The sequence below is a fragment of the Pseudomonas sp. HP_01 genome, assembly GCF_055284355.1.
Genome location: NZ_JBTOPV010000020.1, coordinates 1 through 56,658, shown reverse-complemented (window position 1 = coordinate 56,658; position 56,658 = coordinate 1). Strand labels below are relative to the sequence as shown.

The 56,658-nt window shown below is 60.5% G+C and carries 50 protein-coding genes, 1 tRNA gene and 4 pseudogenes (1 of these 55 only partly in view); 29 read left to right on the top strand and 26 right to left on the bottom strand.

Going from position 1 to position 56,658, the window contains the following annotated elements:
* From nuoE to cspD, 14 genes are all read right to left on the bottom strand, one after another.
* A protein-coding gene (gene nuoE, locus ACYAR8_RS13010; protein WP_093466804.1) for an NADH-quinone oxidoreductase subunit NuoE crosses the window boundary here: on the bottom strand, window positions 1-238 show its 5' portion. It extends 260 nt beyond the left edge of the window; the window shows 238 of its 498 coding nt (coding positions 1-238); the start codon lies at window positions 236-238; the stop codon falls past the left edge of the window.
* A 2-nt stretch (window positions 239-240) separates the two neighbouring features.
* Window positions 241-2,022, bottom strand: a complete 1,782-nt coding sequence (gene nuoC, locus ACYAR8_RS13005) for an NADH-quinone oxidoreductase subunit C/D (RefSeq protein ID WP_463580095.1) — start codon at window positions 2,020-2,022, stop codon at window positions 241-243.
* Window positions 2,023-2,096: 74 nt separating this feature from the next.
* Window positions 2,097-2,771, bottom strand: a complete 675-nt coding sequence (locus ACYAR8_RS13000) for a NuoB/complex I 20 kDa subunit family protein (protein ID WP_065989126.1) — start codon at window positions 2,769-2,771, stop codon at window positions 2,097-2,099.
* A gap of 10 nt (window positions 2,772-2,781) precedes the next feature.
* Window positions 2,782-3,195, bottom strand: a complete 414-nt coding sequence (locus ACYAR8_RS12995; protein WP_037008823.1) for an NADH-quinone oxidoreductase subunit A — start codon at window positions 3,193-3,195, stop codon at window positions 2,782-2,784.
* A gap of 516 nt (window positions 3,196-3,711) precedes the next feature.
* Complete coding sequence (gene aceA, locus ACYAR8_RS12990) at window positions 3,712-5,037, bottom strand: isocitrate lyase (protein WP_108122807.1); 1,326 nt, start codon at window positions 5,035-5,037, stop codon at window positions 3,712-3,714.
* Between the two features lie 553 nt (window positions 5,038-5,590).
* Window positions 5,591-6,379 (bottom strand): secretin N-terminal domain-containing protein, encoded by a 789-nt coding sequence (locus ACYAR8_RS12985; protein ID WP_463580094.1) that lies wholly within the window; start codon window positions 6,377-6,379, stop codon window positions 5,591-5,593.
* A 162-nt stretch (window positions 6,380-6,541) separates the two neighbouring features.
* A complete protein-coding gene (locus tag ACYAR8_RS12980) occupies window positions 6,542-6,967 on the bottom strand; it encodes a GNAT family N-acetyltransferase (RefSeq protein ID WP_074892011.1) in 426 nt (141 codons plus the stop codon).
* Window positions 6,960-8,126 (bottom strand): ribosomal protein uL16 3-hydroxylase, encoded by a 1,167-nt coding sequence (locus ACYAR8_RS12975; protein WP_074892009.1) that lies wholly within the window; start codon window positions 8,124-8,126, stop codon window positions 6,960-6,962. The genes ACYAR8_RS12980 and ACYAR8_RS12975 overlap by 8 nt, the downstream gene beginning before the upstream one ends.
* A gap of 84 nt (window positions 8,127-8,210) precedes the next feature.
* Window positions 8,211-9,581 carry an adenylosuccinate lyase gene (purB, locus tag ACYAR8_RS12970; protein ID WP_463580093.1) on the bottom strand — a complete coding sequence of 457 codons (1,371 nt, stop codon included), beginning with the start codon at window positions 9,579-9,581 and terminating at the stop codon, window positions 8,211-8,213.
* A 132-nt stretch (window positions 9,582-9,713) separates the two neighbouring features.
* Entirely contained in the window at window positions 9,714-10,334 is a 621-nt protein-coding gene (hflD, locus tag ACYAR8_RS12965) for a high frequency lysogenization protein HflD (RefSeq protein WP_122536337.1), read from the bottom strand.
* Complete coding sequence (gene mnmA / locus ACYAR8_RS12960; protein WP_074892003.1) at window positions 10,334-11,464, bottom strand: tRNA 2-thiouridine(34) synthase MnmA; 1,131 nt, start codon at window positions 11,462-11,464, stop codon at window positions 10,334-10,336. The genes hflD and mnmA overlap by 1 nt, the downstream gene beginning before the upstream one ends.
* Before the next feature lie 334 nt (window positions 11,465-11,798).
* Entirely contained in the window at window positions 11,799-12,239 is a 441-nt protein-coding gene (locus tag ACYAR8_RS12955) for an NUDIX hydrolase (protein ID WP_463580092.1), read from the bottom strand.
* 196 nt (window positions 12,240-12,435) lie between these two features.
* Window positions 12,436-14,661, bottom strand: a complete 2,226-nt coding sequence (locus ACYAR8_RS12950) for an NADP-dependent isocitrate dehydrogenase (RefSeq protein WP_463580091.1) — start codon at window positions 14,659-14,661, stop codon at window positions 12,436-12,438.
* A gap of 597 nt (window positions 14,662-15,258) precedes the next feature.
* A complete protein-coding gene (cspD, locus tag ACYAR8_RS12945; RefSeq protein ID WP_463580090.1) occupies window positions 15,259-15,525 on the bottom strand; it encodes a cold shock domain-containing protein CspD in 267 nt (88 codons plus the stop codon).
* A 222-nt stretch (window positions 15,526-15,747) separates the two neighbouring features.
* On the opposite strand from cspD, the gene clpS reads away from it, so the two are divergent.
* Both clpS and clpA read left to right on the top strand, forming a co-directional pair.
* Window positions 15,748-16,110 (top strand): ATP-dependent Clp protease adapter ClpS, encoded by a 363-nt coding sequence (gene clpS, locus ACYAR8_RS12940; protein WP_074891995.1) that lies wholly within the window; start codon window positions 15,748-15,750, stop codon window positions 16,108-16,110.
* Between the two features lie 30 nt (window positions 16,111-16,140).
* Complete coding sequence (clpA, locus tag ACYAR8_RS12935; RefSeq protein ID WP_065989148.1) at window positions 16,141-18,411, top strand: ATP-dependent Clp protease ATP-binding subunit ClpA; 2,271 nt, start codon at window positions 16,141-16,143, stop codon at window positions 18,409-18,411.
* A gap of 289 nt (window positions 18,412-18,700) precedes the next feature.
* Here the strand turns inward: clpA and infA are convergent, their stop codons facing one another.
* The 3 genes from infA to aat all read right to left on the bottom strand — a co-directional run bounded on the left by infA (window position 18,701) and on the right by aat (window position 20,465).
* Window positions 18,701-18,919: a translation initiation factor IF-1 gene (infA, locus tag ACYAR8_RS12930; RefSeq protein WP_002553999.1), complete on the bottom strand. Its 219-nt coding sequence runs from the start codon at window positions 18,917-18,919 to the stop codon at window positions 18,701-18,703.
* Between the two features lie 101 nt (window positions 18,920-19,020).
* Window positions 19,021-19,728: an arginyltransferase gene (locus ACYAR8_RS12925; RefSeq protein ID WP_065989154.1), complete on the bottom strand. Its 708-nt coding sequence runs from the start codon at window positions 19,726-19,728 to the stop codon at window positions 19,021-19,023.
* A 47-nt stretch (window positions 19,729-19,775) separates the two neighbouring features.
* Window positions 19,776-20,465: a leucyl/phenylalanyl-tRNA--protein transferase gene (gene aat / locus ACYAR8_RS12920; RefSeq protein WP_463580089.1), complete on the bottom strand. Its 690-nt coding sequence runs from the start codon at window positions 20,463-20,465 to the stop codon at window positions 19,776-19,778.
* A 442-nt stretch (window positions 20,466-20,907) separates the two neighbouring features.
* Here aat and ACYAR8_RS12915 point away from each other — a divergent pair, with 442 nt between their 5' ends.
* From ACYAR8_RS12915 to cysG, 6 genes are all read left to right on the top strand, one after another.
* A complete protein-coding gene (locus tag ACYAR8_RS12915; RefSeq protein WP_463580088.1) occupies window positions 20,908-23,346 on the top strand; it encodes a DNA translocase FtsK in 2,439 nt (812 codons plus the stop codon).
* A 76-nt stretch (window positions 23,347-23,422) separates the two neighbouring features.
* The gene (gene lolA / locus ACYAR8_RS12910; protein ID WP_074891990.1) at window positions 23,423-24,046 is read left to right on the top strand and encodes an outer membrane lipoprotein periplasmic chaperone LolA; all 624 of its coding nucleotides are present in this window, start codon (window positions 23,423-23,425) and stop codon (window positions 24,044-24,046) included.
* Between the two features lie 18 nt (window positions 24,047-24,064).
* Window positions 24,065-25,387, top strand: a complete 1,323-nt coding sequence (locus tag ACYAR8_RS12905; protein ID WP_074891988.1) for a replication-associated recombination protein A — start codon at window positions 24,065-24,067, stop codon at window positions 25,385-25,387.
* The gene (gene crcB / locus ACYAR8_RS12900) at window positions 25,387-25,761 is read left to right on the top strand and encodes a fluoride efflux transporter CrcB (RefSeq protein WP_065989163.1); all 375 of its coding nucleotides are present in this window, start codon (window positions 25,387-25,389) and stop codon (window positions 25,759-25,761) included. Before ACYAR8_RS12905 ends, crcB begins: the two co-directional genes overlap by 1 nt.
* A gap of 16 nt (window positions 25,762-25,777) precedes the next feature.
* A complete protein-coding gene (serS, locus tag ACYAR8_RS12895) occupies window positions 25,778-27,058 on the top strand; it encodes a serine--tRNA ligase (RefSeq protein ID WP_074891984.1) in 1,281 nt (426 codons plus the stop codon).
* The gene (gene cysG, locus ACYAR8_RS12890; protein ID WP_108122825.1) at window positions 27,059-28,453 is read left to right on the top strand and encodes a siroheme synthase CysG; all 1,395 of its coding nucleotides are present in this window, start codon (window positions 27,059-27,061) and stop codon (window positions 28,451-28,453) included.
* Between the two features lie 216 nt (window positions 28,454-28,669).
* On the opposite strand, the gene ACYAR8_RS12885 is transcribed toward cysG, so the two are convergent.
* The 7 genes from ACYAR8_RS12885 to ACYAR8_RS12855 all read right to left on the bottom strand — a co-directional run bounded on the left by ACYAR8_RS12885 (window position 28,670) and on the right by ACYAR8_RS12855 (window position 32,940).
* A complete protein-coding gene (locus ACYAR8_RS12885) occupies window positions 28,670-29,671 on the bottom strand; it encodes a glutathione S-transferase family protein (protein ID WP_463580087.1) in 1,002 nt (333 codons plus the stop codon).
* 97 nt (window positions 29,672-29,768) lie between these two features.
* Entirely contained in the window at window positions 29,769-30,770 is a 1,002-nt protein-coding gene (locus ACYAR8_RS12880) for a glycosyl transferase family protein (RefSeq protein WP_463580086.1), read from the bottom strand.
* Window positions 30,767-31,102, bottom strand: coding sequence for a TusE/DsrC/DsvC family sulfur relay protein (locus ACYAR8_RS12875; RefSeq protein WP_463580102.1), 336 nt, complete (start codon window positions 31,100-31,102; stop codon window positions 30,767-30,769). Before ACYAR8_RS12875 ends, ACYAR8_RS12880 begins: the two co-directional genes overlap by 4 nt.
* Complete coding sequence (tusB, locus tag ACYAR8_RS12870) at window positions 31,099-31,398, bottom strand: sulfurtransferase complex subunit TusB (protein WP_074891974.1); 300 nt, start codon at window positions 31,396-31,398, stop codon at window positions 31,099-31,101. Before tusB ends, ACYAR8_RS12875 begins: the two co-directional genes overlap by 4 nt.
* Window positions 31,398-31,760: a sulfurtransferase complex subunit TusC gene (gene tusC / locus ACYAR8_RS12865; RefSeq protein ID WP_074891971.1), complete on the bottom strand. Its 363-nt coding sequence runs from the start codon at window positions 31,758-31,760 to the stop codon at window positions 31,398-31,400. Before tusC ends, tusB begins: the two co-directional genes overlap by 1 nt.
* A 1-nt stretch (window position 31,761) precedes the next feature.
* Complete coding sequence (gene tusD / locus ACYAR8_RS12860) at window positions 31,762-32,154, bottom strand: sulfurtransferase complex subunit TusD (protein WP_463580085.1); 393 nt, start codon at window positions 32,152-32,154, stop codon at window positions 31,762-31,764.
* A gap of 114 nt (window positions 32,155-32,268) precedes the next feature.
* Window positions 32,269-32,940: a Bax inhibitor-1/YccA family protein gene (locus ACYAR8_RS12855; protein WP_265386493.1), complete on the bottom strand. Its 672-nt coding sequence runs from the start codon at window positions 32,938-32,940 to the stop codon at window positions 32,269-32,271.
* A gap of 169 nt (window positions 32,941-33,109) precedes the next feature.
* Between ACYAR8_RS12855 and ACYAR8_RS12850 the strand changes: the two genes are divergently transcribed.
* The 4 genes and pseudogenes from ACYAR8_RS12850 to ACYAR8_RS12835 all read left to right on the top strand — a co-directional run bounded on the left by ACYAR8_RS12850 (window position 33,110) and on the right by ACYAR8_RS12835 (window position 36,634).
* Window positions 33,110-33,200 (top strand) — tRNA-Ser (locus ACYAR8_RS12850).
* A gap of 175 nt (window positions 33,201-33,375) precedes the next feature.
* Window positions 33,376-34,611: pseudogene (locus tag ACYAR8_RS12845) on the top strand (methyl-accepting chemotaxis protein); the annotation flags it as partial.
* 384 nt (window positions 34,612-34,995) lie between these two features.
* A pseudogene (locus ACYAR8_RS12840) lies at window positions 34,996-35,517 on the top strand (methyl-accepting chemotaxis protein); the annotation flags it as partial.
* A gap of 232 nt (window positions 35,518-35,749) precedes the next feature.
* On the top strand, window positions 35,750-36,634 hold the full coding sequence (locus tag ACYAR8_RS12835; protein WP_463580084.1) for an EamA family transporter: 885 nt from the start codon (window positions 35,750-35,752) through the stop codon (window positions 36,632-36,634).
* 130 nt (window positions 36,635-36,764) lie between these two features.
* Here the strand turns inward: ACYAR8_RS12835 and ACYAR8_RS12830 are convergent, their stop codons facing one another.
* Window positions 36,765-38,252: a SulP family inorganic anion transporter gene (locus ACYAR8_RS12830; protein ID WP_463580101.1), complete on the bottom strand. Its 1,488-nt coding sequence runs from the start codon at window positions 38,250-38,252 to the stop codon at window positions 36,765-36,767.
* Between the two features lie 400 nt (window positions 38,253-38,652).
* Between ACYAR8_RS12830 and ACYAR8_RS12825 the strand changes: the two are divergent.
* A pseudogene (locus tag ACYAR8_RS12825) lies at window positions 38,653-38,799 on the top strand (hypothetical protein); the annotation flags it as partial.
* Window positions 38,800-38,852: 53 nt separating this feature from the next.
* Here ACYAR8_RS12825 and ACYAR8_RS12820 read toward each other — a convergent pair.
* Window positions 38,853-39,581, bottom strand: coding sequence for an SOS response-associated peptidase family protein (locus tag ACYAR8_RS12820; RefSeq protein WP_463580083.1), 729 nt, complete (start codon window positions 39,579-39,581; stop codon window positions 38,853-38,855).
* A 98-nt stretch (window positions 39,582-39,679) separates the two neighbouring features.
* Here ACYAR8_RS12820 and ACYAR8_RS12815 point away from each other — a divergent pair, with 98 nt between their 5' ends.
* From ACYAR8_RS12815 to ACYAR8_RS12740, 16 genes and pseudogenes are all read left to right on the top strand, one after another.
* On the top strand, window positions 39,680-40,120 hold the full coding sequence (locus ACYAR8_RS12815; protein WP_065989204.1) for a LexA family protein: 441 nt from the start codon (window positions 39,680-39,682) through the stop codon (window positions 40,118-40,120).
* Between the two features lie 117 nt (window positions 40,121-40,237).
* Window positions 40,238-44,842, top strand: a complete 4,605-nt coding sequence (locus ACYAR8_RS12810; protein WP_463580082.1) for an AvrE-family type 3 secretion system effector — start codon at window positions 40,238-40,240, stop codon at window positions 44,840-44,842.
* A gap of 130 nt (window positions 44,843-44,972) precedes the next feature.
* Window positions 44,973-46,058: pseudogene (locus ACYAR8_RS12805) on the top strand (transglycosylase SLT domain-containing protein); the annotation flags it as partial.
* Between the two features lie 1,065 nt (window positions 46,059-47,123).
* Complete coding sequence (locus ACYAR8_RS12800) at window positions 47,124-48,065, top strand: sigma 54-interacting transcriptional regulator (RefSeq protein WP_083398838.1); 942 nt, start codon at window positions 47,124-47,126, stop codon at window positions 48,063-48,065.
* Window positions 48,066-48,219: 154 nt separating this feature from the next.
* Window positions 48,220-49,128, top strand: a complete 909-nt coding sequence (locus ACYAR8_RS12795) for a sigma 54-interacting transcriptional regulator (RefSeq protein ID WP_074891958.1) — start codon at window positions 48,220-48,222, stop codon at window positions 49,126-49,128.
* Window positions 49,129-49,300: 172 nt separating this feature from the next.
* Complete coding sequence (locus ACYAR8_RS12790; protein ID WP_108122843.1) at window positions 49,301-49,630, top strand: type III secretion system major pilin HrpA; 330 nt, start codon at window positions 49,301-49,303, stop codon at window positions 49,628-49,630.
* A gap of 53 nt (window positions 49,631-49,683) precedes the next feature.
* Complete coding sequence (locus ACYAR8_RS12785) at window positions 49,684-50,739, top strand: type III secretion system effector HrpZ (protein ID WP_463580080.1); 1,056 nt, start codon at window positions 49,684-49,686, stop codon at window positions 50,737-50,739.
* A gap of 41 nt (window positions 50,740-50,780) precedes the next feature.
* Window positions 50,781-51,155 (top strand): type III secretion system inner rod subunit SctI, encoded by a 375-nt coding sequence (gene sctI, locus ACYAR8_RS12780; protein ID WP_108122847.1) that lies wholly within the window; start codon window positions 50,781-50,783, stop codon window positions 51,153-51,155.
* Window positions 51,156-51,164: 9 nt separating this feature from the next.
* Complete coding sequence (gene sctJ, locus ACYAR8_RS12775; RefSeq protein ID WP_074891950.1) at window positions 51,165-51,968, top strand: type III secretion system inner membrane ring lipoprotein SctJ; 804 nt, start codon at window positions 51,165-51,167, stop codon at window positions 51,966-51,968.
* The gene (locus tag ACYAR8_RS12770) at window positions 51,968-52,510 is read left to right on the top strand and encodes a type III secretion protein (RefSeq protein ID WP_463580079.1); all 543 of its coding nucleotides are present in this window, start codon (window positions 51,968-51,970) and stop codon (window positions 52,508-52,510) included. The genes sctJ and ACYAR8_RS12770 overlap by 1 nt, the downstream gene beginning before the upstream one ends.
* A gap of 37 nt (window positions 52,511-52,547) precedes the next feature.
* Complete coding sequence (gene sctL, locus ACYAR8_RS12765; protein WP_463580078.1) at window positions 52,548-53,126, top strand: type III secretion system stator protein SctL; 579 nt, start codon at window positions 52,548-52,550, stop codon at window positions 53,124-53,126.
* Between the two features lie 93 nt (window positions 53,127-53,219).
* Window positions 53,220-53,444: a type III secretion protein gene (locus ACYAR8_RS12760; protein WP_065989219.1), complete on the top strand. Its 225-nt coding sequence runs from the start codon at window positions 53,220-53,222 to the stop codon at window positions 53,442-53,444.
* Window positions 53,431-53,859 carry a type III secretion system chaperone family protein gene (locus ACYAR8_RS12755; protein WP_463580077.1) on the top strand — a complete coding sequence of 143 codons (429 nt, stop codon included), beginning with the start codon at window positions 53,431-53,433 and terminating at the stop codon, window positions 53,857-53,859. The genes ACYAR8_RS12760 and ACYAR8_RS12755 overlap by 14 nt, the downstream gene beginning before the upstream one ends.
* A gap of 1 nt (window position 53,860) precedes the next feature.
* Entirely contained in the window at window positions 53,861-55,963 is a 2,103-nt protein-coding gene (sctC, locus tag ACYAR8_RS12750) for a type III secretion system outer membrane ring subunit SctC (protein WP_463580076.1), read from the top strand.
* Window positions 55,960-56,163 carry an HrpT family type III secretion system protein gene (gene hrpT / locus ACYAR8_RS12745; protein WP_463580075.1) on the top strand — a complete coding sequence of 68 codons (204 nt, stop codon included), beginning with the start codon at window positions 55,960-55,962 and terminating at the stop codon, window positions 56,161-56,163. Before sctC ends, hrpT begins: the two co-directional genes overlap by 4 nt.
* 2 nt (window positions 56,164-56,165) lie before the next feature.
* Window positions 56,166-56,525 carry a type III secretion protein HrpV gene (locus tag ACYAR8_RS12740; protein WP_463580074.1) on the top strand — a complete coding sequence of 120 codons (360 nt, stop codon included), beginning with the start codon at window positions 56,166-56,168 and terminating at the stop codon, window positions 56,523-56,525.
* Window positions 56,526-56,658: the final 133 nt, after the last annotated feature.

Genomic DNA, 56,658 nt, shown 5'->3' with positions numbered 1-56,658 from the left:
GGAAGATCTGGCTATAAAACGTCGCCACGCCTTCAACATCGCTGGCGGGGATACCCAGCACTTCGCCGATCGCATAGATGGCGCCGTCCGGTACCCAGCCGCGTTCCTTCTGGACGATTTTCAGGGCTTCGATGGACGCCGCGCGCGGGTCCTCGTAGTGATGCATTTCGTGCTCGATGGCCGAGCGCTCGGATTCGCTCAGGGCGAAACGGTCTGTCTGGATAAGCGTGCTGTTCATGCTTAGCGGTCCACGTCGGCCATAACGAAATCGATACTACCCAGGTACGCAATCAAGTCCGCGACCATGCTGCCTTTGATCACCGAAGGGATCTGCTGCAGGTGCGGGTAGCTTGGGGTGCGGATCCGGGTACGGTAGCTCATGGTGCCGCCGTCGCTCGTCAGGTAATAACTGTTGATGCCCTTGGTCGCCTCGATCATCTGGAAGGATTCGTTGGCCGGCATGACCGGGCCCCACGAGACCTGCAGGAAGTGCGTGATCAGGGTTTCGATGTGCTGCAGGGTGCGTTCTTTCGGCGGCGGCGTGGTCAGCGGGTGATCCGCCTTGTACGAGCCGGCCGGCATGTTGCGCATGCACTGCTCGATGATTTTCAGGCTCTGGCGCATCTCTTCAACGCGCACGATGCAGCGATCGTAGGCGTCGCCATCGTGGGCAAGGGGCACTTCGAATTCGAAGTTCTCGTAACCCGAATACGGACGCGCCTTGCGCAGGTCGAAGTCCAGACCGGTTGCCCGCAGGCTCGGACCGGTAACGCCCCATTCCAGCGCTTCCTTGGTGTTGTACGCGGCAACGCCGACGGTCCGACCTTTAAGAATGCTGTTCTGCAGCGCTGCCTTGGTGTATTCGTCCAGACGCTTGGGCATCCAGTCGATGAAGTCTTTAACCAGCTTCTCCCACCCGCGCGGCAGGTCGTGGGCGACACCGCCGATGCGGAACCATGCCGGGTGCAGACGGAAACCGGTGACGGCTTCGATCACGGTGTAAGCGCGCTGACGGTCAGTGAATGTGAAGAACACCGGGGTCATGGCGCCCACGTCCTGGATGTAGGTCCCCAGGAACAGTAGGTGGCTGGTGATGCGGAAGAACTCGGACATCATGATGCGAATGACGTTGACCCGATCCGGTACGGTGATGCCGGCCAGTTTCTCGACCGAGAGCACGTACGGCAGGTTGTTCATCACGCCGCCGAGGTAATCGATGCGGTCGGTGTACGGAATGTAGCTGTGCCAGGACTGGCGCTCGGCCATTTTCTCGGCGCCACGGTGGTGGTAACCGATGTCCGGCACGCAGTCGACGATCTCTTCGCCGTCCAGCTGCAGGATGATGCGGAACGCACCGTGGGCCGAAGGGTGGTTCGGGCCCAGGTTGAGGAACATGTAGTCCTCGTTGGTGCCGGAACGCTTCATGCCCCAGTCTTCCGGACGGAAACGCGCGGCTTCCTCTTCCAGCTGCTGCTTGGCAAGGGTCAGGCTGTAGGGGTCGAATTCAGTGGCGCGAGCCGGGAAGTCCTTGCGCAGCGGGTGACCTTCCCAGGTCGGCGGCATCATGATGCGGGTCAGGTGCGGGTGGCCCGGGAAGTCGATCCCGAACATGTCCCACACTTCACGCTCGTACCAGTTGGCGTTCGGCCAGATACCGGTCACGGTCGGCATGCTCAGGTCGCTTTCGGAGAGCGCGACCTTGATCATCACGTCACTGTTACGTTCTATCGACATCAGGTGATAGAACACGGTGAAGTCGGCATCCGGCAAACCGCGGCGCTTGGTACGCAGGCGTTCGTCGACGCCGTGCAGGTCGTAAAGCATCACGTACGGCTTGGGCATCTGACGCAGGAAGGTCAGGATTTCAATCAGCCGCGCACGTTGCACCCACAGCACAGGCATGCCAGTGACGGTGGACTGGGCGCTGAAGGCTTCAGCGCCAAAACGGTTATGGAGTTCAACGACGACTTCTTGGTCGTCAGCCTTGTGAGGCGGGATGTACAGAGCGGTGTCTGCAGTCATAGGTCTCGATCGCTATCGGTCAACGTACAGAATGAACCCAGGTTCAGGCTTCTTTTTGTAAAAGAAAAACTGGATCAGACTTCGTCGGGGCTGCGCAGGTTGGTCACCGCGATACGCTGTTCGCGGCGCTGTTCCTTCTGCGACGGCATCTCGGCGCGATAAACGCCCTGGTCACCGACGACCCAGGAAAGGGGACGACGCTCCTGGCCAATGGATTCCTGCAAGAGCATCAAGCCTTGCAGAAATGCCTCTGGACGGGGCGGGCAGCCGGGCACGTAAACATCCACAGGGAGGAATTTATCCACGCCCTGAACCACGGAATAGATGTCGTACATGCCACCGGAGTTGGCACAGGCGCCCATGGAGATCACCCACTTGGGCTCCAGCATTTGCTCATAGAGACGCTGGATGATAGGGGCCATCTTCAGAAACGGTGTGCCGGCGATCACCATGAAATCCGCCTGACGCGGCGATGCCCGGATCACTTCGGCGCCAAAGCGCGCGATGTCGTGGGGCGCCGTGAAGGCGGTGGTCATTTCCACATAGCAGCACGACAGACCGAAGTTGTACGGCCAAAGGGAGTTCTTGCGACCCCAGTTGACCGCACCGTTCAGTACGTCTTCAAGCTTGCCCATGTAGATGTTTTTGTGGACTTGGTCTTCTAACGGATCGGAAACGACTTCGCGTTCGCCGATGGGGTACTGCTCGTTAGGAGCATCCGGGTCGATCCTGGTGAGATTATATTGCATTGCCAAAGCCTCATTGTTTTAGCTTCGCCTGCCGGTTACGACGACCAACGGGAGCCCAATCGAGCGCCCCTACCCGCCATAGGTAGACAAGACCTGCCAACAGAATTGCTATGAAAACGAGCGCTTCGGCGAAGCCGGTCCAGCCGCTTTCGCGGACGGACACAGACCAGGCGTACAGAAAGAGGGCTTCAATGTCGAAAATCACGAACAACATCGCGACCAGATAGAATTTTGCCGAGAGCCGCAGACGGGCGCCGCCGGTGGGCAGCATGCCGGATTCGAACGGTTCGTTTTTGCTGCGGCCCCAGGCTTTGGAGCCCAGCAGGCTGGACAGACCGAGCATGAAGGCGCAGAGGCCGACGACACCAAGGAGAAACACGGCGAAGCCCCAATTGTGGGCAATCAATCCTGTCGAGTCGGGCATGCTGGCAGTCCTTAACAGAGAGCAAAGGTCTCTGGGCTTGAAAGAAGTAGAAGCAGTGACGATATGTCGCAGTGCGATCAATCCCGGGATTTTATGTGCAAAAGGAGGGCAAGTAAATTTTCTGCATCAAATTTATTCGAAGGATTAATGAGATAGGTCACGGTTTTCATGCGTAGCCCCAGCAGGGGCGGGCGTTGAAGGCAGTTTGGATAAATATGTATCGTAGGGCAGGGGGGGCAATTAGCCAGCGCTTAAATGATAATAAATATCATTTGGAAGGGTGTCTGTGGTGTGTCACCGGCATGTGACGAAGTTCCCATTAATTATCAGGTCGAAGTTAGCGGGTTATTGCTTGCCTGATTAATTAACTTTTATGAGGTGATGGGAGTTGTCTATCGCCAATGGTTGACTGTTAACGTAGGTTAATTCCGGGATAGCCAGCAGAACGCCGCCCGAAGGCGGCTCCTGTATTCGGTAGGACCGTCGTTCACCACGAAGCCAGCGGTTCGAACAGCGTCAATGGAACTGTTCTTCCTCCGTCGACCCGGTCAATGCGGTCACTGAAGACTTGCCGCCCTGGATGACCGTGGTCATGTCATCGAAGTAGCCAGTGCCCACTTCCTGCTGGTGCGCCACGAACGTGTAGCCCTTCGCGGCGTCGGCGAACTCCTGTTCTTGCAGTTTTACGTAGGCAGTCATGTCGTTGCGGGCGTAGTCGTGCGCCAGGTTGAACATGCTGTGCCACATGTTGTGGATGCCTGCCAGCGTAATGAACTGATGCTTGTAGCCCATTGCTGAAAGCTCGCGCTGGAATTTGGCGATAGTCGCGTCGTCCAGGTTCTTCTTCCAGTTGAAGGAAGGCGAGCAGTTGTAGGACAGCAGCTGATCCGGGTATTCCTTTTTGATCGCCTCGGCGAAGCGACGGGCCTCGTCCAGATCCGGCTTGGCGGTTTCACACCAGATCAGATCGGCATATGGCGCGTACGCCAGGCCGCGGGCAATCGCCTGGTCCAGGCCGGCCCGTACTTTGTAGAAGCCTTCCGGCGTGCGGGTCCCGGTCACGAACGGCTGGTCGTACGGGTCGCAGTCCGACGTCAGCAGGTCCGCAGCGTTGGCGTCGGTGCGCGCCAGAATAATGGTCGGCACGCCGGCAACGTCAGCCGCCAGGCGGGCGGCCACCAGCTTCTGTACCGCTTCCTGGGTGGGGACCAGAACCTTGCCGCCCATATGGCCGCATTTTTTCACCGAGGCCAGTTGGTCTTCGAAGTGCACGCCGGCAGCGCCTGCCTCGATCATGCTCTTCATCAGCTCATAAGCGTTGAGCACGCCGCCGAAACCAGCTTCGGCGTCGGCAACGATCGGCGCGAAGTAATCGATATAGCCTTCGTCCCCCGGGTTCTTGCCGGCTTTCCACTGGATCTGGTCGGCGCGGCGGAACGAGTTGTTGATCCGCTTGACCACCGTTGGCACCGAGTCCACCGGATACAGCGACTGATCGGGGTACATCGATTCGGCGGAGTTGTTGTCCGCCGCGACTTGCCAGCCAGACAGGTAGATCGCCTGGATGCCGGCTTTGACTTGTTGCACGGCCTGGCCACCGGTGAGTGCGCCCATGCAGTTGACGAAATCCTTGTCGGGACGGAAGGAAGGCCGGGCGCCCTGAGTTACCAGGTTCCACAGCTTGTCAGCGCCCAGCTTTGCAAACGTGTGTTCAGGCTGAACCGAGCCACGCAGGCGGACGACGTCAGCAGCGGAATAGGTGCGGGTTACGCCTTTCCAGCGTGGATTCTCGGCCCAGTCTTTCTCGATGGCTGCAATTTGTTGTTCGCGTGTCAGTGCCATGGGGTAAACCTCGTTGCTTGGTGTTGTGGGTCTTGAGGTGAAGCTCCTTGCTTCGCCGGCGCCGGTCTTTCTTCAAGGCGCACTGATGGCTGCTCGCTGAATCGGAGAGCATGCTTTTCTCAGTCAGGTTATTCGCCATCGAGATGATGAGGCGATGAAGCTGCCTTGTGGGCGTAAATGACGCTAATCGGCACGAACGTGTTGAGTTCGGGCGCGATCAGGAGGCGTTCTGCACAGCCTCTGATCAGCGGGAGCGAGGCCATCATGCCTCGGCAATTTTGCCTCGTCAAACACTTTGTAGTGCCTTTTTAGTCGCACTACATCTTTCGTCTAATGCGACTCGTCGGTCAGTTTCGGGCGGCCAAGTGCTGGAAGGGGAAGTCACCGTGAATACGGGGCGGTCACAGGAGAGGGACTAGATGTAGTGCCGGATCGGGCACTACATTTATCAGTGAGGCCGTTGCGTCTCAGGATCGATGTCATTACCTACGTCTGGTGCGAAATCCTACAGATTGCAGGGCGTCGATTCAGTGGAGGCGTAAACGATGTCCCCTCAATCCAGGCTATCGACCTTCACCCGCAGCTGCATGTCGTTGCTGCCCTGTGTCGAGTAACGTCGGACGACGCCGTGTTCGTCGGCACGGGACTGATCGCTGGCGCCGGCCAGCGTGATCCACTCACCCAGCCGACCACTGACTTGCGTGTCGGTACTCTGCACCTTGATCGCGTCAGCCTGTTGCTGGCTCATGCGGTCGTTGTTGGTGCTGATGTTCAGATGGACGATGTCGCCGGTGACCGTCGCCGTGACATAGAAGCCCTGGGTCACGTTGCGGTATTGCGTGTTGGTCTGCGGGTAGCCATAGCCGTCGGACTGAACCGAGGTGATCGGTATGCTCTGGCCCATCTGGATCAGCGCCGGCGTCCCTTCGTTGGCCTGAACCTGTTGCACGCCACCCTCGCGGCTGGCGGTGCCGTAATTCTGGATGCGCGTCCGGCCGTCGGCGCTGATGCGTCCGTCCTGGGAGCGCACGGTGCCGTTGACCGAGTAGCCCTGGTCGCTCTGCACCGTGCTGTCGCTGGTGTCGACGCTGATCATCAGACGCTTGGGCGCCGTGTCGAGCTGGCCGAGGAGGTCGCGCAGTTCGCTGATCTTGTCCGGTTCGGCGTTGATGATGAGCTTGTTGCCATAGGCATTGACGCTGCCTTCGTTGCCCAGGAACGACTTCACGGTGGGCAGCAAATCGTCGCTGGTGCGGTAATTCAGGGGGATGACTTCAGTGGCGGCCGCGGCCGTGAAGCTGCAAGCCAACAGCAGTGAAGCGAGCAGGGTGCGTAATGACATCGGTGTGGTCTCCGCGAGGGTCGCGTCTGAACGACGAGTTTGCCAGTTTGTCGGCCTGGGCAGCACCAAGTTGAATCGCAGACAGCAAAACGCCCCGGTGCTTTTGTTTCAGCTTAGGCAGCTGAAGCGCGAACGCCGGGGCGCAAATGTCGCCAGGTGCAGTCAGTGCGAGTTGCGCACCATGTCCACATGGGGAAGGCCGGCTTCGAGAAACTCGTCGCTCACCACGGTAAAGCCAAAGCGCTCATACAGCGCCGTGGCATGAACCTGTGCGCTGAGCCGCGTCTGTTTCAGGTCGCGGCGCTGTGCTTCGGCGAGGATCGCGGTGATCAACGCCTCACCCACGTTCAGGCCGCGCCAGTCCTTGAGCACGGACAGTCGGCCGAATTCACCATCGGGCAGCAAGCGCGCGGTGCCCACGGCGTAATCCCCTTCAAGCGCCAGAAAATGCAGGGCGCCTGCATCTTCCGAGTCCCATTCCAGTTCGGGCGGAACCGACTGTTCAAACACGAACACGGCGTCACGAATTCGCCGAATGTCGGCGTTGTCTTTCTGCCAGTCGGCTACCCGTACGTGGATCTTATTCATCAGCAAACCCCAGACTTCCTTGTTTGACCAGCTCACAGAGCAGGTTACGTCCATCGTCATCTGCCAGCCATTGGCCAAGATTGTCGATGTGCAGCGCATCGGCTGCGCAGATCATTTTCAGCAGTTCACGCAGATGGCCCGGCAACAGACGGCTCTGACCGCTGGCGAACAGCAGCAGGTCGTCGTCGACTTCCGACCACGCCAGTCGCGCGCTCGGATTGCGGATCAGCACGGCGCCCTGTTCCAGGCTGTCGAGCAGCTCGCTCTCGGCCAGTTCCGGGCCAACCACCAACTCGGGATAACGAGGCTCGGTCATGAACTGGCCGAACCAGGTCAGCAGCAAGCGCTCGTCACCCATGTGCTCGGCCAGCAAACCTTTCAGGCGGTCGAGGGCGTCGTGCTGAATCTGGTGAGGATCGCTGACCGGCTGCGCGTCGGCGTCGGTGTAGCGCTCTTCTTCAGGCATGAACTGGCTGAGGAAGTCTGTGAAATGGGTCAGCACCTCGGCAGCGCTTGGCGCGCGGAAGCCGACCGAGTAGGTCAGGCACTCATCCACCGCGACGCCGCAGTGGGCCAGGCGCGGCGGCAGGTAGAGCATGTCGCCCGGTTCCAGCGTCCACTCGTCCGTACCCTGGAAGTCGGCGAGGATGCGCAGGTCGGCGTGCTCGAGCAGTTTGCTCTCGGAGTCGCACATCTGGCCGATCTGCCAGTGACGCTTGCCGTGGCCCTGCAGCAGGAACACGTCGTAGTTGTCGAAATGCGGACCCACGCTGCCACCCGGCGCGGCGTAGCTGATCATCACGTCATCGATGCGCCAGCTCGGCAGGAAGCGGAAGTTTTCCAGTAATTCGCTGACTTCAGGCACGAACTGATCCACGGCCTGCACCAGCAAGGTCCACTCGCGTTCCGGCAGTTTGCTGAAGTCGTCCTCGGCGAACGGGCCGCGGCGCAGCTCCCACGGACGCTCGCCTTTCTCGAGGACCAGGCGCGATTCGACTTCTTCTTCCAGTGCCAGGCCGGCCAGTTCGTCGGCATCGATCGGGCTCTGGAAGTCTGGAATGGCCTGACGAATCAGCAAAGGTTTCTTCTGCCAGTAGTCACGCAGGAACTCGCGCGCTGTGATGCCACCTAGGAGCTGAAGAGGGATGTCAGGATTCATGTGTAACCTATTGAAAAAACGAGTTTTTACGGCGGGAATAAAAACGCCCGGCTCAGCCGGGCGTTCAGAGCGGGTGCAATGCGGTCAGATGCGCTTGGCTTGCGCCACGGCGTTGCCGATGTAGTTCGCCGGCGTGAGCTTCTTCAGCTCGGCCTTGGCTTCGGCAGGCATTTCCAGACCGTCGATGAAGGTCAGCAGCGCTTCGGGGCCGATGCCCTTGCCGCGCGTCAATTCCTTGAGTTTCTCGTACGGGTTCTCGATGTCGTAGCGACGCATGACCGTCTGGATCGGCTCGGCCAGGACTTCCCAGCAAGCGTCCAGATCGGCGGCGATCTTCTGCTCGTTGAGTTCCAGCTTGCTGATGCCTTTCAGGCTCGCTTCGTAGGCAATCACGCTGTGAGCGAAGCCCACGCCGAGGTTGCGCAGCACGGTGGAGTCGGTCAGGTCACGCTGCCAGCGGGAGATCGGCAATTTGCTGGCCAGATGCTGGAACAGTGCATTGGCGATGCCGAGGTTGCCTTCGGAGTTTTCGAAGTCGATCGGGTTGACCTTGTGCGGCATGGTCGACGAACCGATTTCACCGGCGATGGTGCGCTGCTTGAAATAGCCCAGGGAGATGTAGCCCCAGATGTCGCGGTCAAAGTCGATCAGGATCGTGTTGTAACGGGCGATCGCGTCGAACAGCTCGGCGATGTAATCGTGCGGTTCGATCTGCGTGGTGTAGGGATTGAAGCCCAGACCCAGCTCGTCTTCGATGAAGGCGCGGGCGTTGGCTTCCCAGTCGATGTCCGGGTAGGCCGACAGGTGCGCGTTGTAGTTGCCGACGGCGCCGTTGATCTTGCCCAGCAGCGGCACGGCGGCCACTTGAGCGATCTGGCGCTCCAGACGGTAAACAACGTTGGCCAGTTCCTTGCCCAGGGTCGTCGGCGAGGCCGGCTGACCGTGGGTGCGCGAGAGCATCGGTACGGCGGCGAAGCGGATGGCCAGCTCGCGGATGGACTCGGCGATCTGACGCATCAGCGGCAGCAGCACGGTGTCACGGCCTTCACGCAGCATCAGCGCGTGGGACAGATTGTTGATGTCTTCGCTGGTGCAGGCAAAGTGGATGAACTCGCTGACCTTGGCCAGCTCCGGCAATTTCGCAGCCTGCTCCTTGAGCAGGTACTCGATGGCTTTGACGTCGTGGTTGGTGGTGCGCTCGATCTCTTTCACGCGCTCGGCGTGCTCGAGGGCGAAGTCATTGGCCAGGGCATCGAGGATGGCGTTGGCTTCGGCGGAGAACGCCGGGACTTCAGGGATTTGCGGGTGAGACGCCAGGCGTTGCAGCCAGCGTACTTCCACCAGGGCGCGGAAACGGATCAGGCCGTATTCGCTGAAAATCGGGCGCAGGGCCTGGGTTTTGCCGGCGTAGCGGCCATCTACAGGGGAAACCGCAGTGAGCGAAGAAAGCTGCATGGGGTGTTCTCGGACTGTCAGGCGACGAAAAGGGGCGCGTATCATACATGAAAAATCCGGCCAGCCGAGGCTGGCTGACCGCTATGAGTCGCGCGATGTCGGGTTCGGAGCGAACCGAGTGACGTTGATCACTCAGCGGTGAAGCAATGGATACAGTTCTTTCAATAACTTGCGGCGGCTGATGACCAGTTGCCAGCGGTGACCGCCCACTTGTCGCCAAAGTCGCGCACAGCGAATCCCGGCCAGCAGCAGGGCGCGGATTTTCGAAGCGTTGTTGGGTTGCTGCAGATTGCGCATGTCGCCGTGGACCTGAATCCGCTGACGCAAGGTGCTCAGGGTGTCCTGATACAGCGCGCCGCTGGCGGCAATCACGTTCTCGTGAGCGATACCAAAATGCTCGACCTGGGATTTGATCTGCGGCAGGCGCTTGCCAATGGTGTCGAGCATGTCGTCGCGCTTGGACAGTTGACGCTCCAGGCCCAGCATCGCCAGGGCATAACGCAATGGTTCCCGTTGCAGCGTGGCCGGATCGCGTTCCAGGGCGCTGGCGAGGGCGCGATAGCCCTCATGCAGATTCAGGTCGTCGCCCCCAAACACGTCCAGCGTGTCTTTCGGGTCCATGACCAGCAGCGTGCCCATCAGGCAACCAACGGCTGCTTCACCGGCCTGTCCGGTCTTGGCGATGCGATCGACCAGCACCGCAGCCTGAAAAACCCCGGCCAGGGCGACAAGTTGTTCCTGAATCGGGGTCATCAACGTGCATTCCTGGTATGCCACGGCTCGGCGATTTCGATGACGCCGCCACCCAGGCATACCTCGCCGTCGTAAAACACGACGGACTGGCCCGGGGTGACCGCGCGTTGCGGCTCGTCGAAGGTGGCGCGATAACCGGTTTCAGTGCGTTCCAGGGTGCAGCGCTGGTCGCTCTGGCGGTAGCGCACTTTGGCGGTCAGCTGGCGCGGACTGCTCAGGTCGATCGGGTTGACCCAATAGATCTCAGAGGCGAGCAGGGCGCGGGAGAACAGCCACGGATGCTCGTTGCCCTGGCCGACGATCAGCTCGTTGTGCTCCAGGTCCTTGACCAGCACGTACCACGGCTCATCACCGGCATCCTTCAGGCCACCGATGCCCAGGCCCTGACGCTGGCCGATGGTGTGGTACATCAAGCCGGCGTGGCGACCGATGACTTCGCCTTCGGTGGTCTTGATTTCGCCGGGCTGCGCAGGCAGGTATTGCTTGAGGAAGTCGGTGAAACGACGCTCGCCGATGAAACAGATACCGGTCGAGTCCTTCTTCTTCGCGGTCGCCAGCTGGTATTTCTCGGCAATAGCGCGGACCTCGGGCTTCTCCAGTTCACCGACCGGGAACAGGGTTTTGGCGATCTGCTCACCGCCAACGGCATGCAGGAAGTAGCTCTGGTCTTTGTTCGGGTCCAGGCCCTTGAGCAGTTCGGTGCGGCCGTCGATATCGCGGCGACGCACGTAATGCCCGGTGGCGATCAGGTCGGCGCCGAGCATGAAGGCGTAGTCTAGGAAAGCTTTGAACTTGATCTCGCGGTTGCACAGGATGTCCGGGTTCGGCGTGCGCCCGGCCTTGTATTCTTCGAGGAAGTGCTCGAAGACGTGATCCCAGTACTCGGCCGCGAAATTCACGGTGTGCAGTTTGATGCCGATCTTGTCGCACACGGCCTGGGCGTCCGCGAGGTCGTCCATGGCGGTGCAGTATTCCGTTCCGTCGTCTTCTTCCCAGTTCTTCATGAACAGGCCTTCCACCTGATACCCCTGCTCCATGAGCAGAAGGGCGGAGACCGAAGAATCCACGCCGCCGGACATGCCGACAATGACGCGCTTCTTTTCTGTATCGGAAAAGGCTGAATCAGACATAGGAATTCGATTGGGTAGCAGCAGGAAAGGGCGCGATTCTAACAGGGAGTCGGCGCCAAGGCTAAAAGCTATTCAGTTGCGCTGACGCAAGGGATTAGTAGGACCGGCTTCAGCCGGGAAGAGGCCTGAATGAACACCCTGAATGTTGCGGTGTGACATCTGACGCTTTCCCGGCTAAAGCCGGTCCTACGAGATGCATACGGTCTGTAGGGCTGGCTTTAGCCGGGAAGAGGCCTTAATGATGATCCTCAATTTGGCGGTGCGACATCGGACGCCTTCCCGGCTAAAGCCGGTCCTACACGATGCGTACGGTCTGTAGGACCGAAGAGGCCAGTCAGTCGCGTACAACCTCCAGGCTGTGGATCGGTCCTGCAAGGTAGTCATCGATGCATTGCAAGACCAGCTCGCTGCGCCAGCGCTCCGGTTGGCTGGCGAGTTCGTCACGGCTGAACCAGGGCGCGCCGACGATGCCGGTGTCCAATGCTCGCTCGGGGTGGTGTTGCACCGCTTTGGCCGAAAAACACACGCGCTGATAGGTCACGCCATTGCTCGGTGCGGTGTACAGGTAAATGCCGACGACGCCGGTCAGTTCGACGTCCCAGCCGGTTTCTTCCAGGGTTTCGCGAATGGCCGCTTCACGCAGCGTCTCATCAGGCTCCAGGTGCCCGGCAGGCTGATTGAGCACCAGCTTGCCGTTTTTCAATTCTTCGACGAACAGGAAGCGGCCGTTGTCTTCGATGACGGTCGCGACGGTGATGTGGGGGTGCCAGGTCATTGGGGCTTCTCGTTATCTGTAGGAGCCATCCGAGTTTACGAGGGGCGCGAAGCGGAGTGACAGATAAACCGCTTTGGCGACCGTCGTAGCCTCCGATGGCTCCTACAGGGATGGTGACAGCAAAAAAAAGCCCCGGCGCAATGGCCAGGGCTTTCTTATCGCACTAGACAGCTCTTCAGCCGCCGGTCGCCGTGCCTTACTTCAACGCGTTGATCGCGTCGTTCAGGGTTTTGCTTGGGCGCATGGCGTTGCTGGCCAGTTCCGGGGTAGGGAAGTAGTAGCCGCCGATGTCCAATGGCTTGCCCTGTACGCTGTTCAGTTCGGCGACGATGGTCGCTTCGTTGGCAGTCAGGGTTTTTGCCAGCTCGGTGAACTTGGCTTGCAGCGCCGTATCTTCGGTCTGTGCCGCCAGCGCCTGAGCCCAGTAGGTGGCCAGGTAGAAGTGGCTGCCACGGTTGTCGATACCGCCGACCTTGCGCGATGGCGACTTGTTGTTGTCCAGGAACTGACCGGTGGCCTTGTCCAGGGCTTTTGCAAGTACCAGCGCTTTCGGGTTGTCGTAGACGTTGCCCAGGTGTTCGAGAGAAGCGGCCAGTGCCAGGAATTCGCCCAGCGAATCCCAGCGCAGGAAGTTTTCTTCGTTCAGCTGTTGAACGTGCTTCGGCGCCGAACCACCTGCGCCGGTTTCGAACAGACCACCGCCACTCATCAGCGGCACGATGGACAGCATCTTGGCGCTGGTGCCCAGTTCCATGATCGGGAACAGGTCGGTCAGGTAGTCGCGCAGCACGTTGCCGGTCACCGAAATGGTGTCCTTGCCCGCGCGGATACGCTCCAGGGAAACTTTCATCGCGTCGACTGGCGACTGGATGCTGATGTCCAGGCCTGCGGTGTCGTGATCCTTCAGGTAGTGCTCGACCTTCTTGATCATCGCCGCGTCGTGGGCGCGCTCAGGGTCCAGCCAGAAAATGGCCGGGGTGCCGCTCAGGCGCGAACGGTTGACGGCCAGTTTGACCCAGTCCTGAATCGGTGCGTCCTTGGTCTGGCACATGCGCCAGATGTCGCCGGCTTCAACGTTCTGTTCCATGAGGACCTGACCTTTGTCGTCGGTCACACGGACCACGCCATCGGTTTCGATCTGGAAGGTTTTGTTGTGCGAGCCGTACTCTTCGGCTTTCTGCGCCATCAGGCCAACGTTTGGCACGCTGCCCATGGTGGTCGGGTCGAAGGCGCCGTGTTGCTTGCAGTCTTCGATCACAGCCTGATAGATGGTCGCGTAGCAACGATCCGGAATCACGGCCTTGGTGTCCTGCAGGACGCCGTCGTTGTTCCACATCTTGCCGGAATCACGAATCATCGCCGGCATCGAGGCGTCGACGATGACGTCGCTCGGCACGTGCAGGTTGGTGATGCCTTTGTCGGAGTTGACCATTGCCAGGGCAGGGCGGGTCGCGTAAACGGCTTTGACGTCCGCTTCGATCTGCGCTTGCTGGTCGGCCGGCAGGTCTTTGATGCGGGCGTACAGGTCGCCGATGCCGTTGTGCAGGTTGAAGCCGATTTCTTTCAGGACGTCAGCGTGCTTGCTCAGCGCTTCCTGATAGTACTCGGCGACGAACTCACCAAACATGATCGGGTCCGAGACCTTCATCATGGTGGCTTTCAAGTGCACGGAGAACAGCACGCCGAGCTTCTTGGCGTCTTCGATTTCACGGGCCACGAAAGCGCGCAGGGCTTTCTTGCTCATGAGGGCGCAGTCGATGATCTCGCCGGCCAGTACCGAGGTCTTGTCCTTCAGCACGGTGGTGCTGCCGTCTTTGCCGATCAGTTCGATCTTCACGGCGCCAGCGGCTTCGATCAGCGAGGATTTTTCGCTGCCGTAGAAGTCGCCGTTGTCCATGTGCGCCACGTGGGACTTGGAGTCCGCAGACCACGCACCCATTTTGTGCGGGTGCTTGCGCGCGTAGTTCTTGACGGAAAGTGGCGCTCGACGATCAGAGTTACCTTCACGCAGAACCGGGTTCACGGCGCTGCCTTTCACTTTGTCGTAGCCAGCCTGGGCAACCTTGTCGGCTTCGGTCACGACTTCATCCGGATAGTTCGGGATGTCGTAGCCCTTGGCTTGCAGTTCCTTGATCGCGGCCTTCAGCTGGGGAACCGAGGCGCTGATGTTCGGCAGCTTGATGATGTTGGCTTCAGGCGTGGTCGCCAGTTGGCCCAGCTCTGCCAGATCGTCGGAAACCTTCTTGTCGCCCAGGCGCTCGGGAAAGCTGGCGAGGATGCGGGCAGCAAGCGAGATATCGCGGGTTTCAACGGCGATGTCAGCGGAGGCGGTGAACGCTTCGATGATAGGCAGCAGTGAGTAGGTGGCGAGGGCTGGCGCTTCGTCAGTGAAGGTGTAGATGATCTTCGAGCGGTTGGACATATTCGGGATAACTCTCTTCTTTGCTGAGCGTACACAAAATTTCGAGATGCGCAGGGTAGGCACTTTCGCCCAAGGTATCGATGAGCCGAAAGTCGAGAATTTCGTCGCGTGATAGGGGGTGCATCAGTCGAGCGTCAAACGGTCGGACCCGGGTAGCGGTCTGGCCTGTCGAGGGCTGAAAGCCTGGTCTCAGGTGGTTCGGCCCCCAATGACCCAACGGTCACCGGCGCTGAGTATATCACTGCACCCGGCCATTACTACGGTACTCGTGTGACGGCTTTGCGGTGCCCGGGACCATGGTGCGGGTCTCGGGAGGTGTCATGATTTCCTCTGAAAACCCTTGAACCCTTGTATCACGGGGCCTGCGGCAACCTGTCGCAGTGGTCTGAAGCCGATGCGGCTGGTCGAGTCACCCACCGGATTTCGACTAAAGGCGCATCGGCGCCACGGCTGCGTTCGTTCACCTCTATATAGATGTACGGGATAGATGTACGGAGCGAGATCTGCGAGGCACAAAAAAAGCCGGCCAACCCTCAGCGGATTGAACGGCTTTTCGAATCTCGCGCTTGAACGGTCCGGCTCAGGCGTGATCGTGCGCTACGCGTGCTGCTTATCTAGATGTCGCTCGTGCTGGAGGACTGCTTCAGGGATATCAACGGCTGCTTTCGCACTGATGCCTACCGCATGCATTCCCTTGGGGCCTTGAATGATCTCGAACTGAACCGGCTGACCGGCCTTTAGCGTTTTATAGCCTTCCATAGTGATCGCCGAGTAGTGCGCGAACAGGTCTTCAGACTTGCCGTCTTCAACGATGAAGCCATACCCCTTGGCGTTGTTGAACCACTTGACCTTACCGCTGTGCATAGTCACATCCCTCTGCAAAGGACTCCGATGGGAGTATCATCACCTCTCATCCGCCGGACCTAAAAAATTTTGGTTGACTGCGCGGACCCTTTTTACCCAATGTGGGTTCTATTGTTTGTAACACTGATTGGCCGATAGTCAAGGTCAAGCGGCGGTCCAGTTGAAAACCGGTATCACCGCCACCACTTATTTCAATCACGTCCTCTGTGAACCTTCTTTACCATGCATGCAATCAGCAAGATTCGACTAACATTCAATCAGGATGACTCGCATCCCCATGAGGACGATGCGTCGGGCACCGCTGTACAGGAAGCCAAGCCGACATTACAGGTGCCGCCGATGTACAAGGTGCTTCTGTTTAACGATGACTACACCCCGATGGATTTCGTTGTCGAAGTGCTCGAGGTGTTTTTCAACCTGAATCGTGAGCTGGCGACCAAGGTCATGCTGGCCGTCCATACAGAGGGACGGGCCGTTTGCGGGTTGTTTACCCGCGACATTGCCGAGACCAAGGCTATGCAGGTCAACCAGTACGCCAGGGAAAGCCAGCATCCGCTACTCTGTGAAATCGAGAAGGACGGTTAACCGCCGGACACTTGGGTATGAGGTGAAGCTATGTTAAACCGTGAGCTCGAAGTCACCCTCAATCTGGCTTTCAAGGAGGCCCGCTCGAAACGTCATGAGTTCATGACCGTAGAGCATCTTCTGCTGGCCCTATTGGACAATGAGGCTGCCGCCACCGTACTGCGTGCCTGCGGCGCAAACCTCGACAAACTCAAACACGACCTCCAGGAGTTCATTGACTCCACCACGCCGCTGATCCCCGTCCACGACGAAGATCGCGAGACCCAACCTACACTCGGCTTCCAGCGCGTGCTTCAGCGCGCGGTTTTTCATGTGCAGAGCTCCGGCAAGCGGGAAGTCACTGGCGCAAACGTGCTGGTGGCAATCTTCAGCGAGCAGGAAAGCCAGGCAGTGTTCCTGCTCAAGCAGCAGAGCGTTGCCCGTATCGATGTCGTCAACTATATCGCCCACGGTATTTCCAAAGTGCCGGGGCATGGCGATCAATCTGAAGGTGAGCAAGATATGCAGGATGACGAGGGCGGTGAGTCTTCTTCCTCAGGCAATCCTCTGGATGCCTATGCGAGCAACCTGAATGAGCTGGCCCGTCAAGGCCGCATCGATCCGCTGGTAGGGCGCGAGATGGAAGTCGAGCGCGTCGCTCAGATTCTCGCGCGGCGTCGCAAGAACAACCCGCTGCTGGTGGGCGAGGCCGGGGTGGGTAAAACCGCCATTGCCGAAGGCCTGGCCAAACGCATCGTCGACAATCAGGTGCCGGACCTGCTGGCGAACAGTGTCGTGTACTCCCTCGACCTGGGCGCGCTGCTGGCCGGTACCAAGTACCGTGGCGATTTCGAGAAGCGCTTCAAGGCACTGCTCGGCGAGTTGAAGAAACGCCCGCACGCGATCCTGTTCATCGACGAAATTCACACCATTATCGGTGCGGGTGCTGCGTCAGGTGGCGTGATGGACGCCTCCAACCTGCTCAAGCCGCTGCTGTCGTCGGGTGATATCCGCTGCATCGGGTCGACCACGTTCCAGGAATTCCGCGGCATCTTCGAGAAAGACCGAGCGCTGGCTCGTCGCTTCCAGAAGGTCGACGTCTCCGAGCCTTCAGTCGAAGACACCATCGGCATTCTGCGCGGGCTGAAAGGCCGTTTCGAACAGCATCACAATATCGAATACAGCGACGAAGCCTTGCGTGCCGCTGCCGAGCTGGCATCGCGCTACATCAATGACCGTCATATGCCCGACAAGGCCATCGACGTGATTGACGAGGCGGGCGCCTATCAGCGGCTGCAACCGGTGGAAATGCGCGTTAAGCGTATTGAAGTGCCACAGGTTGAAGACATCGTGGCGAAGATCGCGCGGATTCCTCCAAAGCACGTCAACAGCTCCGACAAAGAGTTGCTGCGTAACCTGGAGCGCGACCTGAAGCTGACGGTGTTCGGTCAGGATGCAGCCATCGACTCGTTGTCCACCGCGATCAAACTGTCGCGTGCAGGCCTCAAGTCGCCGGACAAGCCGGTCGGTTCCTTCCTGTTCGCCGGTCCAACCGGTGTCGGCAAGACCGAAGCAGCGCGTCAGTTGGCCAAGGCGCTGGGTATCGAGCTGGTGCGTTTCGATATGTCCGAGTACATGGAGCGTCACACCGTATCGCGTCTGATCGGTGCGCCGCCGGGCTATGTCGGATTTGATCAGGGCGGGCTGCTGACTGAAGCGGTCACCAAACAGCCACATTGCGTGCTGCTGCTCGATGAGATCGAGAAGGCGCACCCGGAAGTCTTCAACCTGCTCCTGCAGGTCATGGACCACGGGACGCTGACCGACAACAACGGGCGCAAGGCGGACTTCCGCAATGTGATCGTGATCATGACCACCAACGCCGGTGCTGAAACGGCGGCGCGGGCTTCTATCGGTTTCACCCATCAGGATCACTCTTCTGATGCGATGGAAGTGATCAAGAAGAGCTTCACGCCGGAATTCCGCAACCGTCTGGACACCATCATTCAATTCGGTCGCCTCAGCCATGAGGTTATCAAGAGCGTGGTGGACAAGTTCCTTACCGAACTTCAGGCGCAGCTGGAAGACAAGCGTGTACTGCTGGAAGTGACCGAGGCGGCGAGAGGTTATCTGGCCGAAGGTGGTTACGACGCGGCGATGGGCGCACGTCCGATGGCGCGTCTGATCCAGGACAAGATCAAGCGTCCGCTGGCCGAAGAGATCCTTTTTGGCGAGTTGTCCGAGCATGGCGGTGTGGTGCACATCGACTTCAAGGACGGCGAGATCACGTTCGATTATGAAACCACGGCTGAAATGGCCTGACGTTTCTAGTCACTGCAACGAACCTGAAAGGTGCCGATCGGCGCCTTTTTTGTTGGGTGCAAATTGGCCGAACTCTTGTAGGCGTGAGCTTGCTCGCGATTGCGATTTGTCTGAGACACGTGAGGTGACTGACACGGCGCCATCGCGAGCAAGCTCACTCCTGCATTTGTTGAAGCGTGCCGCGGTCTGAAGGACCGCGTGATCCGCCTGGTTCCTTGCCGGGGTGCATGGCTGAATGTCACGCACACAAAAACGCCCGGCATGTGCCGGGCGTTTTTGTTAAGACCTGTTAGCGGGCGCGGTAAGTGATGCGCCCTTTGCTCAGGTCGTAGGGCGTCAGCTCAACGCGGACCTTGTCGCCGGTAAGAATGCGGATGTAGTTCTTGCGCATCTTGCCGGAGATGTGCGCGGTTACGACGTGCCCATTTTCCAACTCCACACGGAACATGGTGTTGGGCAGGGTGTCGACGACAGTGCCTTCCATTTCGAAGCTGTCTTCTTTCGACATGCAGTAAAGCCCTCGGTATCCAATGAATGGCCCGGTGCAAACGGCAGCCAGGCAAAAGCGGGCTGCATTGTGCCCGAAAATTGAGGTTTAAGCCAAGGGCTTCAGTAAAGAGTGACCCATCTTTGATTGGTGAGCAGTTCGATGGGGCGATATTGGGTCTTGTAATTCATCTTTTTGCAGTTCTTTATCCAGTAGCCGAGGTACACCGCATGCAATTGCATGCGTGCGGCTTCGGCGATCTGCCAGAGAATCGCGTACCGCCCGAGGCTGCGACGCTCTTCCGATGGCTCGTAGAACGTGTAGACGGCCGAAAGCCCGTTGGGCAGCAGGTCGGTGACGGCCACGGCGAGCAGCCGGCCTTCCAGGCGGAATTCGTAAAAACGCGAAAACGGCAGGTCGCGGACCAGAAAGGTGGAAAACTGGTCGCGGCTCGGGGGAAACATATCGCCATCGGCATGGCGCTGCTCAATGTAGCGCTGATACAGATCGAAGTATTCCTCGCTGAAATGCGGCTTGGTGCTCGTCACTTCGAGGTCGGCGTTCCTTTTGAAGATACGTTTTTGCTGACGATCGGGCACGAACAGTCCGACAGGAATGCGCGCAGGCACACAGGCGCTGCAGTTCTGGCAGTGCGGACGGTAAAGATGATCGCCACTGCGGCGAAACCCCATGTCCGAGAGATCGGCATAGACCTGGACGTCCATCGGCTGGCTGGGGTCGAGAAACAGCGTGGTGGCTTGTTCCTCGGGCAGGTAGCTACAGGAGTGGGGTTGAGTGGCATAAAACTTCAGCCGCGCCAGCTCGGTCATGATCAACCCTCGAGAAAAACTTTAGATGTGAGTGTAAGCCAGCCCAATCAAACTCGCCTAGGCGCCCAGTCGCTGGAATTGCTCGCGTCGAGGTGTTTATGCAGATAGTCGGCGAACGTCTGGCGCGCAATCGAGCGCGCGCCAAGGCTTAGCAGGTGATCAGTAGGCATTTGGCAATCAATCAGAACAAAACCTGATTCTTTCAAGTATTCGACCAACGTTGCGAAGCCGACCTTGGAGGCGTTGTCGGCGCGGCTGAACATTGATTCGCCGAAAAACAGCTGACCCATCGCCAAGCCGTACAGACCGCCTACCAGTGCATCGCCGTCCCAGACTTCGACGCTGTGGGCGAAGCCGCGCGCGTGCAGTTCAATGTAAGCCGCCTGCATGGAGCCGGTGATCCACGTGCCGTCGGCGTAGGCCCGTGGTTCGGCGCACGCTTGAATGACCGCCGCGAAATCCTGGTCGAAGGTGACCCGGTAACGCCCCTGGCGCAGCAGCTTGCTCAGACTGCGCGATACATGAAGCTCATCCGGAAACAGCACGGTACGCGGGTCCGGCGACCACCAGAGAATCGGCTGGCCTTGCTGATACCAGGGGAAACAGCCATGGCGGTACGCAGCGATCAGGCGATCGGCGGACAGATCGCCGCCGCCGGCCAACAGTCCGTTGGGCTCGCGCATGGCTTTTTCCAGCGGGGGGAAATCAAGGGTGTCGCGTTGTAACCAGGTCAGCATGGCATCCAGACTTTACGAGAGGGGAGGGGAGTCAGCGCAGGCTTGCAGCTGCGTGCTGCAACTCTCTATTGCAGACGGGGTCACAAGCCGCTTGATCGCGCCTGGATGTTGGACCACAAGGTTTCTTCATCCAGGCATGGCCTTTTGACAGTTCAAGAGGGAAGGAAGAACACCCTATAAGTCTTTGTCAGCAAAGAAAATGCGTGTTCATCTTGTCAGCGGCCTGCGAAGCTTGAACATCTGCAAGCTGCGCGCCAGACTAGCCTAGCGCGCGGCGCGCAAATCCGTACAATGCCGATGTTGTTTAACCTCATTTCAAGTCACCTGTCGAGCGTGCGTTATCGCAGGCACGGTTTTCACGATCGTCAGGCCGCTTTTCAGGCCGAAGTTCGGGAAAGCCACTGCCATTTCGTCCAGGCAGTCGTACACAGTCAATCATCAGATGTTCGCGCTTGCGCGCAGGAATTTAAGCGTTTTGAAGAAATCCACCATAGCACCCACCCCCGTTCCGCTCTGGCGGCAACACCTGCACTACCGGCTCAAGGAAGGTGCACTGATCGCGTTTGGCGCGCTGTGTCTGTATCTGATCATGGCGCTGCTGACCTACGACCAGGGCGATCCGGGCTGGAGTCACACGAGCAGTTCGGCCCAGGTACAGAACGCCGCAGGCCTTGCCGGCGCTTACTCCGCCGACATCCTGTTCATGATCCTCGGCTACTTCGCCTACATCTTCCCGTTGCTGCTGGGGGTCAAGGCCTATCAGGTTTTCCGCCAGCGCCATGAGCCGTGGCAATGGAGCGGCTGGCTGTTTTCCTGGCGCATGATCGGTCTGGTGTTTCTCGTGCTGGCGGGTGCTTCCCTGGCGCATTTGCACTTTCATTCGGCGTCGGGCCTGCCGGGTTCGGCCGGCGGCGTTCTGGGCGAGGTGCTGGGCGATCTGGCCAAGCGTGCGCTGAATGTTCAGGGCAGCACGCTGCTGTTCATCGCCTTGTTTCTGTTCGGTCTGACCGTGTTCACCGATCTGTCCTGGTTCAAGGTCATGGACAACACCGGCAAGATCACCCTGGACCTGATTGAACTGTTCACCGGCTCATTGAACCGCTGGTGGACCGCCCGCAACGAGCGCAAGCAGATGGTGGCTCAGTTGCGTGAAGTCGACATGCGTGTCGACGAAGTGGTCGCTCCGGTTGCCCCGGATCGACGCGAGCAGGCCAAGGCCAAAGAACGCCTCATCGAGCGCGAGCAGGCGCTGACTGAGCACATGGTCGCCCGTGAGAAGCACGTGCCCGCCGTCATCGCCCCGGCACCGCCACGCGCGCCCGAGCCGAGCAAGCGCGTGCAGAAAGAGAAGCAGGCGCCGTTGTTCGTCGACAGCGCCGTGGAAGGCACTTTGCCGCCCATCTCGATCCTCGACCCGGCTGAGAAAAAGCAGCTCAACTATTCGCCTGAATCGCTGGCGGCGGTGGGGCATCTGCTGGAGATCAAGCTCAAGGAGTTTGGCGTCGAAGTCACCGTGGACTCGATTCATCCAGGGCCGGTGATTACCCGTTACGAAATCCAGCCGGCTGCCGGCGTGAAAGTCAGCCGCATTTCAAACCTGGCTAAAGACCTCGCACGCTCCCTGGCAGTGACCAGTGTCCGTGTGGTCGAGGTCATTCCCGGCAAGACCACCGTCGGTATCGAGATCCCCAACGAGGATCGCCAGATCGTGCGCTTCTCCGAGGTCCTCTCGACGCCGGAATACGACGACGCGAAATCGCCGGTCACCCTGGCGCTGGGTCACGACATCGGCGGCAAGCCGGTTATCACCGACCTCGCCAAGATGCCGCACCTGCTGGTGGCCGGTACTACCGGTTCCGGTAAGTCGGTGGGCGTGAACGCCATGATCCTGTCGATCCTGTTCAAGTCCGGTCCGGAAGACGCCAAGCTGATCATGATCGACCCGAAAATGCTCGAGCTGTCGATCTACGAAGGCATCCCGCATTTGCTGTGCCCCGTGGTCACTGACATGAAGGACGCCGCCAATGCCCTGCGCTGGTCGGTGGCTGAAATGGAACGCCGCTACAAGCTGATGGCCAAGATGGGCGTGCGTAACCTGTCTGGCTTCAACCAGAAGGTGCGTGAAGCAGAGGAGGCCGGCACGCCGCTGTCCGATCCGCTGTACCACCGTGAAAGCATTCACGATGAAGCGCCGCTGCTGACCAAGTTGCCGACCATCGTTGTGGTGGTCGACGAATTCGCCGACATGATGATGATCGTCGGCAAGAAGGTCGAAGAACTCATCGCCCGTATTGCCCAGAAGGCCCGTGCGGCAGGTATCCACCTGATTCTTGCGACCCAGCGACCTTCGGTGGACGTGATCACCGGCCTGATCAAGGCGAACATCCCGACGCGCATGGCGTTCCAGGTGTCGAGCAAGATTGACTCCCGGACCATCATCGACCAGGGCGGCGCCGAACAATTGCTCGGTCACGGCGACATGCTCTACATGCCTCCGGGCACCAGCCTGCCGATTCGTGTGCACGGCGCGTTCGTGTCGGACGAAGAGGTTCACCGCGTCGTTGAGGCGTGGAAGCTGCGTGGCACGCCAAACTACAACGATGACATTCTGGCCGGCGTTGAAGAGCCGGGCAGCGGCTTCGATGGCGGTGGCGGCGGCGGTGATGGCGAAGACAGCGAAAGCGATGCGCTGTACGACGAGGCCGTCAAGTTCGTGCTGGAAAGCCGTCGTGCGTCGATCTCTGCAGTACAGCGCAAGCTGAAGATTGGCTATAACCGCGCCGCGCGCATGATTGAAACCATGGAAAACGCCGGCGTCGTAACGCCGATGAACACCAACGGCTCGCGTGAAGTGATTGCGCCGGCCCCTGTGCGTGACTGACACTTCCCGGTCACGCGTTACCGGGCGTTGCCATCGCGGCGGCGCCCGGCTTCAACCACACTCAAAGAGGAATCCCATGCGTCTTATCCGCATGCTGTTGGTATCTGCACTGGCTTTTTCCGCTCTATCGGCCCACGCCGACAGCAAGGACGTGGCACGTCTGACCCAACTGCTGGAAAACTCGAAAACCCTGAGCGGGCGCTTCTCCCAGCTCACCCTCGACGGTGGCGGCACGCAGTTGCAGGAAACCACCGGCGAAATGACCTTGCAGCGCCCGGGCCTGTTCTACTGGCATACCGACGCGCCGCAGGAGCAACTGATGGTGTCCGACGGCAAGAAGGTTTCCCTCTGGGACCCTGACCTGGAGCAGGTCACCATCAAGACCCTCGACCAGCGTCTGACCCAGACCCCGGCGCTGCTGCTGTCCGGCGACGTCTCAAAAATCAGCGAAAGCTTCGACATCACTGCCAAGGAAGCGGGCGGCGTGATCGACTTCGTGCTCAAGCCTAAATCCAAGGACACCCTGTTCGATAGCCTGCGCCTGTCCTTTCGCAACGGCATGATCAACGACATGCAACTGATCGACAGCGTCGGCCAGCGCACCAACATCCTGTTCACCGGCGTCAAGGCCAACGAGCCTGTCGCGGCGAGCAAATTCCAGTTCCAGATCCCGAAGGGCGCTGACGTCATTCAGGAATAAAAGGGGTTCACCTGTTTCATGGACCTGTTCAGCACCGAACCGATCGCGCAACCGTTGGCCGCCCGCCTGCGAGCGACCAATCTGGATGAGTACGTCGGCCAGCAGCACCTGCTTGCCCACGGCAAGCCGCTGCGTGAAGCGCTGGAGCAGGGCGCCCTGCATTCGATGATTTTCTGGGGACCGCCCGGCGTGGGCAAAACCACCCTGGCGCGGTTGCTGGCAAAAGTCTCCGACGCGCATTTTGAAACGGTGTCGGCGGTGCTGGCGGGGGTCAAAGAGATCCGCCAGGCGGTGGAGATCGCCAAGCAACAGGCGGGTCAATACGGCCGCCGCACCATTCTGTTCGTCGACGAAGTACACCGCTTCAACAAGTCGCAGCAGGATGCGTTTCTGCCCTACGTCGAAGATGGCACGCTGATCTTCATCGGCGCCACCACCGAAAACCCTTCTTTCGAGCTCAACAACGCGCTGCTCTCCCGCGCCCGTGTCTACGTGCTCAAGAGCCTGGACGAAGGAGCGCTGCGTCAGTTGGTCAACCGCGCGCTGAACGAAGAGCGCGGGCTGGGCAATCGGCATCTGACCCTGGGTGACGAGGCGTTCAAGACGCTTCTGGCCGCAGCGGATGGCGATGGTCGGCGGATGCTCAATCTGCTGGAGAACGCCTCGGACCTGGCGGAAGACGGCAGCGAAATCGATCCCGAGTTGCTGCAAAGCCTGCTCGGTGACAGCCGCCGTCGCTTCGACAAGGGCGGCGAAGCGTTCTACGACCAGATTTCCGCGCTGCACAAATCCATTCGCGGCTCCAATCCAGACGCTGCGCTGTACTGGTTCGCGCGGATGATCGACGGCGGCTGCGACCCGTTGTATCTGGCGCGGCGCGTGGTGCGCATGGCCAGCGAAGACATCGGTAACGCCGATCCACGCGCCTTGCCGCTGTGCATGTCGGCGTGGGATGTGCAGGAACGCCTCGGCAGCCCGGAAGGCGAGTTGGCCGTGGCCCAGGCCATCGTGTATCTGGCTTGCGCGCCGAAGAGCAACGCCGTGTACATGGGTTTTAAAATGGCCATGCGCGAAGCCACCGAGCACGGCTCGCTTGAGGTCCCGCTGCACCTGCGCAACGCGCCGACCAAGCTGATGAAGCAGCTGGGCTACGGCGAAGAATACCGCTACGCCCACGACGAGCCGGATGCCTACGCAGCGGGTGAGGATTACTTTCCCGACGAACTCGAGCCGCGCCAGTATTACCAGCCGGTCCCTCGTGGGCTTGAGCTGAAGATCGGCGAAAAGCTCAAACACCTGTCGGCGCTTGACCGCGCCAGCCCTCGTCAACGGAGAAAATAGTGATTCAGTTGATTCTTGCCGTGTCCGCCGGTGGCGTCGCTGGTACATTACTGCGTTTCGCTACGGCTAACGTGGTGGCTGCGAACTGGCCGCGCTATTTCTACACGGCGACATTGGCGGTGAACCTGGTGGGCTGCCTGCTGATCGGTCTGCTCTACGGGCTTTTTTTGATTCGCCCTGAGGTCCCGATCGAGTTGCGCGCCGGATTGATGGTGGGATTCCTCGGTGGTTTGACGACGTTTTCGTCTTTCTCACTGGACACGATTCGTCTGCTTGAAAGCGGCCAGGCTCCTCTGGCCATTGGCTACGCCCTCATCAGCGTACTGGGCGGGCTGCTCGCGACATGGGCTGGCCTGTCTTTGACCCGAATTTAATATACGAGAGACCGATATGCTCGACTCCAAACTGTTACGTACCCAACTTCAGGACGTAGCGGATCGCCTGGCTTCCCGTGGCTTCACACTGGACGTGGCCCGCATCGAAGCGCTGGAAGCCCAGCGCAAGACGGTGCAGACCCGCACCGAACAGCTTCAGGCCGAGCGTAACGCCCGTTCCAAATCCATCGGTCAGGCCAAGCAGCGCGGTGAAGACATCGCGCCGCTGATGGCCGACATCGATCGCATGGCCGAAGAGCTGAGCACCGGCAAGAAAGAGCTGGATGCCATTCAGTCCGAGCTCGATGCCATGGCGCTGAGCATGCCGAACCTGCCCCACGAATCGGTCCCGGTGGGCGCTGACGAAGAACAGAACGTTGAAGTGCGCACCTGGGGCACGCCGGCGTCGTTTGACTTCGCGGTTCAGGACCACGTTGCGTTGGGCGAGAAGTTCGGCTGGCTGGACTTCGAAACCGCCGCCAAGCTGTCCGGTGCCCGTTTCGCCCTGTTGCGTGGCCCGATTGCGCGCCTGCACCGTGCGCTGGCGCAGTTCATGATCACGCTGCACATCAATGAGCATGGTTACGAAGAGACTTACACGCCGTATCTGGTCCAGGCGCCTGCGTTGCAGGGCACCGGCCAGCTGCCGAAATTCGAAGAAGACCTGTTCAAGATTTCCCGCGAAGGCGAAGCCGATCTGTACCTGATCCCCACCGCCGAAGTGTCGCTGACCAACATCGTCTCCGGCGAAATCCTCGATCCTAAACAGCTGCCATTGAAGTTCGTCGCCCACACCCCGTGCTTCCGCAGCGAAGCCGGCGCGTCGGGCCGCGATACCCGCGGCATGATCCGTCAGCACCAGTTCGACAAGGTCGAGATGGTGCAGATCGTCGAGCCGGAGAAATCCATGGAAGCGCTGGAGAGCCTGACCGGTCACGCCGAGCGCGTTCTGCAGTTGCTCGAATTGCCGTACCGCGTACTGGCGCTGTGCACCGGCGACATGGGTTTCAGTGCGGTCAAGACCTATGACCTGGAAGTGTGGATTCCGAGCCAGGACAAATACCGTGAAATCTCGTCGTGCTCCAACTGCGGCGATTTCCAGGCGCGTCGCATGCAGGCGCGCTGGCGCAACCCGGAAACCGGCAAGCCGGAACTGGTTCACACGCTCAACGGTTCGGGCCTCGCGGTTGGTCGCACGTTGGTGGCGGTGCTGGAAAACTACCAGCAGGCCGATGGCTCGATCCGCGTGCCGGAAGTCCTCAAGCCCTGGATGGGCGGCATCGAGGTGATCGGCTAAATGGAATTTCTGCCGCTGTTCCATAACCTTCGGGGCGCTCAAGTGCTGGTGGTCGGCGGCGGCGAGATTGCCCTGCGCAAGTCTCGCCTGCTGGCTGAGGCCGGGGCGGTGCTGCGCGTGGTTGCCCCCGAGATCGGAGCGGAAGTGCGCGAGCTGATCGAGCGCAGCGGCGGGGAACAGATTCTGCGCGGCTACACAGAGTCGGACCTCAACGGCTGCGTGCTGATCATCGCTGCCACCGACGACGAACCGCTCAATGCGCAGGTGTCTGCCGATGCACGCCAGCGCGGCGTGCCGGTCAACGTGGTGGATGCGCCTGCGCTGTGCAGCGTGATCTTCCCGGCGATCGTCGACCGGTCGCCGCTGGTGATTGCGGTGTCCAGCGGTGGCGATGCTCCGGTGCTGGCACGTCTGATCCGCGCCAAGCTGGAAACCTGGATTCCACCGACTTACGGGCATCTGGCCGGTTTGGCCGCACGCTTTCGTCATCAGGTGAAAGGACTGTTTCCCAACGTTCAGCAGCGTCGGGCGTTCTGGGAGGATGTATTCCAGGGGCCCATCGCTGACCGGCAGCTGGCCGGACAGGGCGCCGAAGCCGAGCGGTTGCTGCGAGCGAAGATCGACGGCGATGCGCCGCCCACGACCGGTGAGGTGTACCTCGTGGGCGCGGGGCCGGGCGATCCTGATCTGCTGACCTTTCGCGCACTGCGTCTGATGCAGCAGGCTGACGTGGTGCTTTACGACCGCTTGGTTGCACCGGCGATTCTTGACTTGTGCCGCCGCGACGCCGACCGGGTCTACGTTGGCAAGCAGCGCGCCGATCACGCTTTGCCTCAGGACCAGATCAACCAGCAGTTGGTGGACCTGGCCAAGCAGGGCAAACGCGTGGTGCGGCTCAAGGGCGGCGATCCGTTCATCTTCGGCCGTGGCGGTGAGGAAATCGAAGAGCTGGCGGCCCACGGTATTCCTTTCCAGGTCGTGCCTGGCATCACCGCAGCCAGTGGCTGTGCGGCGTATGCGGGGATTCCGCTGACCCACCGCGATCACGCGCAGTCCGTGCGTTTCGTGACGGGCCACCTGAAGAACGGCTCTACCGACTTGCCGTGGAAAGACCTGGTGTCGCCATCGCAAACCCTGGTGCTCTACATGGGCCTGATCGGACTGCCGGTCATTTGTGAGCAGTTGATCAAGCACGGTCGCTCTGCCGATACCCCGGCTGCGCTGATCCAGCAGGGCACCACCGTCAATCAGCGCGTCTTCACCGGCACGCTGGCCAATCTGCCGCAACTGGTCGCGGAGCATGAAGTTCATGCGCCGACGCTGGTTATTGTGGGGGAAGTGGTGAAACTGCGGGAGAAACTGGCGTGGTTCGAAGGCGCTCAGGCGACCGTCTGATCTCGCCCCAGTCTGTTGGCGGTAAGTAATCAATCGCGGTCGGACGCCAAACACGTACGTCCGCCGAGGGCCCACGTCGGGCGCAAAATCCGTAGGAGCCGGCTTGCTGGCGAACGCGGTGGATCAGCGCCACATCCGTAGCTGATCCTCCGCAATCGCGGGCAAGCGCGCTCCTACAGTGATTTTGCGGTGAATGATCGAGTGGCTTTCACGCCTTCAACCGTTCTGCAAGATCCCTTTCCCGCTCAAACGCCCGCGATCATGCTCGCCGCTGAAATCCTGCTGTGGCCCTTTTGGCACGACGCCGGTCGGGTTGATGGTGGCATGGCTGCCGTAGTAGTGATGCTTGATGTGTACAAAATCCACCGTCTCCGCCACACCCCGCAGCTGATACATTTCGCGCACCCAGTTGCTCAGGTTCGGGTAGTCGGCGATGGGCCGCAGGTTGCACTTGAAGTGCCCGTGATACACCGCGTCAAAGCGAATCAGCGTGGTAAACAGGCGCACGTCCGCTTCGGTCAGGTATTCACCCGCCAGGTAGCGTTTCTCGCCGAGCAGTGTTTCCAGCGCATCCAGCTCGGCAAACACTTCATCGAAGGCCTCTTCGTAAGCACCTTGTGACGTGGCGAATCCGGCGCGATAGACACCGTTGTTCACGGCCGGGTAAATACGGTCGTTCAGCCGGTCGATCTCGTTGCGCAGCGACTCTGGGTACAGATCCAGGTGATTGCCGGTCAGGTCATCGAATGCCGAGTTGAACATCCGGATGATTTCCGACGACTCATTGCTGACGATGCGATTCAGCTGCTTGTCCCACAGCACCGGCACGGTGACCCGACCGGTGTAATCGGCGGTGTCGGTGAGGTAGCGCTGGTACATGAAGGTATGGCCATCCAGCGCATCGCCGGTGGAGCCGGCCTGCTTGTCGAACGTCCAGCCGTTTTCGCGCATCAGCCAACTGACCACGGAAACGTCGATCAGACTTTCCAGCCCTTTGAGCTTACGGACGATCAGCGTGCGATGGGCCCACGGGCAGGCCAGCGAAACGTACAAATGGTAGCGACCGGCCTCCGCCTTGAAGCCGCCTTCACCGGATGGGCCGGGCTGACCATCGCAGGTTACCCAGTTCCGGCGCTTGGCCTGCTCGCGCTGAAAAGCGCCGTCTTTGCTGCTTTCGTACCACTGGTCTTGCCAGCGTCCTTCAACGAGAAGGCCCATGTCTGACTCCAAATTGAGCTGTACCGAAGTACGTTGGAGATCAGTCTAAAGGCAATCGTTCGAACGAATAACGCAAAGACTGGGCGGTAGCTATCGGCTAAATCGATCTGTTGCGGTTTGCCCAATACTGCTCCGCCTGGGCGAAGGCTTCAGCCCGCGTCAACCCGAGGCCCCGCAGTGCCAGCGCCATGGTTGCGATCAGCGCCAGTTGCGGGTAACTGTCCTCGATGTCGCCTTTCCAGATCGCGACCAGATGCTGCGGGTCCAAGGTCGCCGGCTTCACGTGGCGACGGTCCGACAATGCCGGCCATTCCTCATCCCACGGCTGGCCATCGGTGGTGCCGTACAAGTGGCTGATGGTGTCGGGATTGATCTCGACTTCACCACCGTCGCCCTTGATCACGATGGCGTGGTCGCCGAGCAGGCTGCTGGCGTCGCGGTGCACGCCCTGATACCCAGGATGGAAAATACTCTGCAGCCCGCAGCGGGCGCCCAGTGGATTGAGAATGCGCGCCAGCGAGTGGATCGGCGAGCGCAAACCCAGCGTGTTGCGCAGATCGATCATGCGCTGTAGCTGCGGCGCCCAGTCACCAAGGGGGAAGAACGCAATATTGTGTTGCTCCAGCGCTTCACCCACCGCCTGCCAGTTGCGGCACAGCGGAATCCCCAACAGGCCCAGCAACTGCTCGCTGTACAGGCGACCGGCGGTGTGAGCGCCGCCGCCGTGCATCAGTACGCGCACGCCATTCTGTGCGAGGCACTTGGCCGCCAGCAGGTACCACGGCAGATGGCGCTTTTTGCCGGCGTAGGTCGGCCAGTCGATATCGACCGTCAGTTCCGGCGCATGCAGACGCTCGCGCACTGCTTCGGTGAAGCCCGCGAGCTCATCCGGGCTCTCTTCCTTGTGTCGCAGCAGCATCAGGAAAGCGCCGAGCTGGGTGTCTTCGACTTTTTCATCGAGCACCATGCCCATGGCTTCCCGGGCTTCGGTGCGGGTCATGTTGCGCGCACCACGCTTGCCCTTGCCGAGAATACGAACGAAGGGCGCGAAGGGATGCTCGGCAGGGGTTTCGGTGACGAGGGAAGTGAAGTCGGTCATAGACAATTGGTCGGCTTTGGCAGGCCCGCCAGCTTGGCGGCAAGTTTGGCGGGAGTGCCGTTGAACAGACGATTCAGGTGCAAACTGTTGCCTTTGTCGGCGCCCAGTTTCAGCGCGGTGTACTTGACCAGCGGCCGTGTGGCCGGGGACAGCTGAAATTCTGCATAGAACGCCCGCAGCAATTCGAGGATTTCCCAGTGATCGGGCGTGAGGACGATGTCTGCCTCAACGGCCAGGGCTTCAGCGACTTCGCTGGACCAGTCGTGCAGGTCGTCGAGATAGCCGTCTTTGTCGAGCGCGATGCTGCGTCCGTCGACGATGAGCTGTTTCATAGCCACGTGTTGACCTTGTCGTAGTGCACCGAGAGCGCAACGAAGCCGGCGTAGTCGACGCCTTCGGCCCAGTCAGGCAGCGCGATGTGTCGAGCGGTGGCGTCTTCATCGAGCACGAACAGCTTCAGGCCGCCGGTTTTCGCGCTCAGTGTCTGGGCGGTGGCGGTGTCTGCGCGCAACGCATAGGTCGCGTCGCCGCACAAAAGGATTGCGTCTTCGCTGCCGAGCACGCGCAGGCAACTGCTCAGGCGTGAGTCGGTGAACGGGGAGTGAGAGAGTACGTGCAGGGTAGCCATCAGATCGTGATCACCTGGTCGTAACGGTCAATGAGCGCGGCGATTTGCGTGTCATCCAGCACCTCGAGTGGCTCGACACTCAACCCGGACGGCTGCATCCCTCGCTCATTCAGGCTGGTGCTGCAGGCGAACAGCTCTTCCACACCGAACATCGACAACGCCTGAAGGTTGGCGGTCAGGTCTTTCTGCTGCACCTGGCTGGCGTTCTGCGCCGTCGCCAACTGAAATACGCCGTCGTCCATGAACAGCATGGCCACCGGCAGATCGAACGCGCCGCCGGCCAGGGCAATGTCCAATGCCTCGCGGGCATCCGGACCTGACCAGGGCGCCTGACGGCTGATGATCAATAACGACTTCGCCACGTTACGGCCCTCCAAAGCAGATCAAGCGATCGGCCGCCTGGACCGCGTCATGCAACTGACCCAGCCCCGACAACTCCCAGGGTGCCGGCAGGTTCGCCGCAGGTCTTGAATAACGCTCAGCTTCCTCGGCATTCAACACACCCCGGCGCAGGGCCGCTGCAATGCAGACCACGCCGTCCAGCTGGTGGGTGGTGACGAAATCACGCCATTGCGCGGCGGTGTCCAACTCGTCCTGGGGCGACACCACATTGCCGGACGCGCTGTGCACGCCGTCCTGATAGAAGAACAGGCGCACGATTTCATGGCCCTGGGCCAACGCGGCTTTGGCGAACAGCAACGCCCGTCGGGAGGAGGGCGCGTGGGCGGGCGAATGCAGGGCGATGGCGAACTTCATGGGCGGCTCGGTGGGGCGCTGACGGGGAACATGGGCGCAATGATAAAGAATTCACGAACGCCGGACAGCAAAAAGCCCGCCGAAGCGGGCTTTTTGTTGAAGCGGGCAAACTGATCAGTCTTTGCTGCCCATGATGCCGAAGATCTGCAACAGGCTGATGAACAGGTTGTAGATCGACACATACAGGCTGATGGTCGCCATGATGTAGTTGCGCTCACCGCCCTGAATGATCGCGCTGGTCTGGAACAGAATGCAGACCGACGAGAACAGCACGAAGCCGGCGCTGATCGCCAGTTGCAGGCCGCTGATCTGGAAGAACATGCTGGCCACCACGGCGCCGAGCAATACGAAGAAGCCTGCGGTGATGAAGCCGCCGAGGAAGCTCATGTCCTTGCGCGTGATCAGCACATAGGCCGACAGACCACCGAAGACCAGTGCCGTCATCGCGAACGCGGAAGCAACGACTTCAGCGCCGCCCTGCATGCCGATATAACGGTTGAGGATCGGGCCGAGGATGAACCCCATGAAGCCCGTCAGCGCGAACGCCGAAACCAGACCCCACGCCGAGTCGCGCAATTTGTTGGTGAGGAAGAACAGACCGTAGAAGCCGATCAGCACAACGAAGACGTTCGGGTAACGCACGTGCATCTGTTGTGCAACGAACGCCATGACGCCGCTGAAGGCGAGGGTAAGGGCCAGAAGGCCGTAAGTGTTGCGCAGGACGCGGCTAACCTCTAGCTGCTCGACCTGCACGCGGTTGTTGACTGCGTAATCCTGTTCGCGCATGGCGCTACTCCTGGTGGTGAAAACGAAGGGTTTGAAACCTCAAGTTGCAAAGATCATAACAGAGGCGAGGCAGCGCGCTAGCCGGAGAGTTTGACAGCTTGTTTCATTACGGTATTATGGCGCCCGCAAAGCGCCGGAGGGGTGAAAAACCTTCGACGCCAAATGCTTCGGGGAATTGGCAGAGTGGTTGAATGCACCGGTCTTGAAAACCGGCGAACGTTAATAGCGTTTCTAGGGTTCGAATCCCTAGTTCCCCGCCAAACACAGTAAAAAGCCCTGCATATGCGGGGCTTTTTCGTTTCCGGGGTTTGGTGCGCGATGATGACTGCCGCTGGCCGCCGCCGTTCAAGACGTTGACGCAGGGGAGCCTTGAATTCAGGTAACGAACGGCTGCGCCGATATAAGTGGCACGTTCGACGCATCCAAGGCACACCCATGTTCAATCGCTTCTCTATTCAGTGGAAAATCACGCTGCTCGCAGCCCTTTGTCTGTTGTTCATCGTTACGCTGCTGGTCGGCGCTTCGCTGTATCAGTCGCGAAGCAGTGCCCGGATTGTCCAGGCTTCCAGCACCGCCATGCTCCAGGAGTCCGCGCAGAAACGCATGGCTGCTCGCGGCGAGACTCAAGCCCTGCGCATCCAGCGCTACTTTATGGACGTTTACCAGTACAGCGAAGGGTTTACCCGGCAAGTAAAAATGCTGATGGCCCAGGCACGGCAGCACAGCATCGACCCCAAATCCGTGCGTGCCGATCTCTCCTCACACATACACGACGCTCTCCAGGGCAACCCCAATCTGCTGGGACTGTATGTGGTCTTCGAGGCCAATGGTCTTGACGGGCAGGACGAGCAGTTTTTAAACCAGCCGACGTTAGGCAGTAATGAAAAGGGCCGCTTCGCCCTGTACTGGTCACAATCCAGTGACGGAACACTCGAAGCCGAGGCCATGAAGGAAAAACTACTCACTGACACCACCGTGATGAGCAATGGCTCTGCCTATAATTTTTGGTACACCTGCCCTGTTGCCAGCGGCAAAACCTGCGTACTCGATCCCTATGTAGATGAAGTGGACGACGTCAAAACGTTGATGACCAGCATTGCGGTTCCGCTTGTCGTAGATGGCAAGGTCGTGGGTGTTGTCGGGGCTGACATTAGTCTGGCCAGCCTTCAGGAGATCAGCAACAAGGCAAATGCCGAGCTGTACGACGGCCAAGGTCATATCAGCATTGTCAGTCCCATGGGCCTTTTTGCTGCCCATAGCGGCGATGCCTCTTTGCTGGGCAAACCGTTGAGCACGGGCTTTGGTGCCCAAGCTGCTGAGCTCGTTAGCCTGACCGCCAGCGGTCGCTCGCAGATGCTGCGTCAGGGGGCGCTGCTGCAGGTGCTGGAACCGCTGATACCCATTCCCGGCTCCAAGCCCTGGAGTGTGCTGCTCGAAGTGCCAGAAGAAATCCTGACCGCGCCGGCGAGAAAGCTTGAAGCGGAACTCGACAACCGTCGCTCCAGCGACAGCCGTATGGCGCTAGGCATGGGCTTGCTGGCCGTTATTGCCGGTCTGGTGCTGATGTGGCTGACCGCCCGCGGCGTCACTCGGCCCATTTTGAAAGTGGCGGATATGCTCAAGGACATCGCTACCGGAGAAGGGGACCTTACTCGCCGCCTGGATTACAAAAAGGACGACGAATTGGGCAAGCTGGTTGGCTGGTTCAACCGTTTCCTCGACAAGCTGCAGCCGATCATTGCCGACGTGAAGCTATCCGTCCTGGATGCACGTTCCACCGCTGACCAGTCGGCAGCTATCGCAAAACAAACGAGTGACGGAATGCAACAGCAGTTCCGTGAAGTGGATCAGGTGGCCACCGCTTTTCAGGAAATGAGCGCTACCGCCCATGATGTTGCTCACAATGCAGCGCAAGCAGCCGAAGCTGCCCGCAGTGCCGATGAAGCGACCCATGAAGGGCTCGCCGTCATTGACACCACCACCACGGCCATTGAATTGCTGGCGAACAAGATGACTGTGGCCATGGGTGAGGTGGAAGGTCTTTCCAACAGCAGCCAACAGATTGGCTCTGTACTGGAAGTGATCCGCTCGATTGCCGATCAGACAAACCTTCTGGCACTCAACGCGGCCATTGAAGCTGCCCGAGCCGGTGATGCCGGTCGAGGTTTTGCTGTGGTGGCTGACGAGGTCCGCAGCCTTGCCAAGCGCACCCAGGATTCGGTTGAAGAAATCCGCCAGGTGATTGAGGGCCTTCAAAGCGGCACGCGCGACGTCGTCGGTACCATGGGCACGAGCCATGAACAGGCGCAGAACAGCGTACGCCAAGTGGAGCTTGCGGTGAGTGCGCTCAAGCGCATCAGTGCAGCGGTAGGGATGATTACCGACATGAACCTGCAGATCGCCAGCGCCGCCGAAGAACAAAGTCTGGTGGCGGAAGAAATCAACAGTAACGTGGCTGCCATTCGCGACGTGACTGAAAGCATCTCCCGGCAGGCGGGCGAGTCAGCGCAGGTGAGCCAGATGCTCAATAAATTGGCCAACCACCAACAAGCATTGATGGGACAATTTAAAGTATAGGCGGCGGACATATCTCGGCTGGACGTCAAGCTCGGCGTTCCCTTCAGCTGAGGTCGTTGCCTGACGGCGCATTCGCTCAAAGGTCGGGGCTCAAGTGATAGTGGCTTGAGCCGTCGAGAGGATGCGTTTCCTTGCGTGCATGCCCGCCCGGTTGAACGCATCCGTGCGCTCCTGCACAATCGACCTGCCCCTATCCTCAGCAGCGCGCTGCAGTCCCCTCTTAAGGAACACCATGCCGTTTAAAGACCTTTGCCTGGCATTGCTGGTCATCATTGCGTGGGGTTTGAATTTCATCGTGATCAAATACGGGCTGGATGGCCTGCCGCCGATGTTGCTCGGCGCGCTGCGGTTCACGCTGGTCGCGATTCCTGCCGTGTTCTTTATCCGTCGTCCGCAGTTGCCCTGGTTCTGGCTGCTGGCGTACGGCGCGACCATTTCTTTCGGTCAGTTCGCCTTTCTGTTCGAGAGCATGGCCCATGGCATGCCACCGGGGCTGGCCTCCCTGCTGCTGCAGGCGCAGGCGTTCTTCACGCTGCTATTCGCGGCGATCTTCATCGGTGAGAAATTACGCGTGTACAGCGTGGCGGGCTTAATCATCGCGGCTGGCGGATTGACCCTTATCGGCATGGGCACGGGGGCTGCGACACCGCTGCTGGCGGTGTTGCTGGTGTTGTGCGCGGCGTCGATGTGGGCGTTGGGCAATATCATCACGCGCCGGTTCGGCAACGTCGATCTGGTTGCCCTGGTAGTCTGGGGTGCGATTGTTCCGCCGCTACCGTTTCTCGCGATGTCGCTGTGGCTGGAGGGGCCGGCGCTCATTGAGCATTCATTGCTCAACCTGAGTTGGCGCTCGGTGCTGTCGCTGGCTTACCTGGCCTTCGTCGCTACGCTTTTCGGCTACATCAGCTGGAGCAAGCTGCTGTCTCGCTACCCGGCAGGCAAGGTCGCGCCGTTTTCCCTGCTGGTGCCTGTGGTCGGCCTGAGCTCCTCGGCTTTGGTGTTGGGGGAAAGACTGAGCCTGCTGCAATGCGCAGGCGGGATGCTTGTCATGCTGGGTCTGACGGTCAATTTGCTGGGCCCCAAATTATTCGGTAGAGGGCGACGCGCGGTGGCTTGATGACGGTGACGCGGGATCACTTTCGCAAAACCACGCGTATCCATTGCAGCGCTGCGTCTCTGCGCAGCGCAAGCCGTTTGCCAAGCCTTCCCGGCGTCACGATTGTGTGGGTGTGACCACTGCGCTGCAGTCAGTGCCCCATTGGCGTCTCTAAACCGCCCGGTTTGTCATGAATGCCGAAACGATCCACAAGGGTTGCACTGGCCTGGTTCATCCCGATGACATCCACATGGACCCCCAGTCGACGAAGCTTGAGCACCACTTTGTCCAATGCCGCAACCGCCGTGATGTCCCAGAAATGGGCTTCGCGAAGGTCAACTACCAGCGTATCGAGGGGCTCCTTGAGATCAAAGGATCGGATAAACCTGTCCGCTGACCCGAAGAACACCTGGCCGGATACCTGATACGTGCGGTGAGGGTGCTCAGGATCACGGGTTGAGCTCACCTCTAGTTGATGGCCGATCTTGTTTGCGAAGAACATCGCCGCCAGCAATGTGCCCGCGACGACGCCGAAGGCCAGGTTGTCGGTGGCGACCACGACCACGACCGTCACCACCATGACGATGTTGGTTGAAAGCGGATACTTTTTGAGGTTGCGGATCGAGTCCCAGCTGAACGTGCTGATCGACACCATGATCATCACGGCCACCAGCGCCGCCATCGGGATTTTCGCAAGCCAGTCGCCGAGGAAGACCATCATCACCAGCAGCGATACCCCGGCGCTCAGCGTGGACAGTCGGGTGCGGCCGCCGGATTTCACGTTGATCATCGACTGCCCGATCATTGCGCAACCTGCCATGCCGCCTATCAGGCTGGACGCGATGTTCGCGATGCCTTGCCCCTTGCACTCTCGGTTCTTGTCGCTAGAGGTGTCAGTCAGGTCGTCGACGATGGTTGCGGTCATCATCGACTCCAGCAGCCCTACGACCGCCAGGGCGGCAGAGTAGGGCAAAACGATCAGCAGGGTGTCGAGGTTCAGCGGCACGTCCGGCCACAGAAATATCGGCAGGCTGTCAGGCAACGATCCCATGTCGCCTACGGTGTGTACGGTCAGTCCCATTGAGATTGAAATTGCGGTGAGTACGATAATGCACACCAGCGGCGAGGGGAGCAGCTTCCCCAGCACCGGCAGTCGGGGAAACAGGTAAATGATGGCCAGCCCGCCGGCCGTCAGGGCATAAACCGGCCAGGTCACTCCTGTGAGTTCCGGCAGTTGGGCCATGAAAATCAGGATCGCCAGCGCGTTCACGAACCCGGTCACGACGGAGCGGGAGACGAAACGCATCAGCTCACCCAGGCGCAGATAGCCGGCGATGATCTGAAGCACCCCGCACAGCAACGAAGCTGCCAGAAGGTATTGAAGGCCATGGTCCCTGACCAGATTGACCATGAGCAGCGCCATCGCTCCGGTCGCCGCCGACACCATCGCCGGTCGGCCGCCGACGAAGGCGATGACGGTGCAGATGCAGAAAGAGGCATACAGGCCGACCTTTGGGTCGACGCCTGCAATGATGGAGAAGGCGATCGCCTCGGGGATAAGGGCCAGCGCAACAACGAGTCCAGCGAGTACGTTCGCTCTGGCGTCGGACAGCCAAGCGGTTCTGATGTTTTCAAACATTAATTCACCCATGGCAGGCACGGCATGACGCACAGCGACGGGCGCCGGGCGATACACGTGTGTCTGTTTCATTGGAGTTGTGGATTAGCCGCGGACAGAAAGTCAGGCGCAGCAGGATTCGACCGCAGTCAGGTGGCGGTCAGGGTAAAGCGAGGGGGGCGTAGCGCTAAGGCGGCGTAGGCAGCCAGTTGGAACGGGGCAAGGTAGTACCTTTGATTATTCATCGTGGGACATGGGCATGATAATTGTGATCTTGCCGCCCGGTCCAGACTGAATTCGCCCGAGCCGACTGATGGACGTAACAGCAGTAAAACCAAATCGCGCGCTTTAACAAAACTCGGCGTCGGGCACCATCGCGCTGCAAGGCTTGAGCATCAACGCCGATTACGGCATTGCGGGTCAGGCGACCACGGAGAGTTCGGGCTCTTACACAACGGGTTCCATGAACACGGCAACCAAGCTGCCGCTGTCCATCCGCGAGACGCCGCAGTCGGTGAGTGTGATCACCCGCCAGCGCATGGACGATCAGGGCATGAACGACCTGAACTGACCACTCGCCATCTGCCACATTGAGTGCCGTTTGATCACCCCGTGCTGCGATCAGACGTCCTCGTTCTGAACTTCCGCCAGCAGGTCGGGCCCAGCCACGGGCTCGATCAACTGTGCGCCCTCGTTGCGCACATTCCCGACCTCCTTGCCCACGGCATGCCAGCGAAAATCGCTGACCGGCCGGCAGCCTTCCTGCGCGATTTGCGTGAGCCGTGACGCCGGCGTCTGCGGATCGACCCATTCCCGGGCGAGTTCGGGTGTCAGCACCAGCGGGCGGCGGTCGTGGATGTCGAGCATGCCGGCATCGCTCGCTGCGGTGATGATGACGAAGCCGTCGCGTTCGTCCGGATCAAGGCCAGGCCTGACCTGTCCCAATGCGGCGAAATACATCGGTTCCTGATCTTTCAAATGGATGAACCAGGGCTGCTTGCGCTTCGAGTCGTTCGGGTCTTTGACCCATTCATACCAGCCGTTTGCCGGCGCCAGGGCGCGACCGTTCGGCCATAGCTCCTTGAAGAACTTGCCTGTCATCACCGTTTCGACCCGCGCATTGATCGGGTCGGGCCGTTTGCCTTTTGCCCAGTGGGGCGACCAGCCCCAGCGCACTTTGTCGACGCTCAGGCCGTCAGCCACTGGCCGGATGATTTCGACGCGGGTGGTCGGCGCCACGTTGTAACGCTCGATCGGCCAGAGATCATAGCCGTTGATCACCAGCTGCTCTGGCGCAAGGGTTTTGAGGTAATGGTCCATTGGCTCGTAGATCGAATAGCGTCCGCACATGTGTCACCCGTCGAATTTTCCTGCTTACAAGATTGACCGCACGCGGCTGAGAACGTTAACTGTATATACGTACAGTTAACAAACACAAGGTCAGTCCCATGAGTGTCACCATCCTTGGCCGGTTGTCGGCGGCGGGCGAGCGGTTCCCCCTTTATGCCTTTCAAGTGCCGGCAGGTTTTCCCTCGCCGGCGGCCGATCACATCGAGCGGCATATCTCCCTGGACGAGCTGTTCGATATTCGCGCGCCCCACGTCTATCTCGTAAAAATAGAAGGCGACAGCATGCAGGGCGCGGGCATCTATTGCGGCGACCTGGTGATCGTCGACCGCAGCCTCTATGCCGAGCACGGCGACATCGTCATCGCCGCGCTGAATACCGAGCCGGTCTGCAAGCGCCTGCACATGCGGGGCAACGAGGTCATCCTCAAATCCGAGAACACTAAATACCCGCCGCGCTACGTCATGGAAGGCGACGAGCTGTTGATCTGGGGCGTGGTGAAATACAGCGTTCGCGATCACGACAAGGTGATGCATTCATGAGGGGCGGGCCTCTGTTATAGAGAACAGGCAAGGGGGCAGGGGCGAAGGCTCAATCCGATGGGAACCCGCTGGGGGGCGGCAGCCACTCAGGCGGACGCTTCCATGGAATGTCTGCTCATGCGTTTTGATAACCCGTTGCGATCGCTTCAACACTTCGGTGCCTCGGTCTTTCGCCGCCATGACGGCCCGCAGCAGCCCGCCGCCGGGCAAAACCCCGGCGTTGCCCTGCAGCCGTTAGACCCGCCGACGCGTCTCGACCTGGCGGTCAATGCCCAGGGGCGTGTGGAGGTCAGCGATAGAGGGCGCATTGGAGGGCTGGACAACGAACAGCGTCTGTTGAGCGAGATCCTCAACAAGCCGGGCCAGTCGTTTACGAAGCATCCTGGCGGTCAGTTGATCGACGCCCAGGGCTTTGCCGTCAGGGCCGATGCGTCCGCGCATACGGTCCATGCCTATGTTGCTTCCAGGCCTCATCGCACGGGCGGCGTGGCGCCGGCGATACCCTTCGACAAGGGGCATCTGGCCCAGAAAAGCGGCATCTTCGAAGGCGCTGGCAGGGACGTCTGGACCCTTCATGACAAGCAGCTTTTTCGCTTTGGCGGCGACGCCAGTTGGCACGCCGCCGGGCTGCCAACCGGGCACGAGGGCACGTTCAAATCATTGAGCCTTGACGGCAACGATGTCCACGCCCTTGATGAAGCAGGCGTTGTCTGGAAGCTGGGTGACGGTCAGCCAACGCGCGTGATGTTTGCTCATCCGGTCAGTGCGACGGCGATACGGGGCAATGAGTTGCTCGGTGTGTCGACAGACGACGGGGCCGTTCATCTGGAAGAGCCTGAAGGTCGCTCCACGGAACTGACCCTCAACAACGCGCCCTTGGGTGATAAAAAAGCCGACAAGCCTTCAGCCATCGGTATCGCCGGGCCACATCTGCTGATGGTCGACGGCGGCGGGCGTTTGCACAAAGGTCGGTTGCCCACCGGTGAACAGTGGCCGGACTCGCTCAATCTACAGCCCCACGCTGCGAGGGAGTTGGCGGTCGCGGAGTTTGGCAAGCTGACCTTCAGCGGTCTGTTCAATGACCAGACCGGCAATCTGAACGCGCGGTTCAAGGACGCCCATGGCAAGGAGCACACCGCTCAATGGGACGCCACGAAGGGTGATTTCGTGCCCGGCTGGAATCTCAGTCAATCAACCGCAGTGGTCAGGCAGCAGAATTTGCCGGCGTTGGTGCCAGACGCCCACGAGATGATTCATCTGGACGGCGGCAGCGTGGCGCACAAGGACGGTCAGTTATTGGTGCAAGACCCGAGAACCGACGAGTGGAGCAAAGGTTCGGAGTCGAGTCTGCAAGACCTGCATCAGGGCAACGACGGCTTCGCCTACGTGGTCGATAAAGAAGGCGCGGTCAAGCGTCTGGCCGTGCAGGCCCAGGCGTTGTCGCGGACGATGGGCAGCGGACCGGACCTCACCACCGGCCATGGCACTGAGGTAAAGGCGGGTGCGACGTTGCGTGGCGCCCACGACGTTGTCGCGGAAAAAATCGCAGTGCTCAACGATGATCGCTACGTCACCCTGAGCGACGGACACCTGCGCACCCACGACCAGAAAGGCACGCGTCAGGCACTGCCGCCGTTGCCGGGATTTGGCGACGACGAGACGCTGGGCATTCCGGATCCCCATGAGGTCGACCAGCGCCACATTCAGGACATGACCATCGCAGGCGGCGATCTTTACGTACTTAAGGCCGGCGCGCTGTTTCGCATGGCGGCGCAACACTGGCAGGGCGGAAAACAGGGCCTGGGTGTTCATCATCAGGATCAGTCCGCCTGGAGCCTGGTTGAGCCGAATCTGCCAGCGGGCGTCTCGCTGGACAGCATTCGCACGGCCCCCGATGGCGCGTTGCTGGTGAAGCATGGCGACACCGAGCAGCAATTGAATGCCGACGGCAGCCTGACTGCGAAAGCGCCACAGAACCCCAAGCTGACGCGGCAGCATGATTTGCATCAACGCCTGGCCGAACGCGAGCACGCCCTCGGAGGTTTCACCCGCCGCGGCAACCTCAAGGTCAACGCCGCCGTGCTGGGCCGGTCCAATATGGAAACGGTCACGCCCAAGGAAGCCACGCCCGGCCCATTGAGCTACCTGAGGTCGCACTTGCGCGTCGGGGCCGGCCTGCGCAAGCCGTTTGACAAGGCCACCCATGTTTTCAAGGGCCGCAAAGGCCTGGCGGATGTCTATCAAACCGAATCGGACATGCTGGCGCGGCTGGATCAACGCTGGAGGATGAGGCCCACGGCCAGGGTCCCGGCGATGAGTGCGCGGCTGGAGCAGATTCGCGGCAATGGCGCGTTCATCAACAATCCCAAGGCTGATCTGCTCGCCGACGTCATCGAGCAAGCCACCCAGGCGGTTGCCGAAGACACCGAGCGGCTGCTGCGCTCCCTGGCCCAGGACCATGGTGTCCTGACGAGCGACGGGCAGGACAACCCGACGTTCATGCCGTCGAAACCGGTTGCCAACGACATGGTGGCCGGGTTGGCGCACTCCCTGGCGGTTTCCGGCGTGACCGATACACCGTTGAACGGGTTGCTTGAACAGCTGACGTCCCAGCGCTTTCAGGTCGGCCATCGCAAGCCCGATGGGGACCGTGACAGGGGCGATGCGCAGGCGCTGGTCAAGGCGCGGCTGGCGCTCAACGCCGATGTGCTCTTTCAGTTGAATCAGCAGCTTGATCTGCTCACGGCGGCGGCCCGCGAAGGCAATACCTCGAACGCGCTGCTCGATGGCGTGGCCAACACCCTGGAGCAGACTTACGCGAAGGAATACGCCAACGCGCCGCTGAAGAAATACACCGACGCCGGGTTTCGCAGCCACACGGAACTCGAGGCCAGCTACGACGCCAGCAAGACCATGCTCAAATACTTCCGTGACGAAAAGCACCCGATGACGCAGAACCTGCGCGCCGGAATGGACGTCCCGCCTGCGCGCATGAGCGAAGAACTGAGCACGGCACTGCGTCAGCTCAAACCCCGGGAGAACCTGAAAATAAGCCGCAACTATGCCGGCAACGTCACCGCCGGCGTCAGCGGTCCGGTCACCGGGCCGGCGTATCTGGGCGGACGGGTCAATGTCGAGCCGGAGCGCACCTACGGCCTGACCTTTACCCGCTACGAGCGCGGGCTCAAGGTCTCGATGAACCGCGACGGCGCCGTGGCCGGTGGCGGCAACATCGGCTTCGGTGCCGGGTTTGCCGATCACGCCGCTCCGAAACAGGACACCTCCGCCAACCTGATACAGAACGGCAGCTGGATGGGCGTCAGCGCCGACCTCAAATACAAATACACCCAGAGCAACGCGCTGAGTTTCTTTGTGCGCGACGAGGACATCGAAGGCTTCGTGCGGGACCTGACCAGCACACCGTTGCAAAAAAGCGGCGACGCGCAGGGGGCGGTGGCCAGCCGGCTGCACCCACTGTCTTTCCTGGATGAAAGCGCCGAGCAGGAACTGCGCACCGGTACCAAGCACAACGCCGATGTAGACCTGAACCTCGGCGCCGAATACCGGCTCAATGCAGGGCAGATCGGCGCGAAGCCGGTCAAGGGCTTCATGCGTCTTTCCGCTGGCGCTGTGGGCACCGCCAACCTCGCCAGCTACGAGCGCGAGCGAGTGAAAGGGCGCGGGTCGGACGGTTTGCGCACGGACATTCGCACCGACAACAGGGTGCGTTTTCTGGAGAAGGGCGGCGCGACCGCCTACGCGCGGTTGTTCGATGCTGCGTTCAGCTCGCAGCCTAATCGCGTGTTTCTGTCGGGCGGGGTGCCGACGGGTGTCACCGCCAGCGTGGTGGTGGAAAACAAGACCGGCAAAGCGTTCGATATCCGTTTCAAGGACACGTTGCCGTTACTGCCGGCCGAGACCAAAGCGCTCGCCAGCACGCTGGAAAAGGCGTTTCCGTTGATCGATGCGCCGGACCTGTCGGGCAAGGACGCAAAGGCGCAACTGGAAGCGCTGGCGTCGACCTACGCCACCGTGGCGATCCCGCCCGCCGAACCGTTGACCAACGCTCAGTACGCCGCGCTCAACAGCCTCAGCCAGACCCGGCGCCAGGACAAGGCGGCGGATCAGAACACGCGGCTGATGACGACCATGGATTTCACCACCAAACAGAGCAACGTCAACCGCATCGACCGCGCCAGCAACAGCAAGCGCGCCACTGATCCGGTGCGCGTCTGGCTGGGGGGAACGACCAACTCGGGCAATGCCGAGAGAATCGCCGGGTTGATGAGTCAGGACCCCCAACTGGCCGGGCTGGTGAAGGAGCTTCAGGACCGCAGGGGCACTACCCGGGCGGAGATCAAGCTGGAAGTGACGGACGACGCGAAGGCCACGATTGATCAGCAGGCCATCGCCGGGACCCTCACCGACGCCACGTTGAAGGCGATTCTGGACGACGAACAAAACCTGCGGATCAAGAGCATTTCGGTGTTCCGCAACGCCGCCAAAGAAGACTCCTTCACCTTGCCCGGGATCTGGACCAACTTCCGCAGCGGCAGCAACCTGAGTGTCGAGCGGCTGCGCGGCGAGATCACCTTCGACTACGCCGAAGCCCAGCAGGCGCCGGTGGGATACAAACTTGAGGGGCAATTGACTGCCGAGCGCGACACGCCGTCATTGAGGGGCATGGCGGCCCCGGGTGCGGGCAGCTATCGCCCGACGTGAGTGCATTGCTCACCCGCTTCGGTCGGCGTTGTCAGTCCGACCGAAGGGTAATTTCCGCTATTCAGCCCCTCGCCACGGAACCGTTCAGGCAACCGTGCCACACAGCATAAACCTCTCAGGATGACCTCCCATGCCGCCTGCCTCCCGCCCGTATTCGGGCGCTCTGCGTGTCGTTCGTCCAATGCGCATCGCTTCACTGATCGTCGCGATCTTGTGTGCCGGTTGCCAGTCTTACGGCCCGCCCGAGGCAAGCACCGAACGCACGCCGCGCCTGGTCGCGGGCCTCAATCGCAGCGTTGAGCCGGTGGCGTATTCGCGGCCGGCGCAACCCTACGACGGCAGTGATATCTGGCAGCGCATGGGACAGGATTTCCGTCTGGCCGACGACAACGGCGTCAATGAACGCATCGTGCGCCAGCGCAACTGGCTTCTCGGTAATGCAGGGTTCATCCGCAATGCCAGCCAGCGGGCCAGCCCGTATTTGCACTTCATCGTCGAAACCCTCGATCAACGCGCAATGCCGGCAGAGCTGGCCTTGTTGCCGATCATCGAAAGCGCCTATAACCCCAAAGCCAATTCGATCCGCGACGCGGCCGGGCTGTGGCAGTTCATGGCGGCCACCGGGCGTGACTTCGACCTGCGCCAGACCGCCTGGTACGACGGCCGTCGGGACGTGGTGGCCTCCAGCAAAGCGGCGATGGATTACCTGACGCGTCTGCACAGCCAGTTCGGCGGCGACTGGTTGCTGGCGATGGCGGCCTATAACGCGGGGGAGGGCACAGTAAGCCGGGCCATCGACGCGAATCAGCGACGAGGGCTGCCGACCGATTACTGGCACCTGAGCCTGCCAAAGGAAACCCAGGATTACGTGCCGCGCCTGCTGGCGCTGTCGTTGCTGGTGCGCGAACCCGAGACCTATGGCGTAAAACTTAGCCCGGTGGCCAACGCGCCGTATTTCACGGTGCTGGAGCTGGCGCGGCCGGTGGATCTGGAGCGCCTTGCCGTCACTGCCGGCATTGATCGCTCGGTGCTGTTGAACCTCAATCCGGCATTTCTGCGCAAGAAAACCGCCGACGGACCCTCTCGCCTGCTGGTGCCTCGCGACCAGTTCGAGCAGCTTTCCGCCACCGTGGACAAAATGACCGACGACGTCATGCACGGTAACGAGGCACTGGCGGTCAGTACTGCCACGGCGTCAGCCGGCATCGTGCGTCCCTGAGCCGACGCCTCGCCCGCAACGTTGTCCGCCTCAGGCCCATTTTTGGCAGCAATAGGCTCGCCGTGTGTCGATTCGGATACGATTCTGCACGCCTGGTTTGCACGCCCCATGGGCCCGAGCCAGCGGGTGAGACCTGTCCGCACACTCAATTAACGAAAATTTCACCAAACTTTTCCAGCGTTGTGTAAAAGCGCTGATACATCGTGGCCAGTCGCCGCGGAAGACACAATTAGAAACATCCGCTGCGACAGGTGGATGAGTGCTTCGGCTCGGTGAGCAGTGCCTGTTAAGTCATCTTCGGTGACAACGATTAGTTGGATCCTATTATCGAATCAGCATTGATGCGCAAACCTTTGCCGCGGGTTTAATCGTCCAGACCAGAACGCGCGATATGCCCGACCCGCTAAACTCAAGGGGTCTGGACCTATACGCGGGAGTACAGTAAATCATGTTCGGAAAACCGAGTTAAAACGGTCGGATTTCCGAACGTAGTTAAACTAGCGGCGCTCGAAACTAACAAGACGCAGGCAAGTGATTGAGCAACTTCAACAGTGTATGTCGCGTTATATAAGTTATCGGAAGCTGTGCTGTATAAGTCTGGCGAGTAAGTTAGTTCTCATTAGTAGTGGGCAGGGGTGGATGTTTAATAGACGGCGGCCCATCGCGCACGATCAAGTTCAACCAGGTCTGAAAGTACACTTAATAAGTGAGCTGAATTGTCAACCGCCGCGCGACGGTCAGGAAGACCCGGCAGAGGGAGACGGAATGCACCATGGCAGAGCATAACCTGATGATTGTTAAGCTATTGTGATGCAGGCACGAGGCAGTTCGGGCGTTTTGGCGACCCGGGTAAGTCAGCGTCCAGTCGGGGGCAAGGGATAATTTTAAATAGTCGTTTGAATGTTTTGTGAATGATTAGTTGTCGATGTCAGTAAGGTCAAAGTGATATCACTGAATCGATGTGAAGTAGTCCTCACGCCGTCGGGGAACTAAATTTAATTATTGCTGCCTTTGTAATGCGTGGTATTAATAAATCGCTTGCTCCCACTACGAGAGGTATCGATGAAAGAAGAAATCGATGTGAGCGACTGTTCGTGTCAGCCTGAAAATGTGGCGCTGGATATCCAGCAAATAGCATTGAATACCGCAAATCTGAGTATGGATCTGCTGCTGTGCGGGGAGACAGGAACAGGCAAAGATACACTGGCCAAACGTATTCATGACTTGTCCGGGCGGACAGGTTCTTTCATTGGCATGAACTGCGCGGCGATTCCGGAATCCCTGGCGGAAAGTCAGCTGTTCGGGGTGGTCAACGGCGCTTATACCGGCGTCAGCCGATCCCGTGAGGGGTACATCGAGGCCGCCTGTGGTGGCACGCTGTATCTGGACGAAATCGACAGCATGCCGTTGAGCCTGCAGGCCAAGCTGCTGCGGATTCTGGAAACCCGGGGCATCGAGCGACTGGGTTCGACCGATTTCATACCGGTGGATCTTCGGGTCATCGCCTCGGCGCAGCGCCCTCTGGATGAACTCGTGGAACAAGGGCTTTTTCGTCGCGATCTGTTTTTCCGGCTCAATGTGCTGACCATTCAAATGCCAGCCTTGCGCAAGCGTCGCGAACAGATCCTGCCATTGTTCGACCAGTTCACCCAGCAAGTCGCCGCCGATTTTGGCTGCCCGGTCGCGGAGCTGGACAATCGTCTGGTGCAGTTGCTCCTCAGCCATTCTTGGCCCGGCAACATTCGCGAGTTGAAGTCTGCCGCCAAACGATTTGTGCTGGGGTTCCCGCTGCTGGGCGGTGATGCGCCTGCGGACCGTGATCTGGAAACCGGCCTGAAGACCCAGCTGCGGGTCATCGAAAGGATGCTCATCGAGGACGCACTCAAACGTCACAAACACAGCCTGGAAGCGGTGGTGCAGGAGCTCGAAATTCCCCGGCGCACCTTGTATCACCGAATGAAAGAGCTGGGGATGAATGATGCGGATGAAGCAGTCCTGATTTAGAGGGATCGGCTTTAGCCGGGAAGGCGTCAGGCGTTACACCACACATCTGGTGACGCTCACACTGGCCTCTTCCCGGCTAAAGCCGGTCCCACTCACTTCGCAGCCAATCTCGCGCAGCCAATGTCGCGTAACCCTGAACTACCAGAGGTCGTGGATGAGTGTGTACGAGTTATTCGATGAGCAACTGGAGGACGACCACCAGGTGCCGAACCTGCGCGTGGTTGCCCGCAGTCTCGGTCATTTGGGGATCGACCTGCTGCTGTCGGGCGAGACCGGCACAGGCAAGGACACCGTCGCCAGCCGGATCCACGCGCTGTCCGGGCGCAAGGGCCGGCTGGTCGCGATGAACTGCGCGGCCATTCCGGAATCCCTGGCCGAGAGCGAACTGTTCGGCGTGGTCAGCGGCGCCTACACCGGTGCGGATCGGGCGCGGGTCGGCTACATCGAGGCCGCTCAGGGCGGCACGCTGTACCTCGACGAGATCGACAGCATGCCCCTGAGCCTGCAAGCCAAACTCCTGCGGGTGCTGGAAACACGTTCGGTCGAGCGGCTCGGCTCGACATCGCCGATTGCCCTGGACGTCTGCGTCATCGCCTCGGCCCAGCGCTCCCTTGACGAGATGGTCGAGCAGGGGCGCTTTCGCCGGGACCTGTATTTCCGCTTGAACGTCTTGACCGTGACCCTGGCGCCCTTGCGCGAGCAACGGGCACGCATCCTGCCGCTGTTCGCGCGTTTTGCTGAGGCGGCGGCGCAGGAATCGGGTATTCCGGTGCCCGAGACCACTGGCGTGCTGCGCCACGTCCTGCTCAACCACGACTGGCCGGGCAATATTCGCGAACTGAAATCAGCGGCCAAGCGTCACGTGATGGGTTTTCCGCTGCTGGGCGGAGAGGCCAGCGAAGAGGGCGAATCATCAGGCCTGAAATCGCAGTTGCGGGTCATCGAAAAAGCGCTGATTCAAGCCGCGCTCAAGCGCCACAACAACAGCGTCGATGCCGTGAGCCAGGAGCTCGAGATCCCCCGTCGGACGCTCTACCACCGCATGAAAGAACTTGACGTCTGACCTCCGTTAATCCCGCTTTCTCTGGCGACACCCCCCCCCCGTATACACAGCCAGAGCCGCAGCTTCCGGCCCATCCCGAATTTTATTGAGCCACATGCGGAACCGATCCTGAGGTCCGGGCCACCCATTGGCACCAAGCACTTTCGCTGGTGATGACTCAGGAGTGTTCGATATGAATCCAATCTCAATGGTCGGTGGCTTGGCCAACAGCGCTATCAACGCGGGTGGGCAAATGACTCAGCAGGCAGCCAGCGCTGTGACCAACGTTAAGCAGGAAAACCAGATCACCGAGTCCGCCGCCCCTTCCAAGGCCGAAGCGGCACAGAACGCCGCCACCGAAAAGGCCGATGCAAGCCAGGCGCGCCTGATTGCCATGCAGACCGAAGCCGACATCCGCAAGCAGACCAACGACGTCCTCAGCGCTATCCGCTCCGGCAAGGAAGACAGCGCCAACAAGGCGATCAGTGCCGAGGCGCAGAACGCCAAGGGCATCAGCTACTGATCGGTCCGAGCGCCCCCTGAAAAGGGGGGCATCCACCTAAGGATGGAGGTTTCATGCTAAGTCTCAATGCCAATACCAGTCCGCTGCAAAACCTGCACATCGGCACCGTGGCTTCCCAGCCGACGTCAGGCGGCGACAAGACCCCGCAGTCGCTCAAGGACGTCATCGATCAGCTCGCTCAGGCGCTGACCAAAGGCGGGCACCTGGACAAGGAATCGCCGCTGGGCCAGATGGTCGGCAAGCAGATGGAGAAGAACAACCCGTTGGCGTCCCTGGCCGGCGGCAGCCCGGACATGATCAAGGCCGCGCTGGGCGACCTGATCAAAGACAAGCTGGGCGACAACTTTGGTGCTGCCGCCGATGCAGGTCAGGCGGGTGCCGGCGCACCGGACTTGATGTCGCAGACCCTCAACGGTCTGGCCAAGGCGTCCCTGGATGATCTGCTGACCAAGACGGACAAGGGCACGACCTTCTCCAAAGACGACATGCCGCTGCTGGAAAAAATCGCCGAATTCATGGACCAGCGCACGGCCCAGGATCCGGTCAAATTCCCGGCACCGGACTCGGGCTCCTGGAAGAACGAACTCACGGCTGAGGGCGACAACTTCCTCGACGGCAAAGAGACCGCTGACTTCCGTTCTGCGCTCGACTCTCTGGGTGGTCAACTCGGCCAGCAACAAAGCGGCCTCAGTGATGCCGGCGGCGGATCGCCACTGGGTAACCCGATCGGCAGCCTTTCTCCCTCTGATCTATCGGGCGGCGCTGCGCAGACCCCGAACAGCGTGAATCAAGACCTCGGCCAACTGCTCGGCGATCTGCTGCAGAAGGGCGTCAATGCCAGCGTCGGCGGCGGCCTCGGCACGCCGATGAACGACGCGTCTCAGTCGGGCGGTGCCACCAATAGCGTGACCCAGGATCTGGGACAACTGCTCAGCGGCCTGATCAAGAAAGGGCTCGAAGCTGAACAGAACGGTGCCGGCGTCAGTGGCGCAGGCGGGCAATCTAATCCGTTCGCCCAGCACGATCAGCAAAACATGCTGGCCCAGGCCGCTTCCGCCCTCGTCTCGGCGCTGGTGGGCGGCGGTAGCAACAGCAACACCCTTTCCTGAAGCAATCTGTACGCATCGACACCGTCTGCCGGAGAACGCCCATGACCCTTTCCAATGTCAACCAACTCAAATCGCCGTCCACCGATCTTGAGCCGCGCCTGGATCAGGGATTGGTCAGCGGGCCTTCGCAGGCGGACGTCGATCTGTTCAACGCCGCCATGCGCCCTGAAATGTCGATGCAGCAGAGCCATTTGTCCGAACAGATCGCCAGCGCGCTATCGGAACGTCTTGGCGCCACCGACAAGCTGTCGCAGCAAGCGGCGCGCAAGATGAAACGGGCGTCCACCACCGACGACCCGCTGGAAATTTCCCAGATGAGCCGGTCGCTGTCGCAGTATTCGCTGCAGATGGCGCTGACCACCAAAGTCGTCAGCAAGAGCGCCCAGGCCCTCGATAAACTGACCAACCTGCAGTAGAGGCATGCCGTGAAATACCTGACTGCGGGACTGATCTGCCTGATGCTGCTGCTCAGCGGTTGCAGCGATGACACGGACCTGTTCACCGGGATGTCCGAGCAGGATTCCAATGACGTGATCGCCAGCCTCGCCGACCAGCACATCGACGCGCGCAAGCGCAGCGAGAAGACCGGCGTGGTCATCAGCGTGCCGACCGCCGAGATCAATCGCGCGGTGCGGATCCTCGATGCCGCCGGCCTGCCCCATCGATCGCGCACCAGCCTGGGTGAAATCTTCAAGAAGGAAGGGGTGATTTCCACGCCGCTGGAAGAGCGCGCGCGGTACATCTACGCCTTGTCCCAGGAGCTGGAGGCGACGCTGTCGCAGATCGACGGGGTGATCGTCGCCCGCGTGCATGTCGTGCTGCCCGAACGCATCGCGCCGGGCGAACCGGTGCAGCCAGCGTCGGCGGCGGTGTTCATCAAGCACACCGCGGCCCTCGACCCCGACAGCGTGCGCGGGCGTATTCAGCAAATGGTTGCCAGCAGCATTCCCGGCATGTCCGGCGAGCCGCTGGATTCGAAGAAATTCGCCATCGTGTTCGTGCCGGCGGCGGAGTTTCAAGACACCGAACGGCTGGTGAATTTCGGGCCGTTCCTGATCGACAGCGCCAACCTCGGCTTCTGGAATCGCATGCTGTGGCTCGCGCCGTTTGCCGCGCTGCTGTTGATTGCGTTGATCGTCCTGGTGCTGCGTGGCGACTGGCGTGACGCGCTGTTGCAACGGATCGGCCTGCGCCGGGGGGCACGGACGAGCATGCCGGTGCGGGCGTAATGCTCAGCGCCGAGGAGCACTGGATTCGTTGGTGGTGCGCTCCATGGGAGTGGGCCCATGCCGACTGGATCGACGTGTTCGCCGACCATTGCGGCATGACCCGCGAGGACTGCACCGAATTGCTCGGCACTCGCCACGACGTGTTTCTGCACAGCGTCGGCGTGGTCCCGAGCCAGCCGCCGCCGCCCGTTGACTCGCTGATGCAATGGCTGCAACTGGATACAACGCAGCAGCAACGCGCGTTATCCCTGGCTGGCCGGATCTGTTTCGGCCAAGGCGGGCAGGCGAGTCCTGACGATGCCGGGCAGGTGCATGAGCCCTGGTGCCGCGCGGTGGCCAAGGCGTTGCGGCCCGGCTTATGGCTGGACCCTTCGGTGAGCGATGCGCGCATCTTGCTGGCGGCCTGGGCGGGCGAGCCTTGCTGGTCGCGGCTGCGCCTGTCCTGGGCGCCGGATGCCTTGCCGCCGCCCTGTGCCGAGCTCCCCGAGAACAAGCTGCAAACCCTGTGGCAATCGGTGTTATGGCGGGTGTCGACGCCTTGATGATTGCGGTTACCTCATTGTTTTTCAGGAGCTGAACATGCTCGCCAAGCGTCGTCTCGTGTTGTCTTCATCCGCTGTGCTGGTCACCGACATCCTGCGTCGCGAAGACCTGGCCGGTACCGTGCTCGCCGCTGAAGTCCTGGACAACGCCCGGGCAGAAGCCGAACAGATGCTTGCCGCTGCCCACGCCCAGGCGCAGCACGAAAAGGATCAGGCGCTGGCGCACTTCTGGAACAGCGCCAACGGTTTTCTTGAGCAACTGGAGCAGCAGCGCCTGGCCTTGGTCGAGGAATCCATGGAGGCTGTGGAAACGTTGCTCAACGAGGCCCTTGCCGAGTTGCTCGACCAGACCACGCTCGCTGAACGCAGCCGCGCACTGATGCGGCATCTCGCTGCCGGGCAGACCGCCGAAACCACCGCCGTGCTCAGCGCCCATCCCGACCTGCTCGACAGCCTCGGCGATTGGTTGTCGGCCAGCCGTTTTGCCGGCCACTGGCAGCTCAAGGCTGACCCGGTGCTGGCGCCGCAGACCCTGCGCCTGAGCGATGCCAACGGCGCGTTCGACATCGACTGGGACAGCCTGCGACGCGGGCTCGCGGGGTCTTCGGCGCAATAATGAGTTTTTCTTGACTCGGTTGTGACGGTTGATGGAACCGGAGCGGCCGCAGGTTCCACTCAGGGGTTGAATCCCTCAGTTGGAGCCACCGGCATGATCAGTTTCAAATCCCTGCAAAACCACCTCGATCACTCCTATTCCCGCGCCCAGGACGACATGCAGGACGCCGCCGAAACCGCCTCGGAAAGCGGCACCATGGAAGACTTCCAGGCGTTCAGCGATGCCTCGCAGCAGACCAACGTCGCCAACATGATTCTCAACGAAGGGCTGCGCGCCAAACACGGCATCACCAAAGCGATCATCGATGGAATTCAGTGAATTCAGCGCGATCCTTGCTCAGTGGTGCGAGCGACGTCCGCTCGTGCCGCTGGACTGCTGGATCGACGATGCCAACGCGCGACTCGCCGTCTCGGGCAACGGCATTCGCCTGAGCCTCGATGTGCTCGATCCCTACGACGGCAGCGACCCGCAGCGCCTCGACGCGGTACTCGCCCAGGGCGGTGCCGGCGTGGCCTGTGCCTGCGAGGGCGGACTGGCCATCGACCCCGACACCCGCTGTGTGGTGTTGGTCAGTTTGGTCGCCGACCCCTGCAATCCCACGCAACTGCTCGAACGTCTGGAGCGCCTGGCCAATCAGCGCGCCGCGATGCTCAGCCTCATGCAAACCTCGATTCGCAGCGCGACCGCCTCGTCGTCCCGCTCGACCCTCAAAACCTGGCAACCGGGAGTGTGAAATGCGCAAGGCCTTAATGTGGTTGCCTTTGCTGATGATCGGCATCGGTGCGCCGGCGCTGGCCGCGGTGCCTGACGCCTGGAAACACACCGCCTACGCCTACGACGCGCGGCAGACCGAACTGGCGACTGCCCTGGCAGACTTCGCCAAGGAGTTCGGCATCGGCCTGGACATGCCTGCGATGCCGGGCACGCTGGATGGGCGCATTCGTGCACAGAACCCGCAGGAATTCCTCGACCGGCTCGGTCAGGAGCACCACTTCCAGTGGTTCGTCTACAACGAAACCCTGTACATCAGCCCGACCAGCGAGCAGACCTCGGCGCGCATCGAAGTTTCGCCGGAAGCGGTCGATGACCTGCAGCAGGCGCTGTCGGATGTCGGCCTGCTGGACAAGCGCTTCGGTTGGGGTGCATTGCCCGACGAAGGCGTGGTGCTGGTGCGCGGTCCGGCCAAGTACGTCGACTTCGTGCGCAGTTACAGCAAGAAGGTCGAGGCACCGGAAAAAGCCGAGAAGCAGGACGTCGTGGTCCTGCCGCTGAAGTACGCCAACGCCGCTGACCGCACCATTCGCTATCGCGATCAACAGCTCACCGTCGCCGGCGTCGCGAGCATTCTTCAGGAGCTGCTGGAAAGCCGCTCCCGAGGCGAATCCATCAACGGTGTCAACCTGCTGCAAGGGCAGGGTGGTACTGCCGGGTCTGGAGGCGGCACCACGTCGTCGGGCCTGAATTATGGCGGCATGCAAGGTCAGGGCTTCGACACCGGCGCCATCGAACAGGGGCTGGACCGGGTGCTGGGTTCCCGTGGCAAACGCGGCGGGTCCTCCAGTGAAGAGAAGGGCCGTTCGAAGATCCGCGTCAGCGCCGACGTGCGCAATAACTCGGTGCTGATTTACGACCTGCCCAAGCGCCGGGCAATGTACGAGAAGCTGGTCAAGCAACTGGACACGCCGCGTAACCTGATCGAGATCGATGCGGTGATTCTCGACATCGACCGCAACGAGCTGGCGCAGCTGTCCAGCCGCTGGAATTTCAAGGGCGGCAGCGTGAGCGGCGGCGCCAACCTGTTCGAGCAGGGCACCAGCACCACGCTGTTTATCCAGGACGCCGGCAAATTTTCGGCCGACCTGCATGCCCTCGAAGGCAACGGCGCGGCGTCGGTGATCGGCAACCCGTCGATCCTGACCCTGGAAAACCAGCCGGCGGTGATCGACTTCAGCCGCACTGAATACCTCACCGCCACTTCCGAGCGGGTTGCGGACATCGTGCCCATCACGGCGGGCACCAGCTTGCAGGTGATTCCGCGCTCTCTGGATCAGAACGGCAAGTCCCAGGTCCAGCTTATCGTCGATATTGAAGACGGCCAGATCGACACCTCGCAAATCAACGAAGACCAGCCGTCTGTGCGCAAGGGCAACGTGAGTACCCAGGCGGTGATCGCCGAGCACGGCTCGCTGGTGATCGGCGGATTCCATGGGCTGGAAACCACCGACAAGGTCAACAAAATCCCGCTGCTGGGCGACATTCCGGTGATCGGCAAGCTGCTGTTCCAGTCCCGCAGCCGCGAGCTGAACCAGCGTGAGCGTCTGTTCATCCTCACGCCTCGGCTGATCGGCGATCAGATCAACCCGGCGCGCTACGTGCAGAACGGCAACCCCCACGACGTCGATGACCAGATGAAGCGCATCAAGGAGCGTCGCGACGGTGGCGAACAACCGACCCGTAGCGATGTGCAGAACGCCTTCACCCAGTTGCTCGACGGCGTCACCCCGGTGGGCTTCAACAGCGGCGAGACTTTGCCGTTCGAAGCCGACAGCCTGTGTGATCCGGGTACCGGGCTGACCATGGATCGCCAGCGTTCGCAGTGGTTTACCCGCAAGGATTGGGGTGTCGCGGTGGTCGTGGCGCGCAACACCACCAGCAAACCGGTGCGCATCGACGAAAGCCGCTGCGGCGGTCGCTGGGTGATGGGCGTCAGCGCCTGGCCCCACGCGTGGCTGCAGCCGGGGGCGGAGAGTGAAATCTACATCGCCCTGCGCCAGCCGCAGGTGTCGAGCAAGGCCAAACAGAACCGACCTTCGCTGCTCAAGGGGGCTACACGATGAACCTGCGCGGTTTGCTTTTGCTGTTTCTGGTCACCTCCACGTTGGCGGGGTGTGCCACCCAAGGTTGTTCGGGTTATTCGTGCAAGCGGCCGGATTCCAATGACCGGGAGCTGGTGATCTGGTGGCCGCCGGACATGCGTCAGGGGATTGATGAGCGTGACCATGAGCAGGATTTTACTGTGGTGCCATTGAAGGACTGAGCATGATTCGGGTATCGGAAAAATCAGCGTTTTATGCCCATGTCGCCGCCGAGCGTGCGGCGATCTGGCCGGTGGCTGCGGGCGTGGCGTTTGTCAGTCGACGTGAGCACCGGGACTGGGGCATTGCGCTGCATATCGAGGGTCGCGCTTTGCGCCCGGAGCAGTTGCGCGATGCGTTGGAGCGGCGTTTTTCCCAGGCGGAGTTGTTTAACGATTTCTTTCTGTTTCTGGATGTGCAGCGGGATTTTGTGGTTTGGCATGCGGTGCCGGATGCGCAGGGGGCGGCGGTGAGTCTGGACAGTATTCGTCGGCAGGAGCTGGAGCTAGCGGGGTTGGGGCATTTGAGTGATGTTTTGCAGTGATTCAAGATCCTTAAGATCAAGGGCGTCTGCCTGGGGGCAGACTGTTTCGCCTTCGGCGACTTACTTTTGAAAAGCACCAAAAGTAAGCAAAAGTGCCTGCTCCTGGTTTGGCCCGACTTCGTCGGGTTCCCTC

Excerpts from the sequence above, each read along its gene's own strand:
- ACYAR8_RS12795 (WP_074891958.1), top strand. The coding sequence starts at position 48,220 with ATGAGTGTGTACGAGTTATTCGATGAGCAACTGGAGGACGACCACCAG.
- ACYAR8_RS12985 (WP_463580094.1), bottom strand. The coding sequence starts at position 6,379 with ATGTCATTACGCACCCTGCTCGCTTCACTGCTGTTGGCTTGCAGCTTC.
- mnmA (WP_074892003.1), bottom strand. The coding sequence starts at position 11,464 with ATGTCTGATTCAGCCTTTTCCGATACAGAAAAGAAGCGCGTCATTGTC.
- ACYAR8_RS12955 (WP_463580092.1), bottom strand. The coding sequence starts at position 12,239 with ATGACCTGGCACCCCCACATCACCGTCGCGACCGTCATCGAAGACAAC.
- ACYAR8_RS12915 (WP_463580088.1), top strand. The coding sequence starts at position 20,908 with ATGTTCGCGCTTGCGCGCAGGAATTTAAGCGTTTTGAAGAAATCCACC.
- ACYAR8_RS12885 (WP_463580087.1), bottom strand. The coding sequence starts at position 29,671 with ATGGGCCTTCTCGTTGAAGGACGCTGGCAAGACCAGTGGTACGAAAGC.
- ACYAR8_RS12995 (WP_037008823.1), bottom strand. The coding sequence starts at position 3,195 with ATGCCCGACTCGACAGGATTGATTGCCCACAATTGGGGCTTCGCCGTG.
- clpS (WP_074891995.1), top strand. The coding sequence starts at position 15,748 with ATGCATGCAATCAGCAAGATTCGACTAACATTCAATCAGGATGACTCG.
- ACYAR8_RS12950 (WP_463580091.1), bottom strand. The coding sequence starts at position 14,661 with ATGTCCAACCGCTCGAAGATCATCTACACCTTCACTGACGAAGCGCCA.
- cspD (WP_463580090.1), bottom strand. The coding sequence starts at position 15,525 with ATGCACAGCGGTAAGGTCAAGTGGTTCAACAACGCCAAGGGGTATGGC.
- lolA (WP_074891990.1), top strand. The coding sequence starts at position 23,423 with ATGCGTCTTATCCGCATGCTGTTGGTATCTGCACTGGCTTTTTCCGCT.
- ACYAR8_RS12980 (WP_074892011.1), bottom strand. The coding sequence starts at position 6,967 with ATGAATAAGATCCACGTACGGGTAGCCGACTGGCAGAAAGACAACGCC.
- ACYAR8_RS12820 (WP_463580083.1), bottom strand. The coding sequence starts at position 39,581 with ATGTGCGGACGCTATTCGATCTACGAGCCAATGGACCATTACCTCAAA.
- serS (WP_074891984.1), top strand. The coding sequence starts at position 25,778 with ATGCTCGACTCCAAACTGTTACGTACCCAACTTCAGGACGTAGCGGAT.
- ACYAR8_RS12760 (WP_065989219.1), top strand. The coding sequence starts at position 53,220 with ATGATCAGTTTCAAATCCCTGCAAAACCACCTCGATCACTCCTATTCC.
- hrpT (WP_463580075.1), top strand. The coding sequence starts at position 55,960 with ATGAACCTGCGCGGTTTGCTTTTGCTGTTTCTGGTCACCTCCACGTTG.
- aceA (WP_108122807.1), bottom strand. The coding sequence starts at position 5,037 with ATGGCACTGACACGCGAACAACAAATTGCAGCCATCGAGAAAGACTGG.
- sctL (WP_463580078.1), top strand. The coding sequence starts at position 52,548 with ATGCTCGCCAAGCGTCGTCTCGTGTTGTCTTCATCCGCTGTGCTGGTC.
- ACYAR8_RS12800 (WP_083398838.1), top strand. The coding sequence starts at position 47,124 with ATGAAAGAAGAAATCGATGTGAGCGACTGTTCGTGTCAGCCTGAAAAT.
- nuoC (WP_463580095.1), bottom strand. The coding sequence starts at position 2,022 with ATGACTGCAGACACCGCTCTGTACATCCCGCCTCACAAGGCTGACGAC.
- ACYAR8_RS12770 (WP_463580079.1), top strand. The coding sequence starts at position 51,968 with ATGCTCAGCGCCGAGGAGCACTGGATTCGTTGGTGGTGCGCTCCATGG.
- sctI (WP_108122847.1), top strand. The coding sequence starts at position 50,781 with ATGACCCTTTCCAATGTCAACCAACTCAAATCGCCGTCCACCGATCTT.
- ACYAR8_RS12875 (WP_463580102.1), bottom strand. The coding sequence starts at position 31,102 with ATGAAACAGCTCATCGTCGACGGACGCAGCATCGCGCTCGACAAAGAC.
- ACYAR8_RS12810 (WP_463580082.1), top strand. The coding sequence starts at position 40,238 with ATGCGTTTTGATAACCCGTTGCGATCGCTTCAACACTTCGGTGCCTCG.
- hflD (WP_122536337.1), bottom strand. The coding sequence starts at position 10,334 with ATGACCCCGATTCAGGAACAACTTGTCGCCCTGGCCGGGGTTTTTCAG.
- ACYAR8_RS12835 (WP_463580084.1), top strand. The coding sequence starts at position 35,750 with ATGCCGTTTAAAGACCTTTGCCTGGCATTGCTGGTCATCATTGCGTGG.
- purB (WP_463580093.1), bottom strand. The coding sequence starts at position 9,581 with ATGCAGCTTTCTTCGCTCACTGCGGTTTCCCCTGTAGATGGCCGCTAC.
- cysG (WP_108122825.1), top strand. The coding sequence starts at position 27,059 with ATGGAATTTCTGCCGCTGTTCCATAACCTTCGGGGCGCTCAAGTGCTG.
- infA (WP_002553999.1), bottom strand. The coding sequence starts at position 18,919 with ATGTCGAAAGAAGACAGCTTCGAAATGGAAGGCACTGTCGTCGACACC.
- ACYAR8_RS12975 (WP_074892009.1), bottom strand. The coding sequence starts at position 8,126 with ATGAATCCTGACATCCCTCTTCAGCTCCTAGGTGGCATCACAGCGCGC.
- tusD (WP_463580085.1), bottom strand. The coding sequence starts at position 32,154 with ATGAAGTTCGCCATCGCCCTGCATTCGCCCGCCCACGCGCCCTCCTCC.
- sctC (WP_463580076.1), top strand. The coding sequence starts at position 53,861 with ATGCGCAAGGCCTTAATGTGGTTGCCTTTGCTGATGATCGGCATCGGT.
- ACYAR8_RS12830 (WP_463580101.1), bottom strand. The coding sequence starts at position 38,252 with ATGTTTGAAAACATCAGAACCGCTTGGCTGTCCGACGCCAGAGCGAAC.
- ACYAR8_RS13000 (WP_065989126.1), bottom strand. The coding sequence starts at position 2,771 with ATGCAATATAATCTCACCAGGATCGACCCGGATGCTCCTAACGAGCAG.
- ACYAR8_RS12785 (WP_463580080.1), top strand. The coding sequence starts at position 49,684 with ATGCTAAGTCTCAATGCCAATACCAGTCCGCTGCAAAACCTGCACATC.
- ACYAR8_RS12905 (WP_074891988.1), top strand. The coding sequence starts at position 24,065 with ATGGACCTGTTCAGCACCGAACCGATCGCGCAACCGTTGGCCGCCCGC.
- ACYAR8_RS12740 (WP_463580074.1), top strand. The coding sequence starts at position 56,166 with ATGATTCGGGTATCGGAAAAATCAGCGTTTTATGCCCATGTCGCCGCC.
- aat (WP_463580089.1), bottom strand. The coding sequence starts at position 20,465 with ATGCTGACCTGGTTACAACGCGACACCCTTGATTTCCCCCCGCTGGAA.
- ACYAR8_RS12880 (WP_463580086.1), bottom strand. The coding sequence starts at position 30,770 with ATGACCGACTTCACTTCCCTCGTCACCGAAACCCCTGCCGAGCATCCC.
- clpA (WP_065989148.1), top strand. The coding sequence starts at position 16,141 with ATGTTAAACCGTGAGCTCGAAGTCACCCTCAATCTGGCTTTCAAGGAG.
- tusB (WP_074891974.1), bottom strand. The coding sequence starts at position 31,398 with ATGGCTACCCTGCACGTACTCTCTCACTCCCCGTTCACCGACTCACGC.
- ACYAR8_RS12790 (WP_108122843.1), top strand. The coding sequence starts at position 49,301 with ATGAATCCAATCTCAATGGTCGGTGGCTTGGCCAACAGCGCTATCAAC.
- ACYAR8_RS12925 (WP_065989154.1), bottom strand. The coding sequence starts at position 19,728 with ATGACCGAGCTGGCGCGGCTGAAGTTTTATGCCACTCAACCCCACTCC.
- ACYAR8_RS12815 (WP_065989204.1), top strand. The coding sequence starts at position 39,680 with ATGAGTGTCACCATCCTTGGCCGGTTGTCGGCGGCGGGCGAGCGGTTC.
- ACYAR8_RS12855 (WP_265386493.1), bottom strand. The coding sequence starts at position 32,940 with ATGCGCGAACAGGATTACGCAGTCAACAACCGCGTGCAGGTCGAGCAG.
- ACYAR8_RS12755 (WP_463580077.1), top strand. The coding sequence starts at position 53,431 with ATGGAATTCAGTGAATTCAGCGCGATCCTTGCTCAGTGGTGCGAGCGA.